The sequence below is a fragment of the Prevotella ihumii genome, from assembly GCF_900155655.1.
Lineage (GTDB): Bacteria > Bacteroidota > Bacteroidia > Bacteroidales > Bacteroidaceae > Prevotella > Prevotella ihumii.
Window position 1 is genome coordinate 640,428 of record NZ_LT706987.1, and the last position, 45,115, is coordinate 685,542.

The window sequence follows — 45,115 nt, forward strand, 5'->3', positions numbered from 1 at the left end:
GTTTTCTCTGCCAACCCCTGTGCTTTTATCCATTTCAGATTGTCTATCACCCTATTGTTGTCTCGCCCCGTGTATGCTTTATATATAAATAGGTGTATATCTTTCACATCTACGATATATTGCGAAACGAGGGGAGCAACCGCCTGCAAATGTTCCAAAGGCACATTGAGCGAAGTCTCCAACGTGAGTTTCCACAAGGGGTTCATAATCTTTTCAAACCTTACTATAAAATCGCTGTGCAACAAGGGTTCACCTCCACCAAAACAGATGCCTCCTCCTGTTGCCATAAAGTAGAGGTCGTCTATCTCCACTTCACCATATAGCTCGTTTGGGGTAAGGGTTCGCCACACGCCCTCGCTCGACAAAATCGCCATTGCACACACACCTGCCGCAATGCCACCTTCCTTTACAGACAAACCATTGCGCTGCTTACGTTTGAGCTCGCTTTCCAAATAGCGCACCTCAGCTTCACACGCAGCACAAGTTCCCTTACATTCGACCTCGTAAAAACATTCCTTTGGAGCGTATGCAATACCATTCTCGTCGGCTATGCGTTACCTAATAGCTTCAAAATCTTGCAAGTAGTTCTCCCTTTGTTCATAAGTTATACGCCGTTGGTTTCTATATTAATAACGTGCAAAGGTTAGAAATATTTCTTTCCGACATTATTTTTGGTTCTTCTGCAAACAGCTATCTAAAGCCACATTGCCCACAGCTCGCCCTCGTTTGCAGGACTTTTAGACAACCGACAAACAGAACAATAACCCAAAAGGCATCACATTAAAACAATGCAAACACAATCTATTGATAATCAGCACATTGCAAATGCGTTCTAAAACATATATGTTTCACCACCCAAAACATATATGTTTTACCCTCCCAAAGTTCAACTTTGACAACCTCAAACATATATGTTTTGCTTTCCAAAGATTGATGTTTTAAAATTAATGGTTGGGTATAGGAAAAAGAGAACAATAATATAAGGTAGGTTAGGAATGGGCTAATGACAATAAAAACTATCACAAATACTTAAAAACACTTTCACTTGCTCGTTTCTTAAATATTTCTTTTCTGAAAGAGAAATATAAGAAATAAAGCAAAATTTTGGGTCTTGTATATTTAAATAAGTAAAAAACAAAACTTAATTAATGATTTTTGAATTATTATTAAATAAACATTTATACCTTTGCAGACGAATAACGAAAAAATCAGACTACTACTGAAAATAGAGATACGCATTTATTTGCAGTATCATTAATTAATAATCATAATATAAAAAACAAAACAAGATGAAGAAAATTATCTATGTTGCCGTAGCTGCAACAATGCTATGCACAAACAACGCATTAGCCGATTCAAACAACTCGAACGATGAAGAACATTGAATTGTTATCACAACAACCAAAGATAATACCTTTCACGTTAATACCAAAAATTTTAAAAACACTACGATTTGGCAAAGTACGCAGAAAAGACAAGCGATGGAATTGACCAAAAACATCCTAACGGCGATTATCACAAATAATTGCGATTAAATTCAAATTACTTCAGGCTAACAAATGTTACCTGAAATAAGAAATAACACTACTCGTATGAGAATAATACAATTATTCCTTTTTTTATTTTTTACCCTCAACAGCTTTGCACAAGACTGTAAGATAGATGGTGCTGAAGTTATGGAAGATAAACCTCTAATAAGGAAAAGAACTATCTTAGACACTGCTACTGTAAAAGTTTTATACGAACTACAATATAGAGAAGACTCTACAAAGGCGGAAAAAACAAAGGCACAGACCATTCTTCTTTGTGGCGATACGCATTGTATGTTTCTCGATTATTATACCATTTTAGCTGATTCGATGGCTTATGCGATGGAAAAACAAAAAGCATCACCATTAGAATTTATGGGTAAAATACATAATCTACATAAGAAAAGAAAGTTTAAAATAGAAATTCTAACAGACTTTGCCAAAGACATAACATCGGTTTGCGAAGAAGCAATAGAGACCTACGCATATACAGAACCAGCAGCTTCGTTCAGCTGGAACTTGGCAGAGGGCGACACTACCCTTTTAGGTTATAAATGCTCTAAAGCTACTTGCACTTTCAGAGGACGCAACTATATAGCCTGGTATGCGCAAGACATAAATATTCCGCTTGGACCTTATCGCTTTGGCGCACTCCCTGGCATCATTATGTTGATGTACGATACAAAAGACAACTATATCTTTACGCTGAACGGACTTGAAACAAACCCAACGACAAACAACTTGATTTACCAAAAAGAAGAAGGAAGTTTATTTCATAAAGGTGAAAAAGAGAAAATGCGTGCAATCATAAAAAAAGAAAATGAGCATTGGACGGAAAGCATTTTAAGTTCACCTATTATTAGAATAGACCCTGAAGTGGCTGCCAAAATGGATCGTACACCAGACCCTTATAATCCGATAGAATTAGAATAATACAAGCCAACACGCCTTGCCTTGAATGAAGAAAGAAATATTATTCTCACTATTTTTCCTTTTAATGGCACTTCCTCTTGCTGCCCAAAAGATAAACGGAAAGATAGTGAGCAGTGACAACAACACTCCCATAGCAAGGGCAACTTGCAAGTTAGTGGGTGAAAAGAACGCTTTATTAGCTTATTGCATTACAGATAAGAATGGACGTTTCACTATCAATACCAAGCCTAACGCTGTGGCATTGGTGGTTACAGCTATGAACTATGCTGCCAAACGCATAGACATAAGTAAATGCAAAGAGGGAATGAGCATCGCTATGAAGGAGGAAAACCACGAACTAAACGAGGTGATAGTGCGTGCGCCTGCCATTAGCCGTAAGAAAGACACGCTCAATTATAATGTGGCTTCGTTCTTATCGGCTGAAGATATGCACCTTGAAGATGTGCTGAAAAAGATGCCAGGCATTGAGGTAACAGAGGACGGAAGTGTACGATACCAAGGAAAATCTATCAATCGTTTTAACATCGAGGGTCAAAACCTCTTGGGCAATCGTTATAACCAAGCTACACGAAATATGCCTGTCAAAGCTGTGGCAACTGTGCAGGTAATGGAGAATAACCAACCCATAAGAGCCTTGGAAGACAAGGTGTTTAGCGACCAAGCATCGTTGAACATCAAACTGAAGAAGGAGTATAAATTCCACCCCTTTGGTGAAGTGGCAATAGGGGGCGGAGGCTTTGACAAACTACTGTGGAACAATTATTTCACACTGATGAACGTAGGCAAGAAAGCACAGACACTCATCACTGCCAAAATGAATAACCTTGGCTACTGCTTAGGACGCAATGCCACAAATAGTATCAATCTGTCCAACTTGGACGATGATATTTTCTTGCCAAGTAGCTTGGTAAGAGGCGGTACGCTACGTACACTACCTATGAAACCTAATCGATACATAGACAACAAATCATTTGAGATTTCGGCTAACCAACTGTTCAAATTGTCGGAATATTCCAACATTGTAGTCAACCTGACTTATATAGACGAGCACGAAGAAGGTAAAGACAGCACGCACAACGAATATAATATAGGTGAGCGAATTGTATTGAACGAAACAAACAGCTTGAAGTCGTATTATCAGAAATTTGCACCTATCGTTAAGTACGAATTGAATGAAAAAAAACTTTACTTGCTGAACGAGGTGAAAGGAAACATAACAAAGACCTACACAGAGAACAATATCGTTTCAAACAAAGATAGTCTGCTCACCATTGCAGAACGCAAACCTGCGTATGTTTCCAACCATCTGAAAGCTATTCTCACAACAGCTCGTCGCATCTATTCGCTGAACTCTACGGCGAGATACTACAATGCCGAAGAAACAATAAACCAACCCTACGCACAAAAACTTAGACGTGAGGAGTTTACAATGGACAATAAAGTGGGAACAAGTTTTATCCTTTTCAGCAACAAACTAAGACTGAATTACGTCAATAAGCTCTTCTCACAAAGTCTGCATATCGAAAATAGCGTATTCAAGAGTAGTATTCAGTCTAACATTATCATGCCCGCTTACAGCTTTGATGTCAAGAAAGTGCATCTGAATGTTGATGCGCCTATCAACTTTATACAAAGGCGTGTGCCGTGGAAGATAGAGCAACCTATTGACAACAGGCTCTTTCTGTCGCCTTCGGTGTCGGTCAGCTATCACCCAAACAGCAAAATAACATTGGGTATAAGTGGTGGTTACAACGAAAACAGTGGGAAAGAAACACTCTTTGGACACTCTTATTTCAGCAATTACCGCACTCGCGAAGACTCTATATCTTCATTCGGTTGGGATAAGCAATGGAGGTCTTCGTTCTCATTCACGTATATGGATATAATCCACCTCTTCTCTTTCAACTTATCAACATTCGCATCGTGGAAGCACAGCGATTATCTCACAAACTATAATTATACCAATGAGATTTCTACAAGCAACCCGATATGGAAAGACAACTTTAATAGAAGTTTCTCTGTTATTACCAATATGAAGAAGTCGTTCTTCGGTAAATGCAGCCTCAGCCCTTCGTTTAGTTATTTCCATAACGAATATGCTTACGCACAAAACAACGAGGAATTTAAGATAAAAGCAAACTCCTTGTCGGCTTCCTTAATGATGCTTGTCTATCTAAACAAATGGATAAACATAACTTACGATGGCTTTGGAGCAATGAGTTGGCAAAGTAATAACAATGCACCACAAATGAAATCATTCCGCAACAACGTTATCTTGTTTTATAAACCTTGTAAGAAATTTGATTTGAAACTAACAGGTGAGTACAATGCGGTAGAGGTAAGAAAGGACAAATATGAAACCAACTTTTTCTTAGACTTCAACGCCAATTATTATTTGGCTAAGCGAACGCGCTTAATGATGAATGTAACAAACTTGTTTAATCAACATCGCTATGTAAATGCCTCGTACAATGCAACCAACTACCACTATTATTCAAAATTATTGCGTGGCAGAGAGATATTCGCTTCCATAATGTTTTCTTATTAAAAGATGGGCGTTTAGCTTTATATAACTCGTTTTCAACGGGTTAAAAAAACATTATAAGCAGATTAAGAAATCGCTATCAAACGGATAAAACTCCATTTGATAGCGGTTTTTTCTTGCACCTTTAAATCCATATTTATGCCAAATAGGCACATTTTTAGCCAAATTGTCAGCATTAAAACCATAGGCACGCCATTTGAAGAGATAGCTATCAGAACAAAAAGAAAGGAGAACAAAAGATGTTATTAGACAAGTTTACAATCAAAGCACAAGAAGCTGTACAAGCTGCAGTGCAAACTGCTAACCGCAATGGTCAGCAAGTAATAGAACCTATACACCTACTATCAGGCGTGATGGAAAAAGGAAAAGACGTAGTGAACTATCTTTTCCAAAAGCTCGGCACCAATCTTTCGTTGGTAGACAATGCCGTGAAGAGCGAAATAACACACCTTCCAAAGGTTTCAGGGGGTGAACCTTATTTCTCTGCCGATGCTAACAAGGTGATGCAACAGACAATGGATATTTCGCAAAAGATGGGCGACGAGTTTGTAAGCATCGAACCTTTATTGCTCGCACTCTTAACCGTAAATTCCACAGCAAGCCGAATATTGAAAGATGCGGGTTGCACCGAAACAGATATGCGGGCAGCTATCAGCTCGTTGAGACAAGGCGAGAAGGTGCAATCGCAAAGTGGTGACGAGAATTATCAAGCACTTTCAAAATATGCACGCAACTTGGTGGAAGATGCAAGAGCAGGCAAGCTCGACCCTGTAATAGGTCGTGATGACGAAATTCGCCGTGTATTGCAAATCCTCTCACGACGCACAAAGAACAATCCTATACTCATAGGCGAACCTGGGACAGGTAAAACAGCCATCGTAGAAGGTTTGGCAGGGCGTATCATTCGTGGTGATGTGCCTGAAAACTTGAAGAACAAGCAACTCTACTCCTTGGATATGGGCGCATTATTGGCAGGTGCAAAGTATAAAGGCGAATTTGAAGAGCGACTAAAGAGCGTTGTAAAAGAAGTAACCAATGCTGATGGCGACATTATTCTCTTCATCGACGAAATACATACCCTCGTAGGTGCAGGTGGCGGAGAGGGAGCAATGGACGCTGCCAACATCTTAAAACCTGCCCTTGCACGTGGTGAATTGCGTGCCATTGGTGCAACTACGCTCAACGAGTATCAAAAGTATTTTGAGAAGGACAAGGCACTTGAACGCCGTTTCCAAACCGTTATGGTGGACGAACCCGATGAGTTGGACGCTATATCTATCCTCCGTGGACTGAAAGAACGCTACGAAAACCATCACAAAGTGCGTATTCAAGACGATGCTTGTATAGCTGCTGTGCAACTTTCGGAACGTTATATATCCGACAGATTTCTACCCGACAAGGCTATCGACTTGATGGACGAGGCGGCAGCAAAGCTCCGTATGGAGCGAGACTCCGTTCCAGAGGAATTGGACGAGATAAGTCGCCGACTGAAACAATTAGAGATAGAGCGTGAAGCCATAAAGCGTGAGAACGATACAGAGAAGATTGCGCTCTTAGACAAGGAGATTGCCGAGCTGAAAGAGCAAGAAACAGGCTTCAAAGCAAAATGGGAAGGCGAAAAGGCATTGGTAAACAAAATCCAAAAAGACAAGGAAGAGATAGAACAGCTCAAGTATGAAGCCGAACGTGCCGAACGTGAAGGCAACTACGAGCGTGTTGCTGAAATTCGCTACTCACGCTTAAAGGAGTTGGACGATGATATTCAGCATATTCAATCCCAACTGCAACTTACCCAAGGGGGCGAAGCAATGATACGTGAGGAGGTAACTTCGGACGATATAGCCGAAGTAGTGAGCCGATGGACGGGGATACCTGTAACACGAATGATGCAAAGCGAACGTGAAAAACTGCTACATTTGGAGGCTGAACTCCATAAGCGAGTAATAGGACAAGAGGAAGCCATCACGGCTGTATCGGACGCTGTACGTCGCTCTCGTGCAGGACTGCAAGACCCTAAAAAGCCTATCGCATCGTTTATCTTCCTCGGTACCACGGGTACTGGTAAGACAGAGTTGGCAAAGGCTTTAGCAGAATATCTTTTCAATGATGAAACAATGATGACGCGCATAGATATGAGCGAGTATCAAGAAAAGTTTAGCGTATCGCGTCTTATTGGTGCACCTCCAGGATATGTGGGATACGATGAGGGCGGTCAACTGACCGAGGCTGTACGTCGCAAACCTTACTCTGTGGTATTGTTTGACGAGATAGAGAAGGCTCACCCTGATGTGTTCAACATTCTCTTGCAGGTATTGGACGATGGGCATCTGACAGACAATAAGGGTCGTGTGGTGAATTTTAAGAACACCATCATTATAATGACGTCCAACCTTGGTTCGCAATACATTCAACAAGAGTTTGCAAAACTCACCGAGGACAACCGACAGAACATTATCGACCTTACACGTATCACGGTGATGGATATGCTAAAAAAGACCATTCGCCCTGAGTTTCTTAATCGTATAGACGAAACCATAATGTTCCTACCGCTCACCAAGGCAGAGATAGCAAACATTGTTAGTCTGCAGCTCAATCGTGCTAAGGATATGCTCACACCACAAGGCTTTAGCTTAGAGTGGACGCCAAATGCGGTAGACTATCTATCCGAAGTGGGCTACGACCCAGAGTTTGGTGCTCGCCCTGTAAAGCGTGCTATCCAACGCTACGTACTGAACGACCTTAGCAAGGCCATTCTTGCCGAAAAGGTAAGCCGAGAAAAGCCTATCATTATAGATAGCTTGGGCGAAGGATTGGTATTTAGAAACTAAATTTAGGATACAAAAAGCCCCTTCCGAACTTACGGAAGGGGCTTTTTATATTATGTCTATTGCTTATTCTACAACTTCAGCTGGAGAAATAGCACGCCAAATAACAAGTGTTTGTTGCACCATTGTGCCTACCATTTCTGCTAAATACTTTAAGGCTGGTAATTTATAGAACCAGCCTTAAGAAAGAGAAAAATTGAGCCGTTCTATAGCCGAAAGGTATTCTTGAATAAGCCTATTCACAATTGTCTCTACCGATTCTATAGCATTAATGGCAGCTGCCACTTGACCTATTTCCAACTCACCATTAACTACATCGCCCTCAAAAATGCCTCGCTTCGATGCCTTTTCGCCAAGAATAGCCATTAGTTGTTCGACAGTTGCGCCCTCGTTCTCAGCTTTTTCTATTTGCTCAAACAAGGCGTTACGCACCATTCGGGTAGGCGCAAGTTTCTTTAAGCACAACATTGTGTCGCCTTCGTTCAGAGCTACACACGCTTGCTTGAAGGCTTCCGCTGCGCTACTCTCCTTGCTCAGCGCAAAGAGCGTTCCTATTTGTACAGCCTCAGCACCCAATGCCATCGTTGCCAATAAGGCTTGACCTGAAGCGATACCTCCCGCTGCAATTACAGGTAGATTGGTAGTTTGGCACACTTGGGGTATGAGGGTAAGCGTAGTAGTTTCCTCTCTCCCATTGTGTCCACCAGCCTCAAAGCCTTCTGCAACGATGGCGTCCACGCCCGCCTCTTCGCATTTGCGAGCAAACTTACTGCTCGATACCACGTGAACCACTTTTATTCCATTGGTTTTGAGCAGAGCTGTATATTTCTTCGGACTGCCTGCCGATGTAAAAACTATGGGCACGTGCTCGGCAATGAGTATTTGGATAATTTCCTCAACATTAGGATACATCAAAGGCACGTTCACACCCCACGGCTTATCAGTGGCAGTCTTCATCATATTAATATGGTATAAGAGCATTTCAGGGTGCATTGAGCCTGCGCCAAGCAGTCCTAACCCACCTGCATTACTTACAGCGGCAGCCAATCGCCAACCACTGCACCACACCATTCCACCAGATATGATGGGATAAGAAATGCCAAAGAGTTGGCATATTCTGTTGTTTACAAAGCGTTTATTTCTATTCATAATTCTCAAAAGGAAAAACTTTATTTTCAACAAAAATAGCAAATACTTCACAAAATAAGCCCATAAAGTTGCAAAAATCAAACTTTTTTTATTCTTTTGCAAGCCAGAGTGTGAATAAACTAAGTTTTTGAAACTCTAAAGGTGCTGTTAAAGTAATTAAAAGATACAATTTTGTTTGGTTATTTGAGTAATAATGAATACATTTGCGGTAGAATTTAAAACAATAACTAACATAAACATTGTTATCAAATTACTATGGAAGTAAAAAAAATTATGGAAGCCTTGGAGCTTAAGCATCCAGGCGAGTCTGAGTTCTTACAGGCAGTTCAAGAAGTTCTCGAATCAATCGAGGAAGTTTACAACCAACACCCTGAGTTCGAAAAAGCTCAGATTATCGAAAGAATGGTTGAACCAGAACGTATCTTCACATTCCGTGTAACATGGATTGACGACAACGGTAAGGTTCAGACTAACCTCGGTTATCGTGTACAATTCAACAGTGCTATCGGTCCTTACAAGGGCGGTCTCCGTTTCCACAAGGCTGTTACACCTTCAATGTTGAAGTTCCTCGGTTTCGAACAGACATTCAAGAACGCACTTACAACATTGCCTATGGGTGGTGGTAAGGGTGGTTCAGACTTCGACCCAGTTGGTAAGTCAGACGCTGAAATTATGCGTTTCTGCCAAGCATTTATGCTCGAACTCCGTCACAACATCGGTCCAGACCAGGATATCCCTGCTGGTGACGTTGGTGTTGGTGGTCGCGAAATCGGCTATATGAACGGTATGTACCAGAAGCTCACACGTCAGTATCACACAGGTGTGCTCACAGGTAAGGGCCTCACATGGGGTGGTTCTTTCTTCCGTCCTGAAGCTACAGGTTATGGTGCACTCTATTTCACAGAGCACCTCCTCAAGAAGGCTGGCAAAGACATCAAGGGTAAGAAGGTTGCTCTCTCTGGCTTCGGTAACGTAGCTTGGGGTGCTGCACAGAAGACTCTCGAACTTGGCGGTAAGGTAGTTGCTATTTCAGGTCCTGACGGTGTTTGCGAAATCCCAGAAGGTATCACACCTGAAATGATCGACTATATGCTCGAAATGCGTAGCTCTAACCGTAACAAGGTAGAAGATATGGCTACTAAGTTCCCTGGCAAGGCTAAGTTCACAGCTGGCAAGAAGGCTTGGAGCGTTCCTGTAGACATCGCTCTCCCTTGTGCATTCCAAAACGAGCTTAGCGAAGATGACGCTAAGGAATTGGTTGCTAACGGTTGCTGGTGCTGCTGCGAGGTATCTAATATGGGTTGCCAACCAGGTGCTATCCACTACTTCCAAAATAATGGTATCCTCTTCGCTCCAGGTAAGGCTGTAAACGCTGGTGGTGTTGCAACATCTGGTCTTGAAATGACACAGAACGCAGCTCACTTGAACTGGGCTCCAGCTGAAGTTGACGCTAAGCTCCACTGGATTATGGAAAGCATCCACGAGCAGTGCGTTAAGTACGGAACTCAGAAGGACGGCTCTATCGACTACGTTAAGGGTGCTAACATCGCTGGTTTCATGAAGGTAGCTCAGGCTATGCTCGAACAGGGTGTAATCTAATTTAGTCTCCTCCTCCACCCCACGGCACTCGTGGGATGGATAAAAATAAAGGAGAAGACTGATAAACATAACAATATGGATAAATTCAGATTTCTCCTTACAATAATAGGCTTTACCGTTTCGACCGTGTCTTTGGCACAGTCGAGTGGTAAAGCCTCTTATTATAGTAATAGTTTACACGGACGAAAGATGAGTAACGGTGAGCGTTACGACCGTAACGACTTTACTTGTGCACATCGTACGCTTCCTTTTGGTACACAGTTGCGTGTAACAAACACAAAGAATGGCAGGGAAGTAATAGTACGTGTTACCGATCGTGGACCATTTGTACGAGGGCGCATTGTCGACCTATCATACGCTGCAGCCAGCGAGATTGGTATGATTTCGAGCGGTGTAGCGTATATCAAAGTTGAGGTATTGCCTAAAGATACCGAAATTCCTTTCGCTTCAGAACCCATCGTTCCCAAGTTTCCAGAGGTGGAATATGGTTTAGCAGGTGTATGTTACGAGTTTATACCTGAATGGGGAAGCAAGGGAAAGGACGATAAACCAACTACCATAGAACGCAAAGTAAAGACTTCACTAAACCCAAATAAAAAGTCAATAGTTAGACCCGTTAAGCCAAAAACCGATAACAGCAAAAAACGACCTACCGAGACTAAGCCTAACAACAACAATACTGCGACTCAGAAAAAAGAGAAGTCGAACAAGTGGACTGACTTCTTTAAAAGTATAAAAGAAGGCGTAACAGGGCTGTTTGAATAAGCTTTCACATAATTAGAAGACAGCAATAAACCGCTATCAAATGGAGTTTATCTCTTTTTGATAGCGGTTTATTATTGCAATACATTCCAATTCTAAATTGCACAATCTTTGTCTTATAGAAAAAAAGAGAAATAAAGAAGTATAATAAGAACAATAAAAAGAATTTACCCAATTGATATGAACCTCCAAACACTTTTTGTCAAACTTTTGAAGTTCATACCAAACCTTAGATTACCTCTAAACTAAAGTGTTGATAATCTCGAATAATGGTGTAGAGAAACTTCTCGTGTGCGGTGTTGTCGTAGGGGATATTCAAGGCTTGATGCACCTTTATTGAGAGCTTTTCTATGCGATAACTTCGTTCTTCGGTATAGTCCGAATTTAGTGTACGTTGTATCACATCTATCTGATTGAGCGTTAAATCTTCCGCTTGTTTATACACAGGGGTATAATTACGCTCCAAGTATGAGAACTCGTCTAACGAAACTTGCAACTTTCTATAATTGTGCAATTGTATCACCATTGTTCCTGCTGCAAGGTCGCCAATGCGTTGTTTATCCTTTGTTACCAATATAGATATGGGCGCAATGGTAAACCCTACATCTATAATTTGTAGCAACCAACGCATAAAATAGTCGCCCAATGTAGGGGTAGAACCATCTTTTTTCACCACCTTTATTTTCATCACCATCTTGCCCAACGATTGCCCGTTGTTGAGCACTTCCATAAGGAACGAATAGAAAAACACAGGTAGGAAGAGCCCAAAGAAGTAACCTGCCTCACCTACTTGCACATTTAGCAAGTCGATTAAGATAGACATTCCCAAAAGATAAAATCCCAAGATGGCTATATCAATGATATAGGCTAACATACGTGCGCCAATACTTACTGGGGTTTGGGCTATATGCACATATTGCCCTGTTATAATGTTAGATTGCGACATATCTTTTTTCTATTTTTTTGAATACATACAAATTGCAATTGCATATTTTCTCTATCAATGTTGCAAATTTAAGAAATTATTTATACTTTTGTGCGTAATCTTTGACGAATGTTTTAGAAACCATTCTAATTTTATGAAGGAAATATTGTTCATACGCAATAATATCGACAAGTGGAGAGCTACTGAAGAGAAAGTGGAACAGGCTCGTATGGTGTCGCCCGATGAGTTGGCAGACCTCTATACCGACCTAACTGCTGACTTGGCTTTTGCCCAAACCCACTACCCCACGTCACGTATTACAGCGTATCTTAACAATCTTGCTTCGGCTTTACACAATGAGATTTACCGCAATAAGCGTGAGAGATGGTCACGATTGTACACGTTCTGGTCGCAAGAAGTACCCGATGTGATGTGGCGCGAACGTCGTTTGCTGCTCATCTCGTTCATTATATTTATGGTGAGCGCACTCGTTGGCGTTATCTCAACCTTGGGCAATCCCGAATTTCCACGCACCATAATGGGCGATGCCTATATGGATATGACGTTGGACAATATCGCAAAAGGCAATCCTATGGGCGTGTATGGCTCTACCAGCGAGAGCACAATGTTTCTCGCCATTACCTTTAATAATATTATGGTATCGTTCAATATGTTCGTTCTTGGCATACTGACAAGCTTTGCCCCTGGCTTTAGTCTTTTCCGCAATGGCATAATGATAGGCTGTTTCGATACCTTTTTCTATCAGCAAGGTATGCTTTCTGAGTGCTTTTTGGCAACAATGCTCCACGGCACGTTAGAACTTTCGGCTATCGTGGTAGCAGGTGCAGCGGGCTTAGCAATGGGCAATGGGTGGCTTTTTCCAGGCACTTACACCCGTATGGAGAGCTTCAAGCGAGGTGCAAGACGAGGTTTAAAAATCGTTGTCGGCACTGTTCCGCTTTTCATTATTGCAGGCTTTATCGAGAGTTTTCTCACACGACATACCGATATGGGCGATGGTTGGCGCATAGCTATCATTAGTCTCTCGGCACTATTCATCGTGTTCTACTTTATTTATTTACCATTCAAACGCAATCACAATGCAAATCATTCATCCTAAAATTTCGTTATATCGAGTTCGCACCCTTAGTGACAACTTCTCTGCAACATTCGACTTCGTGAGAGAAAACTTCAAGATGTGGTTTGTTGGCAATCTTTACTTGCTCCTTCCCCTTTGCCTAATACAGGGTTATGCTATGAACACATTCATAGGCGATGTTTTGGGAATGAGTGAAAACAGTGCTGCGTATTCACCCTTCAGTGCCAGCGATGGCATATTGATACGTATGGGAGTATCGTATATAGCTATCCTTTTGTTTGCCACAATTGGCGATGCGCTTACCATTTCGTTGTGCTATGCTATGATGAAATATTATGATGAGCACGACGAACGTTTGAAAGGTGTAACCCTTACCGACCTGAAACCAATGATTATAGCTTACTTGAAGAAAGTTGCTAAGGCAACATTGGCTTTCCTTGGCATCTTCATTTTGTTGGCTGCCGTGGTAGGTTTGCTTATCTTTGCTTTAGGAGAAGTATCGCTTTTCTTTATTGCCATTATTTTCTTAGCTTCTATGGTGATAACAGTTCCTATCGCCTTGTTCTACCCTATCTATATATTCGAGGAGATAAAGATTATACCAGCCCTAAAGCGAAGTTTGCATTTGGGCTTTCCACACTTCTTTAGCATTTTAGGCTTTGTTATTGTTATTTCGCTCTTGAGCAACATCTTACAAAGTTTTATTTCCGCACCTTGGTATATTATGTATATGTTGAAGGTTTTCTTTACTGTAAGCAATGAGACAGGCAACTTTACCACCTCGGCACTTTATAGCTTTGGTTTCTACCTCACATCTGTATTGATGTCACTTGGCATCTATCTTTCTGCATCGTTCACCCTTATGGGTCTTGGCTATGTTTACGGAAGCATTGCCGAAGAAAGCGATGCTATTTCGGTAGATAAAGACATAGAAAACTTTGCAGAACCTTCGGCTGAAGATAAGGAAATAGACAATTTCGATAATCTTATTTAAGCTCCATACAGACGCTAAATGTTACCCCAGCTCCACGATACACTCACGTGCGACAGCACCTTACTTCACCAGTTCCGCTCTGATGAAGCATACGACTATGCACGAGAGTTGCAAGCTCCCGACCTCAACATTATAGAGTGGATTGGCAAAAAGCTGATGGAAATCATTGGTAAGTTATTAAATATAGAGGGACCAAGCGATATTCGCATACCGCTCTATATACTTTTTGCCCTTGTTATTATAGCTATCGTGGGCTATCTGCTGTGGAAATACAAGCCATACTTGTTCCGTAGGTCTGGGGAAATTAGCACCGATGCCATCGAAGAAAACAACATTTATGGTATCAACTTTGAGGAAGAGTTGGCAAAAGCTATGCAAGCAGCCAACTATAACAAGGCTGTGTGCATCGTTTACCTCCAAACATTGCGCTTCTTAGCCGACAATAAGAAAATTAATTGGCAGATATATAAAACACCAACGCAGTACACACGCGAGTTTTTGATGGGCGAATTTACTCGCTTCACCAACCTTTTTATGCGCGTACGCTATGGCAATTACCAAGCCAACGAGCAGAGTGTGAAGACGATGCACGAGCTTAAAGCCAAGATAAAGGAAGGAGGTGAGGCGTGAATCGTAAGTTTATAATGGGCGTTGTAGGCTTCCTTGTGTTTGTCTTTATTATGGAATGGAATGCTCCAAAGAAGTTTGTTTGGCAACCCACTTACCATCACACAGACGAGCAACCTTTTGGTTGTGCGGTTTTCGATTCGATTATGAACCGCTCATTGCCCAACAGATATAGCGTAATAGACAAGACTTTGCCGCAAATACTTACAGCAAAGCCCACTCAGCCTACCACCTATATCGTGACGACAAGCGACTTTCAAGCTACTCCAATAGACCGTAAAGCTATTGCAAAGTTGCTCCAACAAGGACACAATATCATAATTTCGGCAGGCAGTTTCTCCGCTGACAGTATTCCAAACGTCGGTAATCTTGCCATCGAAGGTAATGATAGTTTCGACCCTCGTGCGGTCAGAGCAAGCATAGAGCAGCTTACCATACTGATGGACACACTAAGTTGGGCAGACCAACGGCCATACACCCAGCGTCCTTTTTATGCTTATCGCCAAATGATAAGTGGACGGGTGGAAGATTATCGCTCGAAGAAAGAACAGCTAAAACAGCCCTGCGACACACTTTTAAAGGCATGGATTACCCCTGCGTGGAACGAATACACACTTATTTGCGAGGCATATATAACAGATATAAAGGCAAGTAAGGGGCATCTTTATTTGTGTAGTGTGCCGTTATTCTTAACCAATTATGGCATCTTAGACCCACAAATCAATCCTATTATCTTCCGCCTGATGTCGCGATTGGGCAACACACGCATTGTGAGAACTGAAGGTTATATCCCTAAGACAGAGTTGAATACGGAAACACCGCTCGTCTTCTTCCTCCAACAACCTCCACTAAGATGGGCTATCTATCTAACGATGTTAGGTTTGCTGCTCTTCTTTGTCTTCACCGCAAAGCGTCGACAGCGCGCCATACCACTACAACAACAACGCGAAAACAAAGCGTTAGAGTTTGTTCAACTCATAGGAACGCTCTACTACCAGCGTCACGATAATGCCGACTTGGTACGCAAAAAGTGCAACTACTTTGCCGAGACACTTAGAAGAACGCTCCAAATAGACATTACAGCCGAAGAAGAACAGGCAGAGGCTGCACGTATCATAAGCCAACACACAGGTATTGCAAATGAAGAAATAGCCTCAACCCTGCAAAGCGTAAACGCATACAGCGCAAACCAAGAACGTGTGAGCGACAAAGATATGCGCCAGATTATCAACGAAATAGACAATATCATAAGACAAATATAATTATGGAAGAGCATACACAAGAGAGAACCAACCTTACAGCGTTCAGTGAGAAAATTACCACGCTGCGACAACAGATTAGCAACATTGTTGTAGGACAGCAAGAAGCCATCGACCTTATTCTCACAGCCATTCTTGCCGATGGTCACGTACTCATAGAGGGTGTACCAGGTGTAGCCAAAACACTCTTGGCTCGTTTGGTATCAAAACTTATCGATACACGTTTCTCACGCATACAATTCACCCCCGACCTTATGCCGAGCGATGTTCTCGGTACATCGGTATTCAATATGCAGAACTCAAAGTTTGAGTTTCACGAAGGACCAATATTCTCTGAACTTGTCTTAGTGGACGAAATCAATCGTGCGCCTGCCAAGACACAAGCTGCCCTCTTCGAAGTGATGGAAGAACGCCAAGTATCTATTGATGGCACAACCCATAAGATGGGCGACTTGTACACCATTCTTGCCACACAAAACCCTGTGGAACAAGAAGGTACTTATCGTCTTCCCGAAGCCCAGTTAGACCGTTTCATCTTCAAGATTACAATGTCGTACCCTACTTTAGAAGAGGAAGTAGAAGTTTTGAAGCGACATAACACTACTGGACGCCACCTTGTCAAGTTGGACGAGGTACGCCCTGTACTCAATATAGCCGAGCTTTTAGAAATGCGCAAGATGCTTGGAAAGGTATTCATAGAAGACAGTTTGATAGCCTACATTGCCAACATTGTACAACAATCGCGCATCTCTAAGGCAGTTTACCTTGGTGCAAGTCCTCGTGCGTCAGTAGCTATTCTCAACGCATCAAAGGCATACGCTTTGCTGAATGGCAGAGACTTCGTTGCGCCAGACGACATCAAGTTTGTAGCCCCTTACGTGCTCCAACACCGCTTAATGCTCACAGCCGAAGCCGAAATGGAAGGCTACACCGCAATGAAGGTAGCACAACGATTGATAGAAAAGGTGGAAGTGCCTAAATAAATACACAGCAAGAAAAAGAGAAGTCTATGTTTCTAACGCGCAGATTTTACCTTACCCTCACAGCCCTTGTACTTACAATAGGCTTAGGCTACGCATATCCCATTCTGTTCGCCATCGGGAAAGGCGCATTGTGGATATTCTTGACAGTAGTGGCAATAGACTTTATCTTGCTTTACCACAAAAAAGCGATTACGGCACAGCGTATTTGTGCCGACCGCTTTTCAAATGGTGACGACAACGAGGTGGCAATCAGCCTCACCAACGAGTATCCTTTCAAGACCTATACCACCATCATAGACGAAGCTCCCCTTATTTTTCAGCGAAGAGATGTGAAATTTCCGCTCGCAATAGCGGCACATTCCACAGGCGAAGTAGCCTATACATTGCGCCCAACCGAGCGTGGTGTGTATGCTTTTGGACACATCAGAGTATTTGCGCGCACCCTACTTGGAATGGTAGAACGTCGCTATACACAAGGCGAAAAGAAAGATGTTAAGGTGTATCCGTCCTACTTGATGCTCAACCACTACGAACTGTTGGCAATGAGCAACAATCTTACAGAAATGGGTATCAAGCGTATTCGTCGTGTGGGCAACAATACCGAGTTTGAACAGATTAAGGAATATGTGGAAGGCGACGAGTATCGCACCATCAACTGGAAAGCTTCAGCACGCAAAAACCAATTGATGGTGAACGTGTATCAGGACGAGCGTTCGCAACAAATCTACTCCGTAATAGACAAAGGTCGTGTTATGCAACAGAGCTTTAATGGTATGTCGCTCTTAGACTATAGCATCAATGCCGCATTGGTGCTTTCGTACGTTGCCATACGCCGTGAAGACAAAGCGGGACTTATTACCTTTTCTGGCAATATGGACACATTGCTGTCGCCTTCGCGCCGCCCGGGACAGATGCAACATATTCTTGAAGCCCTCTACGCACAGAAAGCCAACTTTGATGAAACCGATTACAGCAACCTTTGTGTGAATGTGAACAACAGAATAAGTAAGCGCAGTTTGCTCGTTCTTTACACCAATTTTTCGGGAATGACTGCCCTTCAGCGCGAATTGCCTTATCTCAAACTGCTCAATCGTCGCCATCGTCTACTCGTAGTATTCTTTGAAGATGCTGAAATGAGCAACTATATTCGTGAAGAAAAACATTCCACATTAGAGTATTATCAACACGTAATAGCCGAAAAGTTTGCTTATGAGAAGCGACTCATCGTATCAACGCTTCGCCAACACGGTATTTTAAGCCTACTTACCACACCCGAAAAATTGAGCATTGATGTTATCAACAAGTATCTTGAAATGAAACAGCGACAGATACTTACTTAATATCACCAAAGGAAAAATAGAACAATGACATACAAGCATTAACACCTTAAAATATATATTTCCAACCCACTGATTACTAAATACTTACAAATACTTTTCAAAACATAGTAAGCATCCAATATTAGCCGCCTTTGTGTAACATTCTTGCTTTACTACCTTTGCCCGAAAAACTTATGTTTGTACTCAACGAAACAAATGTTTTTCGGGTTTGTTGCACTCCTGTGGACATGCGTCAGGGTATTCTTCGCCTGTCCCAATTGGTACGCAGCAATGACTTCAANAGCCAACGGATGCGAAGGTCGACATCCTGGAAGCCCCCTTGAAAAAGCAAGCGGTGGATTGTTTTGCCGACGCTTCCCTGCTCGCTGAGATCATCACTGCCAAGTTCGCCTATCACCAGCCCGAGTATAGGCAATGTGAAAGATGGAAGGAACTGGGCGTGAACATCCCCACCTCAACCGTCAACAGCTGGGTTCACGATGCCGCCGATGCACTTTATCCACTTTATAAACTTCAAGTAAGGCAGATCCTGCAAAGTCCTTATCTTCAGGTTGACGAGACCAGCGTACAGGTTGCCGACCGCAAGGGAAAGACACGCAAAGGATACCTGTGGGGCGTGCGTGACGCCATGCACTCCCAGGGTGTGTTCTTCCATTGGAAGGACGGGTCGCGGTCGGGCGCTGTGGCAGATGAACTCTTCAAGGGCTACCAGGGTGCCATACAGTCTGATGGGTATGAGGTCTACAGCAGGTTTGAGAACGTTCAGGGCATCGTGCTGTTAGGATGTATGGCACACGTGAGACGTAAGTTCGAACATCTGGCGGCTGACGATAAAAACGCCGCCCATATCATCGAAACGATAGCCACGCTTTATGAGTTGGAGGAAAACCTCAAACACAAGAAAGCACCACCCGAGGAAGTGGAGACAGAACGAAAGGCTAAAGCTTACCCCATTCTTAAGTATTTGGAGACCTATATGTTGGATGTACACAAACAGTACACCCCAGGCGAAGCTATGGAGAAGGCACTGCGTTATGCCTTCGCCGTATGGATACGCATTGGCAGGTATGTGCAGGACGGACGCTTCAACATAGACAACAACCTTATGGAACAGGCCATCAGACCCATCACGCTTGGAAGAAAGAACTACCTGTTCTGTGGTAACAATGAGGGAGCAGAGAACAACGCCATCTTCTATACCTTCATGGCGTGTTGCAGGGAAGCAGGCATAGAGCCATACAAATGGATGAAGGAAGTTCTTTCAAGGTCCCTGCTAGATATGACGGAGGAGGAACTCACGAAAATGCTACCTTCAAACTTCAAATAACAGATAACCCTTATATGCTGCCAGACATATAAGGGTTATTTGTTGGTGTGAAAGGCGGCTAATATTGGATGCTTACAAAACATATATGTTTGACCACCTAAAACATATAGGTTTCACCCTCCCAAAGTTCAACTTTCACAACCCCAAACATATATGTTTTGCTTTTCTAAGATTAACCTTTTATTTTTGAAAGATGGCATAAGGAAAAACAGAACAATAAGAAAATAAATCTTGATAGTATTCTAAAAAGCACCTAAATTTTCGACCTATAGGTCATTTTGCGTGGTAGAAGCCATTGTGAAAGCCGATAAATACTAACTTTGTTTAAGCCTTCATTGGTTCTTCCACTTACATTATTGCAAGCATTTCTGATGTTTTTTCGTTTTGATAAGATTTCTCCGTAAGGTTTGATTATTCCAAGTAACAAATAAAAAATGAGGCGTATTGGTTTACAACGCCTCATTTATTCTATTTTGACAATTGTCAAAACATCGCCTTCCACCTTAAACTTTACTTCACGTCCTGCAAACAACATACCATAAATGCGAGTTGCATCGTGTTGATAATGCGGACGGGGGTCGTTAGAAAGTACCGACTTTAACGCTGCAATCTCTTCTGTAGTAAATACAGAGAGCAAATGCGCATCACATTCCACTTGTAGCTTTTCCCATTGCTTGCTGTCGGTAAATCCTCCACGTGCATTGGCGTGACTATCGGCATAAGGTACATAAGGCTTGATGTCGTAAATAGGTGTTCCGTTCATTAGGTCAGCTCCCATAACCTCTATTTCGCCACCTTCTATCTTAGCTATTCGCACAGAAGACAGCCCCAATCCGTTAGGACGGAAAGGCGAACGAGAGGCAAATACCCCCATCCTTTCATTGCCCCCAAGGCGAGGCGGACGAACGGTTAAGCCGTCAGTTTCTTTCCATAAGCCTTTATCATTTTCGGAAAAGCCCCATATCAACCATAAATAATCGAAGCCGTCCAATCCACGGAGCGCCTCATCACGACGAAACTTAGGTAAGAAAACAATGCGTCCTCTAACTTCTTCAGCCACTCCGCTCTGTCGTGGAATACCAAATTTAGAGGTAAGCGGAGAATGGAAAAAGGCAATTGGTTCTATTTCTTTCATAATGCAAACTTACAAAAAAAGTGATATTCCTTAGCTTTTTTGTGGGCGACTTCTGTTTTTTTAACTATCTTTGCACAGATTAGATTTGTCGGACTGGTCTGACACGTCCGACTGGTCTGACTGGTCTGACTGGTCTGACTGGTCTGACAAATCAGACTAATAACCTATTACCCAGAAATTAAAATCATAAAACGTATGGAAAATCAAGAAAAACAAAACATTGAACTTCCTGAAAACGCCTTCCGTGAATTGCACGAGGGTGAGGAATACAAGCCCGTGATGGACCCTGCAAAGGTGCATCCTGAAGTGAGTGCTTGGTCGGTAACGTGGGGATTGCTAATGGCAGTGCTCTTCTCGGCTGCTGCGGCTTATCTTGGTCTGAAGGTAGGACAAGTGTTCGAGGCAGCTATCCCAATTGCTATTATTGCCATTGGTATGTCGTCGGCTACAAAACGTAAAAATGCCTTAGGCGAAAACGTTATTATTCAGAGCATTGGTGCTTGTTCGGGAGCTGTTGTGGCAGGTGGTATCTTTGTTATGCCTGCTATTTATATGCTGCATTTGGAGGCAGATTTTTTCCAAGTATTCCTTGCTGCATCGCTCGGAGGTGTGTTGGGCATCTTGTTCTTGATTCCTTTCCGTAAGTATTTTGTGAAAGACCAACATGGCAAATATCCTTTCCCTGAAGCTACTGCCACCACACAGGTGCTTGTAAGTGGCGAAAAGGGTGGCAGTCAGGCTAAACCGCTGTTGTTAGCTGGTCTTGTGGGTGGTCTTTACGACTTCTGTGTGGCAACCTTTGGCTGGTGGAACGAAACTGTAACTTCACGTATGATAGGTTTTGGCGAAACCATAGCCGACAAAGCAAAGGTGGTGCTGAAACTCAATACAGGTGCAGCTATCCTTGGTTTAGGCTATATCATCGGACTGAAATATGCTTTCATTATCTGTATGGGCTCGCTTACTGTGTGGTGGCTTGTTGTACCGGGTATGGCTTTAATCTTTCCTGACACGGTACTCAACCAGTGGGATCCATCTATCACAACCGCTGTGGGTGCAATGACTGCCGAAGAGATATTTAAGAACTATGCACGTTCTATCGGTATCGGTGGTATTGCTATGTCGGGAATTATCGGTATCATCAAGTCGTGGGGCATCATTAAAAGTGCCGTGGGCTTGGCTGCACGTGAAATGAAAGGCAAAGGCGGAAGCCAAGAAGAGGTGATACGCACCCAACGTGACATCTCGTTCAAGATTATTGCTTTTGGAAGTATTGCTACCTTGGTTATCGTTTTCCTCTTCTTCTACTTCGGTGTAATGCAGTTCAACCTTTTGCACGCCGTAGTTGGAATTATTCTTGTAACGATTATTGCTTTCCTTTTCACAACCGTGGCTGCCAATGCTATTGCCATCGTGGGTTCTAACCCAGTATCGGGTATGACGCTTATGACGCTTATCCTTGCATCAGTAGTGATGGTTGGTGTAGGCTTGAAAGGCAATTCGGGTATGTTGGCTGCCCTTTTGATGGGTGGCGTAGTATGTACAGCTTTGTCAATGGCAGGCTCGTTCATTACCGACTTGAAGATAGGTTATTGGCTCGGTACAACTCCTAAGAAACAAGAAACGTGGAAATTCCTCGGTACTATTGTTTCGGCAGCTACCGTATGCGGTGTAATGATAGTATTGGACAAGACTTACGGCTTTGAGTCGGGACAATTGGCAGCACCACAAGCCAACGCTATGGCAGCTGTTATCAAACCACTGATGAGCGGACAGGGTGCGCCTTGGGCATTGTATGGCATTGGTGCAGTTATCGCTTTGGTACTCGACCGTTGTAAAATTCCTGCGCTCCCATTTGCTTTGGGTATGTTTATCCCTATTCAATTGAACATTCCTTTGCTCGTAGGTGGTGCAGTGAATTGGTATATCACAACTCGCTCAAAAGACGAGACCATCAATAAAATTCGTGGTGACAAGGGTACACTTCTCGCATCGGGCTTTATCGCTGGTGGTGCATTGATGGGCGTGGTATCAGCATTGCTGAAATTCTTTGGTGTAGAGTTCGACTATGCTAACTGGTGGGAAAACCATCTTTCAGAATTGCTTGCACTCTGTGCTTACATCGCTTTGATACTCTATTTTATTGTAGCAACCAAGCCAAGTAAAAAAGAAATAGAAAGCGCAGAAAAGGAATAAAAGAGCGTAGATATTATTCCAAATGAATAAAATAAACCGCTATCAGACAAGAATATGTGTCTGATGGCGGTTTTGTTTAACCCAAATCGGTCGTTAGACCAGTCGGACCAGTCGGACTTGTCTGACACGTCCGACTAGTCCGACTGGTCTAACGACCGATTTGGGTTTAATAATGGTTCGTACTTCAGTTTTCCACTTCATAGGAGTCCATATCCCAATTTCTGTATCATCTTTACACGAAATGAAACAAGTACCTAATCCAATTGTAAATAATAAAAATAAAAACTTTTTCATATATACTTGAACTGTTAATGACTAATTAATGTCTGCAACAAAGTTACATCATTATATATCAATTAAGCGTATAACTTGCGCAAAAAACGTTAATTACGACTTTGTTTCTTTCCATAATACCATATTTCAATGCTGTTGATGATGTTTTGCCAAAGAATATAACAGCCTGGACCAACAGAAGATAATGGAATAAGATAAGTAAAGGCAATCCAAATGGCAAAGGTGGTATTCTTTTGTCCTAAAGCTTGTCCCGACTCTATAACGCTATCAAAACGTCTGCCAATATAACGCCCTACAGCAAACTGAACAAGACACATAACAAGTCCTAAGAGAGCAATGAGAATGAGAAAAAGAGCGGTAGTATCGGCGTGAACAATATTCTTGACCGTTGTGCCTGTAACAATGGTTAACGTACAAGCCCAAAGATAAAATCCAAGGTTGCGTACAGATAAAATCCACGTATATAAAGGCTGTAAGATGCGCCAATGCTTAGTGAAATAGGCTATCAACATTGGCAAAACCAAGACCATACAAACACGATACAAGATGATAAGGAAAGCCTCAAGAAAGTCTATATTGGCACTTGACTCGATAAGTGGGAAGCAAATAGGAATGAGTGCAGCACAAATAAAATTGGAAAGAAAAGTGTAGGTAGTCATATCTTCAATGCTTCCACCCAACTTTTGTGTAACTACAGGTGCAGCAGAAGCACACGGACAAATGATACAAGCCAATACAGACTCCATCAATATCAACATATCGCTGTTAAGATGTAAGAGAAGAATAATGCCTACAACAAGGAAAACAAACAGAATTTGGAATATGCCTATCCATAAGTGCCACTTCACTGGTTTAAGTTTTCGGAAGTCTACTTTACAAAACGTAACGTAAAGCATCAGAAACATCGCCACGGGAAGAATAGAGCGAAAGATGGAATCGAAGAATACAGAAACGGGCGAAAGCATAGGAGTAAAGGCAAAAAGGAGGTAGCCTAAAACACCAACAGCCATAGATACAGGCAGTATCCAACTTTTTATAAATGAAACAATATTCATAATTTAAAATTCAGACAATACAACTTTGCAATGCCATATACAAATCAACGCAATAGATTGATTAATTAATTCTACAATAAAAGAGAGAACCCGTTTTGAGTTCTCTCCTTATTATATATAGGTAGGGATAGTTTTACTTCTTTGGGCAACCTGTCCAAGGTTTCAGCTGCTTGAAGAAGTCGTTACCCTTATCGTCTACAAGGATAAAGGCAGGGAAGTCTTCTACATCAATCTTCCAAACAGCTTCCATACCGAGTTCAGGATATTCCACACACTCAATACTCTTAATGCTGCTTTGTGAAAGAACAGCAGCTACACCACCGATAGTACCGAGATAGAAACCACCGTGCTTCTTGCAAGCATCGGTAACTTCTTGGGTGCGATTACCCTTAGCAATCATTACGAGTGAACCGCCATTAGCTTGGAACTCGTCAACGTATGGGTCCATACGGTTGGCAGTAGTAGGCCCCATTGAACCACAAGGTAAGCCGTTAGGAGTTTTTGCAGGACCAGCATAAAGCACTGGATAGTCCTTAAAGTATTGTGGCAATGGTTCGCCAGCATCAAGACGAGCCTTGAGCTTGGCGTGTGCAATATCGCGTGCTACGATGATAGAACCCTTAAGGTTGATACGGGTGGAAACAGGATATTTGCTGAGTTCGGCACGAACGGCATCAATGCCTTGATTAAGGTCGATTTCAACGCCTTTAGCACCTTCACCGGGTTTACGATATTCTTCAGGAATGAGTTCTCCAGGGTTGGCATCCATCTTTTCCAACCAAATACCATCTTTATTGATTTTACCCTTGATATTGCGGTCAGCAGAGCAAGATACACCCATACCGATAGGACAGCTTGCGCCGTGACGAGGAAGACGGATAATGCGAATGTCGTGAGCAAGGTATTTACCGCCAAACTGCGCACCAAGTCCAATCTTGTGCGCTTCTTCGAGGATTTTGTTTTCCAAGTCGATGTCACGGAAAGCACGACCTGTTTCATCGCCTGTGGTTGGGAGATTATCGTAATACTTGATGCTACCGAGCTTCACGGTGAGGAGATTTTTCTCTGCTGATGTACCACCAATAACAAAACAGATGTGGTAAGGAGGACAAGCTGCTGTACCGAGGCTCTTCATCTTTTCAACGAGGAAAGGAATAAGTGTGCCTTCGTTTTGGATAGTAGCCTTGGTCATTGGATAGAAATAAGTCTTGTTAGCCGAGCCACCGCCTTTAGCTACCATAACGAATTTGTATTCAGCTCCTTCTGTAGCCTCTATGTCTATTTGTGCAGGGAGGTTACACTTGGTATTTACCTCATCATACATATTCAAAGGAGCATTCTGCGAATAGCGAAGGTTTTCTTGTGTAAAGGTATTGAATACACCAAGAGAGAGTGCTTCTTCGTCTTCAAAACCTGTCCAGATGTGTTGACCCTTTTCGCCGTGGATAATGGCAGTACCTGTGTCTTGACAGAAAGGAAGTACGCCCTTAGCAGCTGTTTCGGCATTGCGGAGGAACTGAAGTGCTACGTACTTGTCGTTTTCTGATGCGTCTTTATCCTTCAGAATGGCAGCTACCTGCTCATTGTGTGCACGACGGAGAAGAAACTCGCAGTCGTGGAAAGCCTCTTGGGCTAACAATGTGAGTGCTTCGGGAGCAACCTTTACAATCTCTTGACCTTCAAAAGTAGTTACAGAAACGCCTTCTTTAGAAACTAATCTGTACTCGGTGTCGTCTTTGCCCAATTGAAACATTGGGGCATATTTAAATTCAGCCATAATGTAAGTTTTATCTGACTTAATACGCTGCTTAAAGCAAGCGTATTGTAGATTTGTTAATTATTAAATAATGCTTTTGTAAATGTCTATTGTATTGAGAAATAATAAATAATAGGCTGCTCTAACAAGCTGTTAAGCCTATTAAAGCAGCCTATAATATCTTAAAAACCGAAGATTTCTTCAGTTGTTACACGGCGAATAGGAGCGATTTTCTCCAATGCCTTTATATCAAGTTCCTTTTCGTTACCAAGAATGAGATACTTGAATGGCTTCTTAGCCATATTTGTTTTCTCAAAGTTGATAATGTCTTGGAGCTGAACGTTAGGAATGTCCTTGTAAAGTTTTTCGCTCATACTGCAATCAAGACCCATCTTTTGTGCTGCAAGATATGCAGAAAGGATAGAGAACTTAGAAGTGCGAGAAGAAGCGAGACTCTTCATTAAGCTCTGTTTAGCAAGGTCAAAGTTAGCTTGACGAACAGGAACATTGTCCAAAAGTTCGTTGAACTGTGCAATGCAATCCATCATCTTATCGTTCTGTGTGATGATGTAGGTAAAGAAGTTTTCCTTATCAATCAAACGACCTGGCTGACGATAGCGTGCACTTGCAGAGTAAGCCAAAGCACGTGCCTCGCGCATTTCTTGGAATACGATAGCATTCATACCACCGCCAAAGTACTCGTTAAAGAGTGCAATAGTAGCTGCATTGTCAGGATTCCATGCCTTGTTTTCGTTGTGGAATTGTACAAGGTAGATGTTCTTAGCATCGTAAGGTGCAATCAAAATTTCGTTCTTAGGAGTTGTTTCCACTGTATAGTGCTTAGCTGTTGGCACTGGAGCAAACTTCTTAGGAGTCTTGAATGTCTTGCTGATAAGCTTATCAATGTCTGCCAATGATGAAGGACCATAATAAAGTACGGTTTGCTTGTAGTTTTTAAGATTCTTCAAGGCATCAAGCAACTTCTGTGGGTTGAGACTCTTCAATTGTGCCTCACTAAGGATATTGCGAGTAGCATTGTATTTGCCATACATACCATAGTCGAAGAGTGCGCTGAAGTTGTCGTCTTGGTCAGCCTTGCTGTCCTTACGGCTCTTAAGCATAAGGTCTACAAACTGGTCGTATGCTTCTTTATCAACCTTAGCATTTTCGATGAGATTATTAAACAATGCCAATGCTTGTGGAAGGTTTTCATTCAAACCAGACAGCATAATATAGGTTTCGTCCTTGCTTTGACCGATAGAGTAGTCGCAAGCCAACTTGTAGAACTGTTGTTTGATTTGTTCGTTTGTCAACTTGTTTGTACCAAGGTATTCGATATATGAAGCAGCATAACCTGGGAGCAAGTCGCTTTCTTCACCGAATGGAAGTTCAAAGTAGAGTGTAAAGAGATCGTCTTGAGTATTCTGCTTATAAAGCACTGGCCAACCTTTCTTTGTTGTACCCTTTGTCAAATCCTTCTTGAAATCTACAAATGATGGTTGGATAGGTTGAGCCTTATGGTCAAGAATTTCCTGCAAGAAAGCTGAACGCTTATCGTTATTGGTTGGAATTGGTGTAATCTTTGGTTTGTCAACCTTCTGTATAGAATTATCTACACCTTGTTTTTTGTAAATAGCAGCGTAACCATTATCGAAGAAACGATTAGCAAAGCTTACAATGTCAGCCTTGGTGAGCTTAGACATTCTCTCAATTCTATTTACGTACTGTTGCCAATCCACCTTATTGATAAAAGCATCAACAAATGCTTTGCCACGGAAGTCGTTTCTATCCAATTGCTTGTAATAGGTGCGCTTGTAGTTGTTGATTACAGAAGGTAAAAGATCGTCAGAAAACTCGCCTTTCTTCAATTTCTCTATTTCGCCTAACAAGAGTGTGCGTACTTCGTCCAATGTTTGGCCTTCTTTTGGAGCACCAACAGCAATGAACATAGAGTAATCTGCAAGGTCCGAGAAGCCTACACCTGCTGTCTGAACCTTCATCTTCTGATTGAGATTAAGGTCGAAAAGACCTGCACGACCATTGTTCAACAAGTCGCTGATGATATTCAATGTATCGCCTTGGAGTGAGTTTCCAGCCTCACCTCTCCAACCTAAGTAAAGCATTTCTGCCTCTTGACCAACAACAGTTGTATCAACAGGAGCTGTGTACTTTGGTTGTGGACCATATTGAGGTGCGCTCAATGTTTCGCTCTTCTTCCACGAACCGAAATACTTCTCAATTGTTGCGATGGTCTGATCTGGGTCGAGGTCGCCTGCCATACAGATAGCTACGTTGTTTGGCACGTAATATCTGTGGTAATAATTCATAATGTTCGTGATAGAAGGATTCTTCAAGTGTTCGCCTCTACCGATGGTTGTCTGTGTTCCGTATGGGTGATTAGGGAACAACTTTGCCATTAAACTTTCAAAGAGTTTACGGCTGTCACTTGTCAAGCCCATATTGTACTCTTCGTAAACAGCTTCCAACTCGGTGTGAAATCCACGTACCACCATATTTTGGAAACGGTCAGCCTGTACTTTAGCCCACACCTCAACTTCATTACTTGGAATATTTTCTACATAACAAGTAACGTCGTTTGATGTATAAGCATTTGTTCCCTGACTACCGATAGCCGCCATCAATTTATCGTATTCGTTAGGAATGTTATACTGAGCAGCGATTTGCGAAACAGAGTCAATCTTATGATACCACACCTTGCGCTTTTCAGGGTCGGTAATGTGGCGATATTCCTCGTAGAGGTTTTCAATTTGCTTCAAATAAGGACGCTCTGCCTCCATATTTGATGTGCCAAACTTCTCTGTACCTTTAAACATAATGTGTTCAAGGTAGTGAGCCAAACCTGTTGTTTCAGCAGGGTCGTTACGACTACCTGTACGCACAGCGATGTAAGTTTGCACACGTGGTTTTTCCTTGTTTACACTGAGGTAAACAGTAAGACCATTCTTTAATGTGTAGATGCGTGTCTTCATTGGGTCGTTAGGCACGCTCTTGTAGGTATAAGTCTGTGCTTTTGTTCCTAACACGCTAAGTGTGAGGAGCATCGACATACCTAATTTTCCTAAGAAAAGGTTTTTAAGCATAATATAATATTTAGTATTAAGTTTTTATCCTATCTCTCGTACAAACCTTTGTTTTTACTGATCAGGATGTTATTTATTCTTCATATTCTGTTTCTTGGTCGAGCTTATTGATGAAATCTGTATAAACTTCTTCTTCCACATCGCCCATATCGTATTCTTTTTTAGCGTCTTTCTTTATCTCAGCTATCCACGCACGACGAGCCTCAACGTAATCTTTACGTATTTGTTCTTCGTCTGCAGGAGTTATGTCCTTTATTCCATAATAATCAAGAATTAAGCGATAAGTCCACGCCCACTGATACTTACGATAGTTTTCGTTTATTTCTTCAAATCTATCGGTTACTTCTTGAATGGTTTCTAACGTTCCATTCTTGATGTCATTCAGGATGCGAAGCTCTTCACTCTCTGGGAGCAACAAGCCTGAAAGGTCATTCCATTTGCCCAAACCTATTTCTGTTTCAGGTTTGCCAAAGAAGCCCCACTTGTGCGCACGTTTGAGCACAGCACCCATATAGATGCGTAATGCTATGTCGTAATACTTGATACCCTTGTTAAGACTTGAAGCATTAATCACATATTCGTGATAGATGTACGATGAAACGTTAGCTCCGCTGGCTTGACGAAGTGTTTCCAATATCTTTTTGCCTCGTATTACTTCACCCACTGAGAATGGTGAGAGCCAATCAAAGTTGATGATACTCTTCTGCGAATTCTGTGGACGGAGGTCACGCTTAGGCCATTTCTTCACGTCACGATACAATCCGACGGTAGTAATGTTGCGACCAGGCACAAGATACATCGTTTCGCCATAGGCTATAAGGTAAGAGAAAGGTAGTGCCTGTGTATTGGGGTGGTGCATCAATTTACCGAAACAAACCGAAAATGTTCCGATTGTAGCAGGCATCAACACATAGCTACCGCTGGCTGTTTTAGTGCCTCGTTCCAATGTTCCCCAGTGCATAGGCCCCATCTTGTAAGCGTGGTTAGAGAAGTTTGTACCCGACCCTGCATTGTAAAACGAGAACATACCACCAATAATAAGCGAACTCTTATGATGTGAAGCACTGAAAGGTCCGCAAAAAGCTGCACACGCCTCGCCATTAGCCATAAACGAATTGGCAAAGAATACACTTTGTGAGGCTGTAAAACCATTTGATATTTGGCAGGCTTCACCCACAAAGCAGTCTTGCATCTTCACGCTATTGATAACGCTTGTGCCATAGCTTATGATAGAGTTTTCGCAGATAACGCCCGTTCCAATATATACATTCGAATTTTCAGAACTTAGAATAGTACAGTCGCTCAATCGACTTGCACCGCTCACCTCACACTCGTCTTGTATAATGGTATTGGTTATTTCCTTCGTGTTTACAATCTTCACACGATTGCCTATCGTACCTCTTTCAGGCATTGTGCGAGCTATTTCTTCCGAAACAAGGCGACGAATAGCATTCTTCAAGTCCTTATCTCTGAGATATTTCACCATAAAGGCAGCAAACTGACTATTGAGTTCAGGGAACAGCATCAAGTTGCCATCACCCACTTCGTTCAACACCGAAACGATGTTGCCTTGCCCATAGGTTGCCCCTTCCAAAGTCTCCATTACAGAGATATTTGTTATCAAGCAGTCGTTACCAATGGTATAATTGTTGATATAGCTGCCTATCTTTTCTATCAAGCAGTTGTCGCCCACCGATACATTGCGCAATGTGGCATCATTTATTCCCGAATGTTTCACAAATCCCTTTGTTACTTCCACTTCTTTTTCAAATCGTCCTAAACGTATATCGCCATAGAAAAGGACTCTATGGAAGAATTTAGCTTGAAATCCTTCCTCTGCCACCTGCACCCTTGTCCAGTCTTCAGCCCAACAATTATTTTTCTCGAAGATACTTATTTCTTCGTCGGTTAATGCCCTGTATGCCATAATTTTATTTTTTCTTATGCTTCAACTTTATCTTTACGCCATTCCCTCATCAATGTCCACATTGTAGAGGAAATCGTTGTAAGGGTATTTCTGCACGTGTAGCTCACGCACCTTCTTGTATAGCACATCTCTAAACTCGTCTACGTTTTCTTTTTCTCTTGCTGAGATAAACAGGCAGTCGTCGTTTAGCTTCGCCATCCACGTGCGTTTAAGCTCTTCGAGCGATATATTTTCTTTCGTTAGCGGTGTAAGGTCGTCCTCTTCTTTTTCTTCCCAAGTGTAATTATCTATTTTGTTAAAGATAATCATCATAGGTTTATCAGAGCATTCCAAGTCTTTCAGCGTTTCGTTTACCACCTGAATTTGTTCCTCAAAGTCGGGGTGCGAAATATCTACAACGTGCAACAACAAGTCTGCTTCTCGCACCTCATCAAGTGTCGACTTAAACGAGTCTACCAAGTCGGTAGGCAATTTGCGGATAAAACCTACCGTGTCAGCCAATAGGAACGGAAGATTTTCCAAAACTACCTTACGCACTGTGGTATCTAAGGTTGCAAATAGCTTATTTTCTGCAAACACTTCACTCTTTGCCAACAGGTTCATAATGGTAGATTTTCCAACGTTGGTATAACCCACGAGTGCCACACGTATCAGTCTGCCACGATTTTTACGTTGCGTCACCTTCTGCTTGTCTATTTCTAAAAGGCGTTGCTTCAAGAGGGTCATACGTTGGAGAATGATACGGCGGTCCATTTCCAACTGGGTTTCACCAGGTCCACGAAGTCCCACCGAACCTTTTCCACCACCCGAGCCCGAACCACCACCTTGGCGTTCCAAGTGGGTCCACAAGCGTTGCAAGCGTGGGAGCATATAGCGATATTGAGCCAATTCCACTTGCGTTTTGGCATTAGCCGTTTGCGCACGCATTGCAAATATATCGAGGATAAGCGAAGTACGATCGAGAATTTTCACGCCCAACTCGTCTTCTATATTTCGTAATTGCTTAGCCGACAATTCGTCATCGAAGATAACCATACCTATGGGCTCTTCGTTATCTTCCATTTCCTTGACAAACTCTTTTATTTCTTCCAATTTACCCTTACCCACGTAGGTTGTCATATTAGGACCACCCACACGCTGTGTAAATCGTTTCACTGTAACAGCTCCCGCCGTGTCAGCCAAGAATTCCAATTCGTCAAGATATTCTTTAGTTTTAGCCTCGTTCTGTTCTTGGGTTATCAATCCCACAAGCACAGCTGTCTCTGCTTTAACTTCAGATATAACAAATTCTTTCATTCAAATAGTACTATTATATAATATGGTGCAAAGATACTAAAAAGTTGAGAGTTCGTAAAGCGATAAATCTTGTTTTTTAGACTGAATATGTTATTTTTTATAAATAAAGTTCCAATTATTTTTCGTTCTTTTTGTTGTTTTTCTTACTTTTGCGGCATATTTTTTTAATATCATAATTTATGCGATTAATTATCGAACCCGATTATCAGCAAATGTCACGTTGGGCAGCTGATTATGTTGTGGCACGTATCAATGCCGCAAACCCCACCAAGGAGCGTCCTTTTGTATTAGGTCTTCCCACTGGTTCTTCGCCAGAAGGTATGTATGCAGAACTTGTGAAAGCTAATAAAGCTGGAAAAGTAAGTTTCAAAAATGTCATCACATTCAATATGGACGAATATATAGGACTGCCCGAAAGCCACCCAGAAAGTTATCACTCATTTATGGCACGCAATCTTTTCGACCATATTGACATCCCACGAGAAAACATTCATATTCTCAATGGTAATGCCACAGACCTCAATGCCGAATGTGAGAATTACGAGCGAATGATAAAAGAAGCAGGAGGTATCGACCTTTTCTTAGGCGGAATTGGTCCTGATGGTCATATCGCTTTCAACGAACCTGGCTCAAGTCTCAGCAGTCGTACGCGTCAAAAGACTTTAACTACCGATACCATTATTGCCAACTCTCGTTTCTTCGACAATGATGTAAACAAAGTTCCTAAGTTTGCCCTTACCGTAGGTGTGGGCACAGTGATGGATGCTCGCGAGGTTCTTATCCTTGTCAATGGCTACAACAAGGCACGTGCTTTGCAAGCTGCAGTGGAAGGTCCGCTAACCCATTGGTGGACTATCTCTGCCCTCCAACAACACCCTCACGGCATTATCGTTGCCGATGAGGCTGCTTGCCACGAGCTCAAGGTAGGTACTTATCGCTACTTCAAAGATATAGAGAAAGACAAACTCTAACCCACACATACAAAGGTTGTTAGCCAAACATTAGCTAACAACCTTTTTTATTTGTACTTACTAAAAAATCAAAACAATACTGCGCTTATAATTTCATTACACCAACTATTTTATCTGCAATCCACTTAATTGGAATTGAAACCGCAATCGTTATTGCCATCAATACAATAAAAATAAAGAGAGGATTATCGAAGCTATAAATAAAATCGTGGAAAAGGTGATAACAGAAAAAAGAATGGGTAAGCCACATCACCATCGAATATTTCCCAAGGAACTGCAATACGGTAGCAGCAACTTTGCCAATTCGCAATTGCAAAAATAAGACAATAAAACAAAGGAGATAAAGAAAACCAAATACACCTGTAGTGATAAAACATTGAGCTGTTATCAGCAATAACAACAAACTCAAAACTAAAACATTTTTCCCTGCCAAACGTTCTATCTTTAATCCTCGTTCTACACTAACTCGATGAAGCAATGCACCTAAAACAAATTCAAATGTCAGTTCTATATAAGTAATGAAATGAGCAAAGACACTATCATAACTTTTTTCAACAGCGATATAACGACTTATGATATATCCGCTAACTAAATAGAGAAAGCCAAACAAAGCAACCGATTTCCATCTGCCCAACTTATCAACAAGCTTAAAAATATACAAAGCCGTGATACTCAACATTGTATAAGGAAATAAGAACCAATGTTCAGCATTATAACTATTCTTCCAACTCGTCAAATTTCCTATCATTTCCCAAGCATCGCCAGGATACTTTTCAGGACGAACAAAACTTCCTATGCTTACAAAGATAAGCAAAATAAGCCAATAGGCAACAAACAGTTTCAACAATCGTCTGCCTTGTGCCTTCAGTCCCATATCTCGCTGAGCAGTATACAAACAATCTAATCCATAACCACTAAGCATCAAGAAGAAACCAACAGGTACACACGCACGAGTAATAATGTAAGCTAATGGCTTATCACCTACATAAAGCAGGGGATGGCAATATGCTACAAATCCAAGATTATTAAACAAATGTAGAAACACCATCATTAAGATTGCTACTCCTTTGAGCATCAAACTTTTCTCTTTCGACATAATAATAAGATTATGTGCGAGCCAAAATATTCATAAAAAATAGGTTTCAAAACAAGTACAAAGAAACGTGGACAAGCAACTTATCCACGTTCCTTAGGTACTTGCCGGAAACCTATAACCACAGATAAGAAACACGCCCACGCTATCGCAGACGCTCACTTATTATTCTGTGGTTCGTTCTATCTACCGGCAAGTTTCAGGAACGTATAGAATAAATAGCAAACGCTAAATTTCACCAATAAAAAAATGAAAGTACAGCGGTAACTCCCACCACACTATTTCGATGCAAAAGTACAATAATTTATTGAAATAACATACTATCCATATAAAAAGAAAAGGCTGACTTCACAGCCAGCCTTAATCCTATACAAAAACATTATGAAATAATTTTATTTCGCGAACAAGATTTACATTTAATAAAATCTATTTTATTGCATTCGATTGCAAGTGCGACACTTTCGTTCGCAATAGCGTTCGCATTGCACTCGAATATCATATCCAAGCATTGCACCAAGTATAAAGTCCTCTTCAGGTGTGAGCTGATTGAGGGGTTTGGTGATGAACAGATTGATTGCGTCTAAACATTCTTTACGCCCAAAGAAAAGATTGAGTCGGTCGTTACCCACGGGGTGAATAACGTAGGGAATAGCCTGACGCTCAAGGCGACCCGTAACGAAGTCTTCATACTTTTTATTAAACGTATAAAGCACCATTTGGCGTACACCTTTCTTAAACTCGTAGATGTGGTTCATTAGAACTTTCATATCTGCAGGCATAATTCCTCCTTTCTTCGTCTAAGCGTGAATAGTCCTCGTTAGGCTTAAAGCGAACCTTTTATTTCACCCAACCAAGCATCAATGCGTCCTTCTGTTTGGTCGTCTTCGTTCACATCATCCAATGCAAGACCTACGAAAGCACCATCTACAACAGCCTCGCTGTCGTCAAAAGTATAACCATCTGTAGATACACCCGGAAGAATTTTTGCACCTTCAGCAGCATCATAAATTTCTTTCATACCACTGCAATAAGTGTCTGAATAAGATTCTGAGTCGCCACAACCGAAGATAGCAATAGTCTTACCTGAAAGGTCAGCAGCCTTCAACACCTTGACACCATCGTACCAATCGTCTTGCAATTCGCCTGCACCCCAAGTTGAAGTACCGAGGATAAGATTATCATAATTAGCCACTGTGTCAGCAGAGAAGTCTGTAACGTTGATTACTTCTGCACCTAATTTTTCTCCGATAGTATTTGCAATGTTTTCGCAAGTACCGGTTGATGAACCGAAAACTACAACTGTTTTATTCATATCTTTATTACTTATTTATTTTCTTGTTTTACGAGTGCAAAGATATGGATAATCTTCAAAGCGTGCAATACCTAAAAGTAGGCATTCTTACAAAATACCTAATAATGGGGAGGGAGTTACCTCACCACAAACTTCTTATGTTTCCTCACATACACGCCCTTAGGCAAACCCGATACCGAAGTGCCGAGATAGCGACCGTCTAACGAGTAAATACGATTGTCTAACGCCTTAGCCTCTACATCTTCTACACGTTCTATCCCTTGAGCAGCCATTCGCAACACTTCCTTCAAACCTTCGTGAATATCTATTTGTCCATAACCATACATATTGTTAGGATAGGACAATGCGGCATCGTAATGGGTGCAAGTCTTAGCAAACACCTTACGGCAGTCGTCGGGCGTTAACGAAGGGTAAGCCTGCAGCCAAAGGGCAATAGCTCCAGCCACAACAGGACCCGACATTGACGTGCCGCTATTGCTATTCCACGCATACTCCTTGCCGTTATACATAAAGTGGCGTGTATCGCTCGAAAGCGGAAAACCTACATTATCAGGATTGTTGATAAAGAAACTGCTGTATGCAGAGATGATGTTCTGCCCCGGTGCTACCACATCGGGCTTTGTTCGTCCGTCAAGCGTAGGACCTATGCCAGAAAAAGAAGTCAACCGTCCGCCCGTACCTTGGCTATAGTTTTTCCACTCGCCACGATAGTTCAAAAAGCCTTCACGATAGGCAGTTGCCCCCACCGAAATAACGCTTGGCGCACTCGATGGAGAATGAATGCTATGGCTATTATCACCCGAAAACAATTCGGCGTCAATTTCTTTGTTCTGCACCCATTTACCTGAAATGCGATACAATTCGATATCAGCCTCCTTGCCTACCAACTCTAACGAGATAGGTGTAGTCTCGCCCAAAAACGAGTTAGACCACATACGAAGGTCGTAAACCGTTTCACTCGCTTTCAGACTTGAAGGATAAGCCGTAATGTGCCAATGTATTTTTTCATCGCCTATCAATAGCGAATCGGTAAAGGTTGAGTCCTTACTTGCCAAAACACTTGCCGTAGCTATCTCTTTCAACAAGGAGTTAGCCTTGTCTTTATACAATTTATAACGCAGCATAAAGGGTTTAGCCGACTTAATAGTGAACATCAGTCTTACTTTATTGCCTTGCACAAATGCGCCAACGCTCTCTCTGCCAACGGGTTTATGCACATAATTCACCCAGTCGGCATCATTGCCAGCCGAAGCCACAATAATATGCCCAGGTCCTGTAAGCGAATTTAGAATTTGGTAATACAGTTCGTCATCGCCTATGAGGTCTTGATGTCCACCTTCACTAAAATTAATAACACAGGGTTTGCCCACACGGTCGGCATAGTCGAACATATATTTAAAGCCCAAGGCATCAGTGGCGTAGGTGTATTTATAATAGTTGGCTTTGTCTATCAATCCTACATTGTTACCCGTAGCATTTGCCACCATCACTATATCAGCATCGTAGGCTATACCGTAGTAAGGGGTTTGTACGCCTACCCCCTCTGCACCACCTCCTGCAGCTATACCTGCCGTATGTGTGCCGTGGGTTTGGGTCAGTCCGTCTAAGGGATGCCCTATGGCAAGGAGGTCGGTTTCGGTAGTATAATCTCGTCCCACAGGCAACGCACTTCCGATGGTATCTTTTGACAATTGGTCCCACAATGCTTTTATTCTGTATCTGCTCATATCACGTGAGTAGAAAGTGGGGTGAGTAAGGTCGAAACCTATATCTTGCACACCCACAATTACATTCTTGCCTGTATAGCCTTCAGGGAGGTCGATACCTTGATACACCTTATCTACATTGACAAACTGCCGAGTGGTATCCATCTGCACCTCAGAGCGTTGTCCTGCCTCAATACGCGCTACAAACGAAGAGCGTGAAAGGTCGGAAAGGCTGTTGAGCGGAATAGAAACAATATAGATTTCGCCTATCTTGCTCAACACTTTACAACCATAATCGGCAAAAATATATTCTGCATTTCCACTTTTCAACTTCACGAAAGCCGTAAGCGTAGCTTGTCTGCCCTCGTGTCTCCCCTTTGTTTTCGCACGATTAGACTTTAGGGTTTGGTCCATTGCTGCCTCACGCACCAAAGCCGACATCTTATGGTAGGTTGGGCGTTGCGCCATTGCCACATTGGCAAGGAGCATATATATAATAAGGTGTATGTATCGTTTCATATTTTATTTATTTTAAGTCTATTCCACACGATTATTCTTATTTGGTCTATCAAGAAGGCAACAATGTATGACGCCACAACCAACCCACTAATGCACAGCAGACAGCACAATCCGCTATAAGTATGGAAGATGTAGGCTGCTGTTGAGATATATTTTTCGAAAACGAAAGGAAATACATTGAGCAAGTAAACCGCAAAAGCCGAAGTCGCAAGGGTATTTACCACCTTACTATAAAACCGCAATCGTGAAAACAAGACCGCAGTAAGCGTAACCGAAAGCAACACAAGGGGTGAGGTGTGTTTGTACCAAAGGTTTGCAAGGGTAGCACTAACGTTTACCGAAACGAAAGCTAAAAACGTAGAAAGCAATACCAAGCCTACAACACAGAGACTTAGCATAGAGGACGATAAACCGCTGAAAACATTATACTTGCGCACATATCCTGCCAAGAGATAAACAAAGACAAAGGTAAGGGGAGAGTCGCCATCTGCACCGTACCAACTACTATCCAACCACCCAAAGAGCGACTGCACAACAAACAGACAGCCAAGTATGAGGGTGTACTGTCGGCGGTTGCCATTGTCTATAAGTCCATTGAGCATAGGCGAGAGGCAATACAACACGAGATAGGAACGTACAAACCAATAGCTGTCCAAGCGTAAAAGATGGCACAGATAGGAAAGCGAAAAGTGTGCATCAGGTATCACACAAAGGTTTACCCCATAGAGCAAAACAATGAAGAAAAGCACCTGGAACAACAATCCCAAGATGCCACGCTTATTAGCCTTGATGCCATACCAACCCGAAATAAAAACAAACAGATTGACACTAAGAAAGCCCGCTGCCTCGAAGAAAAAGCGCGCAAATGCCGACAACCCATCGCTTGCCACATCGGTAGCAGTGGGCGTACCAATAGCCACAAAGTCGGCGTGGAGTATCAATACCAATAGCATTGCGACAATTCGCAAAAGCTCCATACCGCTATCACGTTTCTTCTTCACGTTGTTCATCTTCTCATTGTTTTTATGTAGGGGCTCGATTCGTCGAGTTCCATTTTATTAGGAGTTAGAAAGGAGTCAACCGAAGTTACCGCTCTTTCCTCGCTAAGGAGTTAAAGCCAAATGCTATGTTGGTGTATCTTTGGCAATTTAGTCAGACCTGTCCGACTCGTCTGACCAGTCCGACCAGTCCGCCAAAACCACCCCTCGCTAACTATAGCAATTCTGCGCTCTCCTCCCAACAGAGGGGTCGGGGGGAGGCTTTTATTCGCAAAGAAACCAAAAATAACCGAAACCACCAAACTACACCGCAAAAATATTCACCCATCACCCCAAAAATCATCATACACAATTGGTCTATTTATCCCCACCCCACCTTAGAAAAACCAAACACCCATACTACAAACGCAAAACATATATGTCTTGCCGTCCCAAAGTTAAACTTTGACAGGGTAAAACATATATGTTTCAGAGGGTCAAAGTTAAACTTTGACAACCACGTACATAAACCTTTGACTATAAAACAGTTACAAACCCATTTGTTTCCATATATCGACAAAACGGAATTGGTCTATTCGTAACCTCCCCTTCTCGCCATAAACAAACTTGCACTATACCAATCTTACAGATTAGCTTACTTCACAACAGACACTTCTATATTTACCACCTTGCACACGCTCTTGCCATTTTGCAAAACGGTAATAGCAAAGGGTACACGTCCTTTTTTCACCTTTTTATCGGCAGCCACAACAGCTGTATAGCGCATACCATTTTGAGGCTCTATATTGTTAATCAAGATAGATGGGCTTACCGTAATATACTTATTATGGCTAAGGTCTACAACAGAAGGCTCAAGATTGTAAAGCGGCTGCCCTCCCCTATTAAATATCTCGAACATAATCTTACCTGTTTCGCCACGTGACAATTGTCCATCGCCACTATCGTCTACAAAGCGTACATTAACGAGTTCCACATTAGGAGTCTCATCCATCAACATAGGGGTAGTAGCTTTCTGAAGTTGAGCCATCGTGTCTGCCACAGCCACATTTGTAGCCGTAGAATATCCATATACACCATCACCTTCTGTGCTTCGTGTGCCTTCTGTGCTTCGTGTGCCTTCCGTATGGTAAGGGTTAATACCTTGCACGCTGTTTTGCTGCACACGTTCATATCGGTCGTGAACCTCCTGTTGCGCACGCTTCTGCGCATTCGATTCAAGTACCGCACCTGCTACCGCACCACCTGCCATACCGACAATTGTGCCTACATCCGAACCACGCGCACCGCCAGCAAGACCGCCAATGGCACTGCCAAGCACACTGCCTAACGAACCGCCTGTCATAACTCCATTCATAGAACTGCAACTACTCATCACAATACTTGCAACCAACCCAAAGATATATACTTTCTTCATATTCGTTTCCTCCAAATTCTTTGGATACAAAGGTAAAATAAACCAATCGAACTGACAAATATAAAATCCCTATTAACAAAGGGTGGTTTCCCTAAAACTAACTTTTTTATATAAACCTTATTTCCGCAAACAATTTCCTTGTTTGTTTCAAAACTTGCTTGCGTCTCCTTTAACCCTACGAGAAAGGTCGATTTGTCATTTTTTGCTCAACTTACTACAAATAGGTTGGTTATTGGACACAAGTTCCCTTACCCATAAGGGAATGGGGAAGATAAAATTCAGCAAAGAGTTTGAAGCTATTCTTTAAAAATCTTGATATAATACTTTTTGGGTGTGTATAGGTTTAAGACGTATCTCCTTCCTGTCTTAATCCATTTGGCAGGTACGTTGATGAAGTGTAATATGAACTTCTTCAAACGACTGCTTTTCTTTAGAGGTTCTATTTGTTGAGACAATTTATCAATGAGAAAGAGGTAGAAGTTCTTCGGCATTGCTGTAACGAGCATAAAGACGGTGTTCTGCTCAAGAAAGGAGAAAGGCAGGTGTGCCCAACCTGGAAGTAACCGTAATCGCCTTTATAAGAATATGTTGCATCGTATTTGTGTGCAGGAATAAACTGGTGATCAAAGTCCAAATCAACGCTGCTTCCTTCGTTTATTAAGCCAAGATGCTTAACCATCGTCAGAAGAAGTTCTTTTTCAAAGTGCGATTTCTCGCCACGAGCATGTACAAATTTCGCTTTGCTCATTTGCATACTTCGTCTGGCTTAACGAAATCGTTGGTTTAATTTCTCAGCCTTATTGAACTTATAGGCGTGCTTGGATTTATCACAAGTGTAAACCACATTTGCTTCCTTAAGTTCTTTTAAACCACGACCAACGGTGTCTGCCCCAGGAAGTGTACATTTGGGAGATAATGAAAACTGAGCAACGAGCGTGTTAATATCTTCTAAGCAATCAGCACCGCACAAATAGCTATAAAACAGCGATGAAATAATATCACTATATTGGAATGCCGTACACCTGTACTGCCACGCTGACCAAGCGAGGAATCAATAATTTGATTGAGTTCAAGTTTGGAAAAAACATCCATTACGTGAAAAATTCCACCAAAAGAGGTTATTTTATCAGATTTTATTGCTATCTTTGTTGCGTCAGTTGGTTTATTATTTTACATGTTTAGTAGCACTAAGATAAGTGAATTTTCTGACATACGCAAGTGTTTTGGAAGCATACAATCATCCTAAATCAATAAGACAATGAATAAACAACTACGCATCAGGCTCTTCGCCCTCCTCGGCACGCTGCTCGCGACCAGCTCGCTTCTCGCCGAAGGGGTCATCACTATGACCACTACCAAGGCCGTCGGAGAGAAAATCAAATTAGAAATTTGGGCTAGTAGCAACGTCACCATCGAAGGTGTCAAAGAGCCGTCTTCTAAAGGCTCCACTACCTACACCCTTACCAGCCAAACTGTCATCATTCGAGGCGATGTCACAAAACTTAAAGGTTGGAACAATCAACTGACCAATTTGGACGTGTCTGGTTGCACTTCCTTGACATCGCTTAAATGCTTCGGCAACAAACTGACCAGCTTGGATGTATCGGGCTGTACCGCCTTGACAGAACTTAAATGCTACGACAATCAACTGATCAGCTTGAACGTCTCGGGCTGTACCGCCTTGACAACGCTTGAGTGCTTCAACAATCAACTGACCAGCTTGGACGTATCTGGCTGTACCGCCTTGGCATCGCTTAAATGCTACGACAATCAACTAGCCAGCTTGAACGTGTCAAAGAACACCGCCTTGACAAGGCTTGACTGCTACAAAAATCAGCTGACCATGTTGGATGTATCAAAGAATACGGCCTTGACAAAGCTTGAATGCTACCGTAATAAGCTGATCGCATTGGTTGTATCCCAAAACACCGCATTGACATGGCTTAACTGCTACCGCAATAAGCTGACCGCATTGGATGTTTCCCAAAACACTGCGTTGACAAATCTTGACTGCCAGCAAAATCAACTGACTGCATTGGATGTATCTAGAAACACAGCGTTGACAAAGCTTGTCTGCGCTGAAAATAAGCTGGCCGCATTGGATGTATCCAAGAATACTGCTTTGACAATCCTTGCCTGCGGTGAAAATCCGCTGACTGCATTGGATGTATCCCAAAACATTGCGTTGACACAGCTCATCTGCGACAACAATCAGCTGACCGCATTGGATGTATCCCAAAACACCGCATTGACATGGCTTGACTGCTACCGCAATCAACTGATGGCGTTGGATGTATCAAAGAATACGGCCTTGGCAAGGCTTGACTGCTACCGCAATCAACTGATGGCGTTGGATGTATCCAAGAATACCAAATTGGAAACACTTAACTGCCACGGCAATCAAATCAAAGGCGAAGAAATGACTCGCTTGGTGAACAGTCTGCCCGACCGTACTGGAAAGAAAGCCGGTAAATTTACCGTAGTGCAAGAACCAGCTCTTGAGGGCAATATTTGCCTTAAATCCGATGTCGCTATTGCCAAGGGTAAGAACTGGAATACGCTAAAGTACAAGTCCGATACCAGAAAGTATGTTGCCTACGAGGGCGCACATTCCTTAAAGGTTACGCTGACAAAGGAAGGGGAAGGAACGCTCACCGCTACTGGAGCCGCTGACCTTAACGCCGTTCCAGAAGGTACCGAGCTGACCATCGTAGCGACACCGGCTGCAGGCTACAAGTTGACAGCTCTCACGGCCAACGGTAAGGACATCCTCGCGACGAAGAAGCTGAGCGTCAGGGAAGACACCGAGATCAAGGCAACCTTTGCGAAGAAGAACTACACCGTGCTATTCACGCCAGAAGGCGAAGGCGAAAACAAGCTCACAGCTACTAGAAATGGGGAGCCCTTTACCTCTGGAAGCCCAGCTTATGAAGGCGACAAGATCGTCATCACAGCTCAGCCTGCTGAGGGCTACCAGATAGACAAGTGGCTCATCGGCAAGGAAGAGATAGAGGTCACTCCCTATACGGGTCAGACGACCTTTGAGTGCACCGTCGGCACGGCAGATGTTTTAATCAAGGCGACCTTTACGAAGAAAACTTTTGCCGTAACGTTCACAAAGGAGGGCGAAGGTACGATCTCTGCTACGGGATCAGATGATCTCAACGCAATCCCCTATGGTACGGAGTTGACGATTGTTGCTACGCCAGCCGCCGGCTACAAGTTGACAGCTCTCACGGCCAACGGTACGGACATCCTCGCAACAAAGAAAGTTGTGATCAAGGGTGCAACGGAGGTTAAGGCTACTTTTGCAGATCACACGGGCGTGGAGACGACCGTCACTCAGCAGGTGAAGCTTTACCCGAATCCAGCGACTTACTATCTCATCGTGGAGGGTGTAGCTCCTGCCAGCAAGGTGACGCTCCACAGTATGACTGGCGTACGGCTCTATGCGGGTCGTGCCGATAGCCGAGGCGTGCTACAGATTGACTTGACACCCTATGCGGATGGTGTTTACCTAGTCTGCGTAGCGGGCGAGACTTACCGAGTGCTGGTAAGGCACTAGAATCAAAAAAGGGGCGAACCATTGTTCGCCCCTTTTTTGATTAGAGGGTTAGAGGTTAGAGAGTAAGCATCCAATATTAGCCGCCTTTCACACCAACAAATAACCCTTATATGGTAAGCATCCAATATTAGCCGACTTTCACACCAACAAATAACCCTTATATGTCTGGCAGCATATAAGGGTTATTTGTTATTTGAAGTTTGAAGGTAGCATTTTCGTGAGTTCCTCCTCCGTCATATCTGGCAGGGGTCTTGAAAGAACTTCCTTCATCCATTTGTATGGCTCTATGTCTGCTTCCCTGCAACACGCCACGAAGGTATAGAAGATGGCGTTGTTCTCCGCTCCCTCATTGTTACCACAGAACAGGTAGTTCTTTCTTCCAAGCGTGATGGGTCTGATGGCCTGTTCCATAAGGTTGTTGTCTATGTTGAAGCGTCCGTCCTGCACATATCTGCCAATGCGTATCCATACGGCGAAGGCATAACGCAGTGCCTTCTCCATAGCTTCGCCTGGGGTGTACTGTTTGTGTACATCCAACATATAGGTCTCCAAATACTTAAGAATAGGGTAAGCTTTAGCCTTTCGTTCTGTCTCCACTTCCTCGGGTGGTGCTTTCTTGTGTTTGAGGTTTTCCTCCAACTCATAAAGCGTGGCTATCGTTTCGATGATATGGGCGGCGTTCTTATCGTCAGACGCCAGATGTTCGAACTTACGTCTCACGTGTGCCATACATCCTAACAGCACGATGCCCTGAACGTTCTCAAACCTGCTGTAGACCTCATACCCATCAGACTGTATGGCACCCTGGTAGCCCTTGAAGAGTTCATCTGCCACAGCGCCCGACCGCGACCCGTCCTTCCAATGGAAGAACACACCCTGGG

At 42.6% G+C, this 45,115-nt stretch carries 31 protein-coding genes and 1 pseudogene (1 of these 32 running past the window's edge); 15 read left to right on the forward strand and 17 right to left on the reverse strand.

What is annotated here, in order from left to right; all coding sequences use genetic code 11:
* On the reverse strand, positions 1 to 416 hold the 5' portion of the coding sequence (locus CZ367_RS02970) for a radical SAM protein (RefSeq protein ID WP_394334154.1). 130 nt of this gene lie to the left of the window's left edge; only the first 416 of its 546 coding nucleotides appear in the window; it begins with the start codon at positions 414 to 416; its stop codon lies off the left edge, out of view.
* A 1,176-nt stretch (positions 417 to 1,592) separates the two neighbouring features.
* Here CZ367_RS02970 and CZ367_RS02975 point away from each other — a divergent pair.
* The 3 genes from CZ367_RS02975 (at position 1,593) to clpB (ending at position 7,835) form a co-directional block, all read left to right on the forward strand.
* Positions 1,593 to 2,462, forward strand: a complete 870-nt coding sequence (locus CZ367_RS02975; RefSeq protein WP_077197341.1) for a GLPGLI family protein — start codon at positions 1,593 to 1,595, stop codon at positions 2,460 to 2,462.
* A gap of 25 nt (positions 2,463 to 2,487) precedes the next feature.
* A complete protein-coding gene (locus CZ367_RS02980) occupies positions 2,488 to 5,010 on the forward strand; it encodes a carboxypeptidase-like regulatory domain-containing protein (RefSeq protein ID WP_077195582.1) in 2,523 nt (840 codons plus the stop codon).
* Between the two features lie 236 nt (positions 5,011 to 5,246).
* The gene (clpB, locus tag CZ367_RS02985; protein ID WP_077195583.1) at positions 5,247 to 7,835 is read left to right on the forward strand and encodes an ATP-dependent chaperone ClpB; all 2,589 of its coding nucleotides are present in this window, start codon (positions 5,247 to 5,249) and stop codon (positions 7,833 to 7,835) included.
* A gap of 177 nt (positions 7,836 to 8,012) precedes the next feature.
* Here the strand turns inward: clpB and CZ367_RS02990 are convergent, their stop codons facing one another.
* A complete protein-coding gene (locus tag CZ367_RS02990; protein ID WP_077195584.1) occupies positions 8,013 to 8,981 on the reverse strand; it encodes an NAD(P)H-dependent flavin oxidoreductase in 969 nt (322 codons plus the stop codon).
* A gap of 255 nt (positions 8,982 to 9,236) precedes the next feature.
* On the opposite strand from CZ367_RS02990, the gene gdhA reads away from it, so the two are divergent.
* Both gdhA and CZ367_RS03000 read left to right on the forward strand, forming a co-directional pair.
* The gene (gdhA, locus tag CZ367_RS02995) at positions 9,237 to 10,580 is read left to right on the forward strand and encodes an NADP-specific glutamate dehydrogenase (protein ID WP_077195585.1); all 1,344 of its coding nucleotides are present in this window, start codon (positions 9,237 to 9,239) and stop codon (positions 10,578 to 10,580) included.
* A gap of 75 nt (positions 10,581 to 10,655) precedes the next feature.
* A complete protein-coding gene (locus tag CZ367_RS03000; RefSeq protein WP_077197342.1) occupies positions 10,656 to 11,345 on the forward strand; it encodes a septal ring lytic transglycosylase RlpA family protein in 690 nt (229 codons plus the stop codon).
* Positions 11,346 to 11,571: 226 nt separating this feature from the next.
* Here CZ367_RS03000 and CZ367_RS03005 read toward each other — a convergent pair whose 3' ends face one another.
* A complete protein-coding gene (locus CZ367_RS03005) occupies positions 11,572 to 12,288 on the reverse strand; it encodes an RDD family protein (protein ID WP_077195586.1) in 717 nt (238 codons plus the stop codon).
* A 133-nt stretch (positions 12,289 to 12,421) separates the two neighbouring features.
* Between CZ367_RS03005 and CZ367_RS03010 the strand changes: the two genes are divergently transcribed.
* The 7 genes from CZ367_RS03010 to tnpC (CZ367_RS03040) all read left to right on the forward strand — a co-directional run bounded on the left by CZ367_RS03010 (position 12,422) and on the right by tnpC (CZ367_RS03040) (position 19,896).
* The gene (locus tag CZ367_RS03010) at positions 12,422 to 13,387 is read left to right on the forward strand and encodes a stage II sporulation protein M (protein ID WP_077195587.1); all 966 of its coding nucleotides are present in this window, start codon (positions 12,422 to 12,424) and stop codon (positions 13,385 to 13,387) included.
* Positions 13,368 to 14,360, forward strand: coding sequence for a hypothetical protein (locus CZ367_RS03015; RefSeq protein ID WP_077195588.1), 993 nt, complete (start codon positions 13,368 to 13,370; stop codon positions 14,358 to 14,360). The genes CZ367_RS03010 and CZ367_RS03015 overlap by 20 nt, the downstream gene beginning before the upstream one ends.
* 18 nt (positions 14,361 to 14,378) lie before the next feature.
* Entirely contained in the window at positions 14,379 to 14,990 is a 612-nt protein-coding gene (locus CZ367_RS03020) for a DUF4129 domain-containing protein (RefSeq protein ID WP_077195589.1), read from the forward strand.
* Positions 14,987 to 16,249, forward strand: a complete 1,263-nt coding sequence (locus tag CZ367_RS03025) for a DUF4350 domain-containing protein (protein ID WP_077195590.1) — start codon at positions 14,987 to 14,989, stop codon at positions 16,247 to 16,249. Before CZ367_RS03020 ends, CZ367_RS03025 begins: the two co-directional genes overlap by 4 nt.
* A 2-nt stretch (positions 16,250 to 16,251) precedes the next feature.
* Complete coding sequence (locus CZ367_RS03030) at positions 16,252 to 17,229, forward strand: AAA family ATPase (RefSeq protein ID WP_077195591.1); 978 nt, start codon at positions 16,252 to 16,254, stop codon at positions 17,227 to 17,229.
* Between the two features lie 26 nt (positions 17,230 to 17,255).
* Positions 17,256 to 18,569 carry a DUF58 domain-containing protein gene (locus CZ367_RS03035; protein ID WP_077195592.1) on the forward strand — a complete coding sequence of 438 codons (1,314 nt, stop codon included), beginning with the start codon at positions 17,256 to 17,258 and terminating at the stop codon, positions 18,567 to 18,569.
* A gap of 319 nt (positions 18,570 to 18,888) precedes the next feature.
* A complete protein-coding gene (tnpC, locus tag CZ367_RS03040; RefSeq protein WP_237581499.1) occupies positions 18,889 to 19,896 on the forward strand; it encodes an IS66 family transposase in 1,008 nt (335 codons plus the stop codon).
* A 463-nt stretch (positions 19,897 to 20,359) separates the two neighbouring features.
* On the opposite strand, the gene tsaA is transcribed toward tnpC (CZ367_RS03040), so the two are convergent.
* Entirely contained in the window at positions 20,360 to 21,031 is a 672-nt protein-coding gene (tsaA, locus tag CZ367_RS03045; RefSeq protein ID WP_077195593.1) for a tRNA (N6-threonylcarbamoyladenosine(37)-N6)-methyltransferase TrmO, read from the reverse strand.
* 195 nt (positions 21,032 to 21,226) lie between these two features.
* On the opposite strand from tsaA, the gene CZ367_RS03050 reads away from it, so the two are divergent.
* Positions 21,227 to 23,227, forward strand: coding sequence for an OPT family oligopeptide transporter (locus CZ367_RS03050; protein ID WP_077195594.1), 2,001 nt, complete (start codon positions 21,227 to 21,229; stop codon positions 23,225 to 23,227).
* A 383-nt stretch (positions 23,228 to 23,610) separates the two neighbouring features.
* Here the strand turns inward: CZ367_RS03050 and CZ367_RS03055 are convergent, their stop codons facing one another.
* The 5 genes from CZ367_RS03055 to hflX all read right to left on the reverse strand — a co-directional run bounded on the left by CZ367_RS03055 (position 23,611) and on the right by hflX (position 32,656).
* Complete coding sequence (locus CZ367_RS03055; protein WP_077195595.1) at positions 23,611 to 24,576, reverse strand: bile acid:sodium symporter family protein; 966 nt, start codon at positions 24,574 to 24,576, stop codon at positions 23,611 to 23,613.
* Between the two features lie 133 nt (positions 24,577 to 24,709).
* Complete coding sequence (locus tag CZ367_RS03060) at positions 24,710 to 26,353, reverse strand: fumarate hydratase (protein ID WP_077195596.1); 1,644 nt, start codon at positions 26,351 to 26,353, stop codon at positions 24,710 to 24,712.
* A 161-nt stretch (positions 26,354 to 26,514) separates the two neighbouring features.
* A complete protein-coding gene (locus CZ367_RS03065) occupies positions 26,515 to 29,433 on the reverse strand; it encodes a M16 family metallopeptidase (RefSeq protein ID WP_077195597.1) in 2,919 nt (972 codons plus the stop codon).
* A gap of 73 nt (positions 29,434 to 29,506) precedes the next feature.
* Positions 29,507 to 31,360: a DUF4954 family protein gene (locus tag CZ367_RS03070; RefSeq protein ID WP_077195598.1), complete on the reverse strand. Its 1,854-nt coding sequence runs from the start codon at positions 31,358 to 31,360 to the stop codon at positions 29,507 to 29,509.
* A 33-nt stretch (positions 31,361 to 31,393) separates the two neighbouring features.
* Entirely contained in the window at positions 31,394 to 32,656 is a 1,263-nt protein-coding gene (gene hflX / locus CZ367_RS03075; RefSeq protein WP_077195599.1) for a GTPase HflX, read from the reverse strand.
* Positions 32,657 to 32,835: 179 nt separating this feature from the next.
* On the opposite strand from hflX, the gene nagB reads away from it, so the two are divergent.
* Complete coding sequence (gene nagB / locus CZ367_RS03080) at positions 32,836 to 33,627, forward strand: glucosamine-6-phosphate deaminase (protein ID WP_077195600.1); 792 nt, start codon at positions 32,836 to 32,838, stop codon at positions 33,625 to 33,627.
* Between the two features lie 85 nt (positions 33,628 to 33,712).
* Here the strand turns inward: nagB and CZ367_RS03085 are convergent, their stop codons facing one another.
* From CZ367_RS03085 to CZ367_RS16705, 7 genes and pseudogenes are all read right to left on the reverse strand, one after another.
* Entirely contained in the window at positions 33,713 to 34,723 is a 1,011-nt protein-coding gene (locus tag CZ367_RS03085) for an acyltransferase family protein (RefSeq protein ID WP_077195601.1), read from the reverse strand.
* Between the two features lie 428 nt (positions 34,724 to 35,151).
* Complete coding sequence (locus CZ367_RS03090) at positions 35,152 to 35,499, reverse strand: DUF2023 family protein (RefSeq protein ID WP_077195602.1); 348 nt, start codon at positions 35,497 to 35,499, stop codon at positions 35,152 to 35,154.
* 44 nt (positions 35,500 to 35,543) lie between these two features.
* Positions 35,544 to 36,032, reverse strand: coding sequence for a flavodoxin FldA (fldA, locus tag CZ367_RS03095; protein ID WP_077195603.1), 489 nt, complete (start codon positions 36,030 to 36,032; stop codon positions 35,544 to 35,546).
* A gap of 116 nt (positions 36,033 to 36,148) precedes the next feature.
* On the reverse strand, positions 36,149 to 38,257 hold the full coding sequence (locus CZ367_RS03100; protein ID WP_077195604.1) for a S8 family serine peptidase: 2,109 nt from the start codon (positions 38,255 to 38,257) through the stop codon (positions 36,149 to 36,151).
* Positions 38,254 to 39,267 carry an acyltransferase family protein gene (locus CZ367_RS03105; protein ID WP_077195605.1) on the reverse strand — a complete coding sequence of 338 codons (1,014 nt, stop codon included), beginning with the start codon at positions 39,265 to 39,267 and terminating at the stop codon, positions 38,254 to 38,256. The genes CZ367_RS03100 and CZ367_RS03105 overlap by 4 nt, the downstream gene beginning before the upstream one ends.
* A gap of 622 nt (positions 39,268 to 39,889) precedes the next feature.
* Positions 39,890 to 40,669 (reverse strand): hypothetical protein, encoded by a 780-nt coding sequence (locus CZ367_RS03110; RefSeq protein WP_077195606.1) that lies wholly within the window; start codon positions 40,667 to 40,669, stop codon positions 39,890 to 39,892.
* Positions 40,670 to 40,965: 296 nt separating this feature from the next.
* Positions 40,966 to 41,761 (reverse strand): annotated as a pseudogene (locus CZ367_RS16705) (hypothetical protein).
* 166 nt (positions 41,762 to 41,927) lie between these two features.
* On the opposite strand from CZ367_RS16705, the gene CZ367_RS16140 reads away from it, so the two are divergent.
* A complete protein-coding gene (locus CZ367_RS16140; RefSeq protein WP_077195608.1) occupies positions 41,928 to 44,234 on the forward strand; it encodes an InlB B-repeat-containing protein in 2,307 nt (768 codons plus the stop codon).
* A 189-nt stretch (positions 44,235 to 44,423) separates the two neighbouring features.
* Here CZ367_RS16140 and tnpC (CZ367_RS03130) read toward each other — a convergent pair.
* Positions 44,424 to 45,115: IS66 family transposase (gene tnpC / locus CZ367_RS03130; RefSeq protein WP_144006010.1), on the reverse strand; the 692-nt coding region annotated here is incomplete at its 5' end.

Bases quoted from the DNA above. Each gene is read 5' to 3' on its own strand.
- CZ367_RS02990 (WP_077195584.1), bottom strand. From the start codon at position 8,981: ATGAATAGAAATAAACGCTTTGTAAACAACAGAATATGCCAACTCTTT.
- gdhA (WP_077195585.1), top strand. From the start codon at position 9,237: ATGGAAGTAAAAAAAATTATGGAAGCCTTGGAGCTTAAGCATCCAGGC.
- CZ367_RS03000 (WP_077197342.1), top strand. From the start codon at position 10,656: ATGGATAAATTCAGATTTCTCCTTACAATAATAGGCTTTACCGTTTCG.
- tsaA (WP_077195593.1), bottom strand. From the start codon at position 21,031: ATGAAAGAAATAGAACCAATTGCCTTTTTCCATTCTCCGCTTACCTCT.
- CZ367_RS03060 (WP_077195596.1), bottom strand. From the start codon at position 26,353: ATGGCTGAATTTAAATATGCCCCAATGTTTCAATTGGGCAAAGACGAC.
- CZ367_RS03055 (WP_077195595.1), bottom strand. From the start codon at position 24,576: ATGAATATTGTTTCATTTATAAAAAGTTGGATACTGCCTGTATCTATG.
- CZ367_RS03070 (WP_077195598.1), bottom strand. From the start codon at position 31,360: ATGGCATACAGGGCATTAACCGACGAAGAAATAAGTATCTTCGAGAAA.
- CZ367_RS03030 (WP_077195591.1), top strand. From the start codon at position 16,252: ATGGAAGAGCATACACAAGAGAGAACCAACCTTACAGCGTTCAGTGAG.
- CZ367_RS03085 (WP_077195601.1), bottom strand. From the start codon at position 34,723: ATGTCGAAAGAGAAAAGTTTGATGCTCAAAGGAGTAGCAATCTTAATG.
- nagB (WP_077195600.1), top strand. From the start codon at position 32,836: ATGCGATTAATTATCGAACCCGATTATCAGCAAATGTCACGTTGGGCA.
- CZ367_RS03090 (WP_077195602.1), bottom strand. From the start codon at position 35,499: ATGCCTGCAGATATGAAAGTTCTAATGAACCACATCTACGAGTTTAAG.
- clpB (WP_077195583.1), top strand. From the start codon at position 5,247: ATGTTATTAGACAAGTTTACAATCAAAGCACAAGAAGCTGTACAAGCT.
- CZ367_RS03100 (WP_077195604.1), bottom strand. From the start codon at position 38,257: ATGAAACGATACATACACCTTATTATATATATGCTCCTTGCCAATGTG.
- fldA (WP_077195603.1), bottom strand. From the start codon at position 36,032: ATGAATAAAACAGTTGTAGTTTTCGGTTCATCAACCGGTACTTGCGAA.
- CZ367_RS03020 (WP_077195589.1), top strand. From the start codon at position 14,379: ATGTTACCCCAGCTCCACGATACACTCACGTGCGACAGCACCTTACTT.
- CZ367_RS03105 (WP_077195605.1), bottom strand. From the start codon at position 39,267: ATGAACAACGTGAAGAAGAAACGTGATAGCGGTATGGAGCTTTTGCGA.
- CZ367_RS03110 (WP_077195606.1), bottom strand. From the start codon at position 40,669: ATGAAGAAAGTATATATCTTTGGGTTGGTTGCAAGTATTGTGATGAGT.
- CZ367_RS03050 (WP_077195594.1), top strand. From the start codon at position 21,227: ATGGAAAATCAAGAAAAACAAAACATTGAACTTCCTGAAAACGCCTTC.
- CZ367_RS03005 (WP_077195586.1), bottom strand. From the start codon at position 12,288: ATGTCGCAATCTAACATTATAACAGGGCAATATGTGCATATAGCCCAA.
- CZ367_RS02975 (WP_077197341.1), top strand. From the start codon at position 1,593: ATGAGAATAATACAATTATTCCTTTTTTTATTTTTTACCCTCAACAGC.
- CZ367_RS02980 (WP_077195582.1), top strand. From the start codon at position 2,488: ATGAAGAAAGAAATATTATTCTCACTATTTTTCCTTTTAATGGCACTT.
- CZ367_RS03035 (WP_077195592.1), top strand. From the start codon at position 17,256: ATGTTTCTAACGCGCAGATTTTACCTTACCCTCACAGCCCTTGTACTT.
- CZ367_RS03065 (WP_077195597.1), bottom strand. From the start codon at position 29,433: ATGCTTAAAAACCTTTTCTTAGGAAAATTAGGTATGTCGATGCTCCTC.
- CZ367_RS03010 (WP_077195587.1), top strand. From the start codon at position 12,422: ATGAAGGAAATATTGTTCATACGCAATAATATCGACAAGTGGAGAGCT.
- CZ367_RS16140 (WP_077195608.1), top strand. From the start codon at position 41,928: ATGAATAAACAACTACGCATCAGGCTCTTCGCCCTCCTCGGCACGCTG.
- CZ367_RS03015 (WP_077195588.1), top strand. From the start codon at position 13,368: ATGCAAATCATTCATCCTAAAATTTCGTTATATCGAGTTCGCACCCTT.
- hflX (WP_077195599.1), bottom strand. From the start codon at position 32,656: ATGAAAGAATTTGTTATATCTGAAGTTAAAGCAGAGACAGCTGTGCTT.